Annotated in this window: 48 protein-coding genes (1 of these 48 only partly in view); 21 read left to right on the plus strand and 27 right to left on the minus strand. The window is 72.2% G+C overall.

Annotated elements, in window-relative coordinates; genetic code table 11:
- Positions 1 to 510: 510 nt before the first annotated feature.
- On the minus strand, positions 511 to 1,518 hold the full coding sequence (locus ACFWVC_RS12165) for a stage II sporulation protein M (protein ID WP_384282896.1): 1,008 nt from the start codon (positions 1,516 to 1,518) through the stop codon (positions 511 to 513).
- Between the two features lie 96 nt (positions 1,519 to 1,614).
- Here ACFWVC_RS12165 and ACFWVC_RS12170 point away from each other — a divergent pair, with 96 nt between their 5' ends.
- The gene (locus tag ACFWVC_RS12170) at positions 1,615 to 2,652 is read left to right on the plus strand and encodes an RDD family protein (RefSeq protein ID WP_384282899.1); all 1,038 of its coding nucleotides are present in this window, start codon (positions 1,615 to 1,617) and stop codon (positions 2,650 to 2,652) included.
- 4 nt (positions 2,653 to 2,656) lie between these two features.
- On the opposite strand, the gene ACFWVC_RS12175 is transcribed toward ACFWVC_RS12170, so the two are convergent.
- The 8 genes from ACFWVC_RS12175 to ACFWVC_RS12210 all read right to left on the minus strand — a co-directional run bounded on the left by ACFWVC_RS12175 (position 2,657) and on the right by ACFWVC_RS12210 (position 10,864).
- Positions 2,657 to 3,280: a hypothetical protein gene (locus tag ACFWVC_RS12175; protein WP_384282903.1), complete on the minus strand. Its 624-nt coding sequence runs from the start codon at positions 3,278 to 3,280 to the stop codon at positions 2,657 to 2,659.
- A gap of 120 nt (positions 3,281 to 3,400) precedes the next feature.
- Complete coding sequence (gene ahcY / locus ACFWVC_RS12180; RefSeq protein WP_384282908.1) at positions 3,401 to 4,852, minus strand: adenosylhomocysteinase; 1,452 nt, start codon at positions 4,850 to 4,852, stop codon at positions 3,401 to 3,403.
- A gap of 238 nt (positions 4,853 to 5,090) precedes the next feature.
- Entirely contained in the window at positions 5,091 to 6,044 is a 954-nt protein-coding gene (locus ACFWVC_RS12185) for a cation diffusion facilitator family transporter (protein ID WP_384282911.1), read from the minus strand.
- A 96-nt stretch (positions 6,045 to 6,140) separates the two neighbouring features.
- Positions 6,141 to 7,364 (minus strand): mannose-6-phosphate isomerase, class I, encoded by a 1,224-nt coding sequence (gene manA / locus ACFWVC_RS12190; protein ID WP_384282915.1) that lies wholly within the window; start codon positions 7,362 to 7,364, stop codon positions 6,141 to 6,143.
- Between the two features lie 4 nt (positions 7,365 to 7,368).
- Positions 7,369 to 8,520 carry an SIS domain-containing protein gene (locus ACFWVC_RS12195; protein ID WP_384282918.1) on the minus strand — a complete coding sequence of 384 codons (1,152 nt, stop codon included), beginning with the start codon at positions 8,518 to 8,520 and terminating at the stop codon, positions 7,369 to 7,371.
- A gap of 46 nt (positions 8,521 to 8,566) precedes the next feature.
- Complete coding sequence (locus ACFWVC_RS12200) at positions 8,567 to 8,746, minus strand: Trm112 family protein (protein ID WP_319661606.1); 180 nt, start codon at positions 8,744 to 8,746, stop codon at positions 8,567 to 8,569.
- A gap of 227 nt (positions 8,747 to 8,973) precedes the next feature.
- Entirely contained in the window at positions 8,974 to 10,332 is a 1,359-nt protein-coding gene (locus ACFWVC_RS12205; RefSeq protein ID WP_384282921.1) for a phosphomannomutase/phosphoglucomutase, read from the minus strand.
- A 157-nt stretch (positions 10,333 to 10,489) separates the two neighbouring features.
- Positions 10,490 to 10,864, minus strand: coding sequence for a DUF3499 domain-containing protein (locus ACFWVC_RS12210; protein WP_384282924.1), 375 nt, complete (start codon positions 10,862 to 10,864; stop codon positions 10,490 to 10,492).
- 349 nt (positions 10,865 to 11,213) lie between these two features.
- Between ACFWVC_RS12210 and ACFWVC_RS12215 the strand changes: the two genes are divergently transcribed.
- Positions 11,214 to 11,663: a metallopeptidase family protein gene (locus ACFWVC_RS12215; RefSeq protein ID WP_384282926.1), complete on the plus strand. Its 450-nt coding sequence runs from the start codon at positions 11,214 to 11,216 to the stop codon at positions 11,661 to 11,663.
- 78 nt (positions 11,664 to 11,741) lie between these two features.
- Here ACFWVC_RS12215 and ACFWVC_RS12220 read toward each other — a convergent pair whose 3' ends face one another.
- The 3 genes from ACFWVC_RS12220 to ACFWVC_RS12230 form a co-directional block, all read right to left on the minus strand.
- Positions 11,742 to 13,229: a DUF5719 family protein gene (locus ACFWVC_RS12220; protein WP_384282929.1), complete on the minus strand. Its 1,488-nt coding sequence runs from the start codon at positions 13,227 to 13,229 to the stop codon at positions 11,742 to 11,744.
- Positions 13,226 to 17,092 (minus strand): glycosyltransferase family 2 protein, encoded by a 3,867-nt coding sequence (locus ACFWVC_RS12225; RefSeq protein WP_384282932.1) that lies wholly within the window; start codon positions 17,090 to 17,092, stop codon positions 13,226 to 13,228. The genes ACFWVC_RS12220 and ACFWVC_RS12225 overlap by 4 nt, the downstream gene beginning before the upstream one ends.
- A gap of 140 nt (positions 17,093 to 17,232) precedes the next feature.
- Complete coding sequence (locus ACFWVC_RS12230) at positions 17,233 to 17,496, minus strand: WhiB family transcriptional regulator (protein WP_018559705.1); 264 nt, start codon at positions 17,494 to 17,496, stop codon at positions 17,233 to 17,235.
- 594 nt (positions 17,497 to 18,090) lie between these two features.
- Here ACFWVC_RS12230 and ACFWVC_RS12235 point away from each other — a divergent pair.
- The 4 genes from ACFWVC_RS12235 to ACFWVC_RS12250 all read left to right on the plus strand — a co-directional run bounded on the left by ACFWVC_RS12235 (position 18,091) and on the right by ACFWVC_RS12250 (position 21,646).
- The gene (locus ACFWVC_RS12235) at positions 18,091 to 18,600 is read left to right on the plus strand and encodes a cysteine dioxygenase (RefSeq protein ID WP_384282936.1); all 510 of its coding nucleotides are present in this window, start codon (positions 18,091 to 18,093) and stop codon (positions 18,598 to 18,600) included.
- A gap of 25 nt (positions 18,601 to 18,625) precedes the next feature.
- The gene (gene cofD / locus ACFWVC_RS12240; RefSeq protein WP_384282939.1) at positions 18,626 to 19,591 is read left to right on the plus strand and encodes a 2-phospho-L-lactate transferase; all 966 of its coding nucleotides are present in this window, start codon (positions 18,626 to 18,628) and stop codon (positions 19,589 to 19,591) included.
- Positions 19,588 to 20,898, plus strand: a complete 1,311-nt coding sequence (locus ACFWVC_RS12245) for a coenzyme F420-0:L-glutamate ligase (protein ID WP_384282942.1) — start codon at positions 19,588 to 19,590, stop codon at positions 20,896 to 20,898. Before cofD ends, ACFWVC_RS12245 begins: the two co-directional genes overlap by 4 nt.
- Before the next feature lie 91 nt (positions 20,899 to 20,989).
- On the plus strand, positions 20,990 to 21,646 hold the full coding sequence (locus ACFWVC_RS12250) for a GNAT family N-acetyltransferase (protein ID WP_384282944.1): 657 nt from the start codon (positions 20,990 to 20,992) through the stop codon (positions 21,644 to 21,646).
- Between the two features lie 49 nt (positions 21,647 to 21,695).
- On the opposite strand, the gene ACFWVC_RS12255 is transcribed toward ACFWVC_RS12250, so the two are convergent.
- The 5 genes from ACFWVC_RS12255 to ACFWVC_RS12275 form a co-directional block, all read right to left on the minus strand.
- Complete coding sequence (locus ACFWVC_RS12255; RefSeq protein WP_384282947.1) at positions 21,696 to 23,387, minus strand: methyltransferase; 1,692 nt, start codon at positions 23,385 to 23,387, stop codon at positions 21,696 to 21,698.
- Between the two features lie 76 nt (positions 23,388 to 23,463).
- Entirely contained in the window at positions 23,464 to 24,627 is a 1,164-nt protein-coding gene (locus tag ACFWVC_RS12260; RefSeq protein WP_384283254.1) for a 4-hydroxybenzoate 3-monooxygenase, read from the minus strand.
- Positions 24,628 to 24,911: 284 nt separating this feature from the next.
- Entirely contained in the window at positions 24,912 to 25,844 is a 933-nt protein-coding gene (locus tag ACFWVC_RS12265; RefSeq protein ID WP_384283259.1) for a DNA-3-methyladenine glycosylase family protein, read from the minus strand.
- 74 nt (positions 25,845 to 25,918) lie between these two features.
- Positions 25,919 to 27,001: a sugar phosphate nucleotidyltransferase gene (locus ACFWVC_RS12270; RefSeq protein ID WP_384282950.1), complete on the minus strand. Its 1,083-nt coding sequence runs from the start codon at positions 26,999 to 27,001 to the stop codon at positions 25,919 to 25,921.
- Between the two features lie 75 nt (positions 27,002 to 27,076).
- Positions 27,077 to 28,495: a peptidoglycan recognition protein gene (locus ACFWVC_RS12275; RefSeq protein WP_384282954.1), complete on the minus strand. Its 1,419-nt coding sequence runs from the start codon at positions 28,493 to 28,495 to the stop codon at positions 27,077 to 27,079.
- A 167-nt stretch (positions 28,496 to 28,662) separates the two neighbouring features.
- Between ACFWVC_RS12275 and ACFWVC_RS12280 the strand changes: the two genes are divergently transcribed.
- From ACFWVC_RS12280 to ACFWVC_RS12300, 5 genes are all read left to right on the plus strand, one after another.
- Positions 28,663 to 29,415, plus strand: a complete 753-nt coding sequence (locus ACFWVC_RS12280) for a TIGR03089 family protein (protein ID WP_384282958.1) — start codon at positions 28,663 to 28,665, stop codon at positions 29,413 to 29,415.
- Between the two features lie 161 nt (positions 29,416 to 29,576).
- On the plus strand, positions 29,577 to 30,803 hold the full coding sequence (locus ACFWVC_RS12285; protein WP_384282961.1) for an LCP family protein: 1,227 nt from the start codon (positions 29,577 to 29,579) through the stop codon (positions 30,801 to 30,803).
- Between the two features lie 119 nt (positions 30,804 to 30,922).
- Positions 30,923 to 32,725, plus strand: a complete 1,803-nt coding sequence (locus tag ACFWVC_RS12290; RefSeq protein WP_384282964.1) for an LCP family protein — start codon at positions 30,923 to 30,925, stop codon at positions 32,723 to 32,725.
- 84 nt (positions 32,726 to 32,809) lie between these two features.
- Positions 32,810 to 34,444, plus strand: coding sequence for an LCP family protein (locus tag ACFWVC_RS12295; RefSeq protein ID WP_384282967.1), 1,635 nt, complete (start codon positions 32,810 to 32,812; stop codon positions 34,442 to 34,444).
- A gap of 228 nt (positions 34,445 to 34,672) precedes the next feature.
- Positions 34,673 to 36,502, plus strand: a complete 1,830-nt coding sequence (locus ACFWVC_RS12300; RefSeq protein ID WP_384283264.1) for an LCP family protein — start codon at positions 34,673 to 34,675, stop codon at positions 36,500 to 36,502.
- Positions 36,503 to 36,541: 39 nt separating this feature from the next.
- Here ACFWVC_RS12300 and ACFWVC_RS12305 read toward each other — a convergent pair whose 3' ends face one another.
- Positions 36,542 to 37,582 (minus strand): glycosyltransferase family 2 protein, encoded by a 1,041-nt coding sequence (locus ACFWVC_RS12305; protein WP_384282970.1) that lies wholly within the window; start codon positions 37,580 to 37,582, stop codon positions 36,542 to 36,544.
- A gap of 92 nt (positions 37,583 to 37,674) precedes the next feature.
- Between ACFWVC_RS12305 and ACFWVC_RS12310 the strand changes: the two genes are divergently transcribed.
- Complete coding sequence (locus tag ACFWVC_RS12310) at positions 37,675 to 39,114, plus strand: LCP family protein (RefSeq protein WP_384282973.1); 1,440 nt, start codon at positions 37,675 to 37,677, stop codon at positions 39,112 to 39,114.
- Positions 39,115 to 39,120: 6 nt separating this feature from the next.
- On the opposite strand, the gene ACFWVC_RS12315 is transcribed toward ACFWVC_RS12310, so the two are convergent.
- Entirely contained in the window at positions 39,121 to 39,663 is a 543-nt protein-coding gene (locus ACFWVC_RS12315) for an acyl-CoA thioesterase (RefSeq protein WP_384282976.1), read from the minus strand.
- Between the two features lie 137 nt (positions 39,664 to 39,800).
- On the opposite strand from ACFWVC_RS12315, the gene ACFWVC_RS12320 reads away from it, so the two are divergent.
- Together ACFWVC_RS12320 and ACFWVC_RS12325 are read left to right on the plus strand one after the other, a co-directional pair.
- Positions 39,801 to 40,064 (plus strand): DUF1876 domain-containing protein, encoded by a 264-nt coding sequence (locus tag ACFWVC_RS12320; protein ID WP_319661631.1) that lies wholly within the window; start codon positions 39,801 to 39,803, stop codon positions 40,062 to 40,064.
- Between the two features lie 118 nt (positions 40,065 to 40,182).
- A complete protein-coding gene (locus ACFWVC_RS12325) occupies positions 40,183 to 41,436 on the plus strand; it encodes an LCP family protein (protein ID WP_384282979.1) in 1,254 nt (417 codons plus the stop codon).
- 49 nt (positions 41,437 to 41,485) lie between these two features.
- On the opposite strand, the gene ACFWVC_RS12330 is transcribed toward ACFWVC_RS12325, so the two are convergent.
- Positions 41,486 to 42,538, minus strand: coding sequence for an LCP family protein (locus ACFWVC_RS12330; protein ID WP_384282982.1), 1,053 nt, complete (start codon positions 42,536 to 42,538; stop codon positions 41,486 to 41,488).
- 192 nt (positions 42,539 to 42,730) lie between these two features.
- Here ACFWVC_RS12330 and ACFWVC_RS12335 point away from each other — a divergent pair, with 192 nt between their 5' ends.
- Entirely contained in the window at positions 42,731 to 44,074 is a 1,344-nt protein-coding gene (locus ACFWVC_RS12335) for a UDP-glucose dehydrogenase family protein (RefSeq protein WP_384282985.1), read from the plus strand.
- Positions 44,075 to 44,639: 565 nt separating this feature from the next.
- Here the strand turns inward: ACFWVC_RS12335 and ACFWVC_RS12340 are convergent.
- Positions 44,640 to 46,139, minus strand: a complete 1,500-nt coding sequence (locus tag ACFWVC_RS12340) for a peptide MFS transporter (protein ID WP_384282988.1) — start codon at positions 46,137 to 46,139, stop codon at positions 44,640 to 44,642.
- Positions 46,140 to 46,483: 344 nt separating this feature from the next.
- Here ACFWVC_RS12340 and ACFWVC_RS12345 point away from each other — a divergent pair, with 344 nt between their 5' ends.
- Positions 46,484 to 47,158 carry a response regulator transcription factor gene (locus ACFWVC_RS12345; protein WP_384282990.1) on the plus strand — a complete coding sequence of 225 codons (675 nt, stop codon included), beginning with the start codon at positions 46,484 to 46,486 and terminating at the stop codon, positions 47,156 to 47,158.
- A 46-nt stretch (positions 47,159 to 47,204) separates the two neighbouring features.
- Positions 47,205 to 48,446 carry an ATP-binding protein gene (locus tag ACFWVC_RS12350; protein WP_384282992.1) on the plus strand — a complete coding sequence of 414 codons (1,242 nt, stop codon included), beginning with the start codon at positions 47,205 to 47,207 and terminating at the stop codon, positions 48,444 to 48,446.
- 19 nt (positions 48,447 to 48,465) lie between these two features.
- Here ACFWVC_RS12350 and ACFWVC_RS12355 read toward each other — a convergent pair whose 3' ends face one another.
- A complete protein-coding gene (locus ACFWVC_RS12355) occupies positions 48,466 to 49,011 on the minus strand; it encodes a GtrA family protein (protein ID WP_384282994.1) in 546 nt (181 codons plus the stop codon).
- Positions 49,012 to 49,117: 106 nt separating this feature from the next.
- On the opposite strand from ACFWVC_RS12355, the gene ACFWVC_RS12360 reads away from it, so the two are divergent.
- The 3 genes from ACFWVC_RS12360 to ACFWVC_RS12370 are packed head-to-tail and all read left to right on the plus strand — an operon-like array spanning position 49,118 to position 52,012.
- Positions 49,118 to 50,257, plus strand: coding sequence for a 5-(carboxyamino)imidazole ribonucleotide synthase (locus tag ACFWVC_RS12360; protein ID WP_384282997.1), 1,140 nt, complete (start codon positions 49,118 to 49,120; stop codon positions 50,255 to 50,257).
- On the plus strand, positions 50,254 to 50,781 hold the full coding sequence (gene purE / locus ACFWVC_RS12365) for a 5-(carboxyamino)imidazole ribonucleotide mutase (RefSeq protein ID WP_384283000.1): 528 nt from the start codon (positions 50,254 to 50,256) through the stop codon (positions 50,779 to 50,781). Before ACFWVC_RS12360 ends, purE begins: the two co-directional genes overlap by 4 nt.
- A gap of 4 nt (positions 50,782 to 50,785) precedes the next feature.
- Positions 50,786 to 52,012, plus strand: a complete 1,227-nt coding sequence (locus ACFWVC_RS12370) for a dipeptidase (protein WP_384283002.1) — start codon at positions 50,786 to 50,788, stop codon at positions 52,010 to 52,012.
- A gap of 30 nt (positions 52,013 to 52,042) precedes the next feature.
- On the opposite strand, the gene ACFWVC_RS12375 is transcribed toward ACFWVC_RS12370, so the two are convergent.
- Both ACFWVC_RS12375 and ACFWVC_RS12380 read right to left on the minus strand, forming a co-directional pair.
- Complete coding sequence (locus ACFWVC_RS12375; protein ID WP_384283004.1) at positions 52,043 to 52,531, minus strand: ATP-binding protein; 489 nt, start codon at positions 52,529 to 52,531, stop codon at positions 52,043 to 52,045.
- A gap of 142 nt (positions 52,532 to 52,673) precedes the next feature.
- A complete protein-coding gene (locus tag ACFWVC_RS12380; protein ID WP_384283007.1) occupies positions 52,674 to 53,042 on the minus strand; it encodes an STAS domain-containing protein in 369 nt (122 codons plus the stop codon).
- A gap of 240 nt (positions 53,043 to 53,282) precedes the next feature.
- On the opposite strand from ACFWVC_RS12380, the gene ACFWVC_RS12385 reads away from it, so the two are divergent.
- Complete coding sequence (locus tag ACFWVC_RS12385) at positions 53,283 to 54,167, plus strand: RNA polymerase sigma factor SigF (protein ID WP_384283009.1); 885 nt, start codon at positions 53,283 to 53,285, stop codon at positions 54,165 to 54,167.
- Between the two features lie 424 nt (positions 54,168 to 54,591).
- Here ACFWVC_RS12385 and hutI read toward each other — a convergent pair whose 3' ends face one another.
- The 3 genes in view from hutI to ACFWVC_RS12400 are tightly spaced (each overlapping or abutting the next) and all read right to left on the minus strand, a layout consistent with a single transcriptional unit that may run on beyond the window.
- Positions 54,592 to 55,767 carry an imidazolonepropionase gene (gene hutI, locus ACFWVC_RS12390; RefSeq protein ID WP_384283011.1) on the minus strand — a complete coding sequence of 392 codons (1,176 nt, stop codon included), beginning with the start codon at positions 55,765 to 55,767 and terminating at the stop codon, positions 54,592 to 54,594.
- Positions 55,764 to 57,131, minus strand: a complete 1,368-nt coding sequence (locus ACFWVC_RS12395) for a formimidoylglutamate deiminase (RefSeq protein WP_384283268.1) — start codon at positions 57,129 to 57,131, stop codon at positions 55,764 to 55,766. The genes hutI and ACFWVC_RS12395 overlap by 4 nt, the downstream gene beginning before the upstream one ends.
- A protein-coding gene (locus ACFWVC_RS12400) for an allantoate amidohydrolase (RefSeq protein WP_384283272.1) crosses the window boundary here: on the minus strand, positions 57,128 to 57,135 show its final stretch. It continues 1,180 nt past the right edge of the window; the window shows 8 of its 1,188 coding nt (coding positions 1,181-1,188); its start codon lies off the right edge, out of view; its stop codon occupies positions 57,128 to 57,130. The genes ACFWVC_RS12395 and ACFWVC_RS12400 overlap by 4 nt, the downstream gene beginning before the upstream one ends.

Consider the following 57,135-nt stretch of genomic DNA (forward strand, 5'->3'; position numbering starts at 1 on the left):
ATGTCTTCACGAGAGCGGCACCATCGGGAGGAATAATCCCGACGTGCCCAGCGTCCTCGCTGTGTTTTTCTTCAAAGGAACCTCGCCCCAGACCATTCGGTCCGGAGACGGGGTATCAACATATCTGGCGTTGACTTTTGGCACGCTGTTGAGTTCTCAAGGAACGGAAGCTTCCTTCGAGACCGTTTCACCGGCCCCTCCGGGCTTTCCCTTCGTTGTCACCAGCTTATCAGACACTTTCGGGCCCGATTCCCGCCGGCGGGGGGATTTGCTTTTCGAATGGACGACGCGAAGAAATACTCGGGATTTTCATCCTGGGAGATTTCGCTGCGATCGAAGATTCTTCGAAGCGGACTAGATCCTATCCGCTGGCCTCGAACTTGTCCAGTTCGTTGGCAACTTCTCGAATCTACCTCCCCAATCCACCCGTGTCAACAGGTTTCTTGGGGCGAAGAGGAGACTAGCAGGTCAGCGGCACCAGATGCACATCCACACGCTGCGCCATCCGGGTCATGCTGCCGTGGGGAGGACGTCGCTGCGGTCGGAACGCTCAAGGTCGCCGGTCTCGCCGGCGTCGGCGGCGCGGCGTCCCGGCACGTAGACGTACGTGAGGAAGGCGAGCTCGGCCGCGACGCCGATGGCGATGCGGGCCCAGGTGGGCAGGCCGGAGGGGGTGACGAAGGCTTCGATGACGCCGGAGACGAAAAGAACGGCGGCGAGCCCGATTGCCATGCCGACCGCGGCCCGTCCCTCTTCGGCGAGGGCTGTCCGACGAGGGCGCGGACCGGGGTCGATGACGGTCCAGCCGAGGCGCAGGCCCGTGCCAGCGGCGACGAAGACCGCGGTGAGTTCGAGGAGCCCGTGCGGGAGCAGCAGGCCGAGGAACGTGTCGAGTCGGCCGGCGGAGCCCATGAGGCCGAGGCCGATGCCCAGGTTGAGCATGTTCTCGAAGAGGACGTAGAGCACAGGGAGTCCGAGGAACGCGCCGAGGACGAGGCAGTAGCCGACGGCCATGGCGTTGTTCGTCCAGACCTGTGCCGCGAAGGAGGTGGCGGGGTGGCTGGAGTAGTAGGACTCGTACTCGCCGCCGGGGCGGGTGAGGGTCCGCAGTTCGTCGGGGGCGGCGATGGCGGCCTGGACGTGCGGGTGCGTGGCGACCCACCAGCCGATGACCACGGCGAGCGCCGTGGAGAACAGGGCGGTGGGGACCCACCAGTGGCGTGAGCGGTAGACGGCGGCGGGGAAGGCCGCCGTGAAGAAGTGGGCCACGTCGCGCCAGCCGGGAGTGCGGGCGCCGGTGACGGCACTGCGGGCGCGGGCGACCAGGGTGGTGAGGCGTCCGACGAGGGCGGGGTCGGGTGCGCTGGACTGGACAAGAGAGAGATGAGTGGCGGCGCGCTGGTAGAGGGTGACGAGTTCGTCGGCCTCTTCGCCGGTGAGGCGCCTGCCGCGGTGCAGCAGGGCGTCCAGCCGGTCCCACTCGTGGCGATGCGCGGCTGCGAAGACGTCGAGGTCCATGGGTCGCTGCTCCTGGCTGGCCGGGAGGTCCCAGCTTGGCAGACGGGGCAGACTGGTCGGGCCGGGTTCCGGGGTGGGATCGAGGAGGGTGCCCGTATGAGCGGTGCGATCGGTACGAGTGGTGCGGGGGGCGGAGGCTCGGCCCACGAGGCGGGCGGTGCCGGCCGGTTGGTGACCGGCGAGGCGGTGGAGCTGGGTCTGCAGCCGGCGCGGTTGCCTAGCCGGGCGCTGGCGGCGGCGCTGGACGCCGTCGTCTATTTCGGTGGGTACATGGTCGTCTCGCTGGGGCTGCTCGCGGCGACGGCGTCGCTGGACGATGCCGCGGTGGCCGCGGTGTACGTGGCATCGCTGGTGCTTGTGCTGATCGGCGTGCCGATCGCGGTGGAGACGCTGTCGCGGGGGCGCTCGCTGGGGAAGCTGGCGTGCGGGCTGCGGGTGGTACGGGACGACGGCGGTCCGATCCGTTTCCGGCACGCGCTGGTGCGGGGGGCGGTGGGGGTGATCGAGATCCAGGCGTTTCTCGGGGTGATCGCCTGCATCGCCTCGCTCGTCTCGGCACGGGGGCGGCGGGTCGGGGACGTCTTCGCGGGGACGCTGGTGGTGCGAGAGCGGATACCGGTACCGCAGGCCCCACAGGCCATGCCGCCCGCTCCGCCGTGGCTGGCCGAGCAGGTGTCCGGGGTGGACCTCTCGGCGGTGCCCGAGGGGCTGTGGCTGGCGGTGCGGCAGTACCTGGCGCGCATGCACCAACTGGATCCGCAGCTGGGGTGGTCGATGGCGGAGCGGCTGGCGGCGGACGTGTCGGCGTACACGGGGGCACCGGTGCCGCAGGGGACGCCCGCGGTGGCGTATCTGGCGGCGGTGGTGGCCGAGCGGCAGGCGCGGGACGCGCGGCGGGTCTTCGGTGCGCCGGGGTTCGTGCACGCGCAGGCTTCGGCGCAGGGCTGGGGGGTACCCGGGGGGCCGGCGCCGGTGCCGCCGGCGGCGGGCTCGGCGGGTACCCCGGTCCTTCTCCCTGCTCCCCCGGTCTCCCCCGCCTCTCCCGTTCCGTCCGTCGTCCCGCCCACCCTGCCTGCCCCGCCTGGACCGCCGACGTCGTCCGCGCCGTCGAGCGGGTTCGCTCCCCCGGCCTGAACGGTCAGTCCGTCGCCGGGAATTGCGACGGAGGTGATTCGAGGTCCTCGAGTTCGATGCCGGGGGCCGCGAGGACGACGTCGCCGGCGATGTGCACGGTGTGCTGTTCGCCGGTGTCGAGTGCGCTGACCTGGTATTCGTCCACGGTCAGGGGTCCGTTGTCAGTGGGGTGTGCTTCGCTCTTCACCAGAGCCCACGACTGGTCGAGGGTGCGGGGTGCGAGTACGGGGGGCTGGAATGCGACGAGACGTACGCGGGTGGCCGGGGCGCCGGGGTGCAGGCGCAGCAGGCGCGCGGTCGCGATGTAGAAGGCAGGGGATACGCCGCTGAAGGCGTGTGCCCGGACGTTTCCCTCCTGGGCGTGTTCGCCGGAGGGATCGGTGCGTACCCAGGTGACGCCTTCGAGGGCGGCGCCGCGGACCTGCCAGCTCGCGGCGTTGAGCTCCAGGCGGATGGGGCGGCCGAGTTCGTCGACGGTGAGGTCGATGGAGCCCGCGTGGCTGCCGTCGGCGTGCGTGGTCTGCGCGGTGTAGCGCCAGCCGGAGGGGCCGGTGGCGCAGTGGAAGTGTTCTTCGCCGAGGGGGGTGTGGTCGTGCGTGTCGTGGAAGGAGTAGCGGCCGCGGGGCATGGGTCGACCTTACGGGGGCGGTCCCGGTGGTACGGGGCAGGCCCCCGCCGGGGGCGGGGGCCTGCGGGCCGGCTGAGGTGGTGCCGGGGCGCCGCGGTGTTCGCGGCGTCGGCGGTTGCCTCAGTAGCGGTAGTGGTCGGGCTTGTACGGGCCCTCGACCGGGACGCCGATGTAGGAGGCCTGCTCCGGGCGCAGGGTGGTGAGCTTGACGCCGAGGGCGTCGAGGTGGAGCCGGGCGACCTTCTCGTCGAGCTGCTTGGGCAGGACGTAGACGCCGATCGGGTACTCCTCGGGCTTGGTGAACAGCTCGATCTGGGCCAGGGTCTGGTCCGAGAAGGAGTTGGACATCACGAACGAGGGGTGTCCGGTGGCGTTGCCGAGGTTCAGCAGGCGGCCCTCGGAGAGCACGATGAGGGTCCGGCCGTCGGGGAAGGTCCAGGTGTGGACCTGGGGCTTGACCTCGTCCTTGACGATGCCGGGGGTCTTGGCGAGGCCGGCCATGTCGATCTCGTTGTCGAAGTGACCGATGTTGCCGACGATCGCCTGGTGCTTCATGCGCTGCATGTGCTCGGCGAGGATGATGTCGCGGTTGCCGGTGGTGGTGACGAAGATGTCGGCGGTCTCGACGACGTCCTCGAGCACGGTGACCTGGTAGCCGTCCATCGCGGCCTGGAGGGCGTTGATGGGGTCGATCTCGGTGACGATGACGCGGGCGCCCTGGCCGCGAAGGGACTCGGCGCAGCCCTTGCCGACGTCGCCGTAGCCGCAGACCACGGCGACCTTGCCGCCGATGAGGACGTCGGTGGCGCGGTTGATGCCGTCGATGAGCGAGTGGCGGCAGCCGTACTTGTTGTCGAACTTCGACTTGGTGACCGCGTCGTTGACGTTGATGGCCGGGAAGAGCAGGGTGCCGTCGCGCTGCATCTCGTACAGGCGGTGGACGCCGGTGGTGGTCTCCTCGGTGACGCCGCGGATCTCGGAGGCCAGCTGGGTCCACTTCTGCGGATTCTCGCCGAGGGTGCGGTTGAGCATCGTGAGGATCTCGCGGTACTCGTCGCTGTCGGCGGTGGCGGGGTCCGGGGCCGCGCCGGCCTTCTCGAACTCGACGCCCTTGTGGACCAGGAGCGTGGCGTCGCCGCCGTCGTCGAGGATCATGTTCGGGCCGCCGGTGGGCGAGTCGGCCCAGGTGAGGGCCTGCTCGGTGCACCACCAGTACTCGGAGAGGCTCTCGCCCTTCCAGGCGAAGACCGGGATGCCCTGGGGGTTGTCGACGGTGCCGTTGGGGCCGACGGCGATGGCCGCGGCGGCGTGGTCCTGCGTGGAGAAGATGTTGCAGGACGCCCAGCGGACCTGCGCGCCGAGGGCGGCAAGGGTCTCGATGAGCACGGCGGTCTGCACGGTCATGTGCAGCGAGCCGGTGATGCGGGCGCCGGCGAGCGGCTGGGTGGCGGCGTACTCCGCGCGGATCGCCATCAGGCCGGGCATCTCGTGCTCGGCGAGGGTGATCTCCTTGCGGCCGAACTCGGCCAGCGAGAGGTCGGCGACCTTGAAGTCGTTGCTGACGGGGGACATGCAGTCTCCTCGTGGGGTGGTTCGAGAGCGGACATCGGCTTTTCCGCTGCGGGGCGTGGGAGGCATGCGGACATACGTCTCCCTCGACCGCAGCTCAGCCCGTCGGAGGCCCTCTCTCCCTCGGACGGTCCGGAGAGCGGACCGCCCGACCGCCATCAGCAGCGACGTCTGGCTACCCATGAATCTACACCGAGCGCCAGGCCGGGACCGGACCCCTGGTGGAGGTGGCGTGGAGGGATCAGGCCGTTTCCGGGGCGGCCGGCGCCTCGGGGGCCGCCTTCTGCTCGCGGCAGATGTCGGGTTCCAGGTAGATCACCCGGGCGATGGGGACGGCCTCGCGGATGCGGGCCTCGGCGGCGTCGATGGCGTGGGCGACCTCGGCGGCCGTGTCGTCGTGCTGGACGGCGATCTTGGCGGCGACGAGGAGTTCCTCGGGGCCGAGGTGGAGGGTGCGCATGTGGATCACGCCGGTGACGGTGTCGCCGTCGACGATGGCCTCGCGGATGTGGGCGACGGTCTGCGGGCCGGCGGCCTCGCCGAGCAGAAGGGACTTGGTCTCGGAGGCGAGGACGAGGGCGATGATGACGAGCAGGGTGCCGATGCACAGGGTGCCGACGCCGTCCCAGACGCCGTTGCCCGTGACCAGGGACACGCCGACGCCGATGAGGGCGAGGACGAGGCCGACGAGGGCGCCGAAGTCCTCCAGCAGGACGACGGGCAGTTCGGGGGCCTTGGCGGTGCGGATGAACTGGGCCCAGGTCTGCTGGCCGCGCAGTCCGTTGGACTCCTGGATGGCGGTGCGGAAGGAGAAGCCCTCGGCCACGATCGCGAAGACGAGGACGCCGATGGGCCAGTACCAGTGCTCGATCTCGTGCGGGTGCTGCACCTTCTCGTAGCCCTCGTAGAGCGCGAAGACACCACCGATGGTGAACAGGACGATGGAGACGAGGAATCCGTAGATGTACCGCTCACGCCCGTAGCCGAAGGGGTGCTCCTCCGTGGCGGCCTTCTTGGCCTTCTTGCCGCCCAGCAGGAGCAGCGCCTGGTTGCCCGAGTCGGCGACCGAGTGGACGCCTTCGGCGAGCATGGAGGACGAGCCGCTGAAGGCGAACGCCACGAACTTGGCCACCGCGATGGCAAGGTTGGCGCCCAATGCGGCGACGATCGCCTTGGTTCCGCCTGACGCGCTCATAGGTGCTGGGTATCCCTTCCGTCGGCCACCGGTCTTTGCCCGGTCTTTACGGCACTACGGCGGGACATTCTTGCAGGCCGCGATCGGGCGGGTGCGTCAGGCCACCACGGTGGCACGGAAGACCGTTCCCTCGCCGAGGAGTTGGACCTGTTCGCGCGCGGGCACGTAGGCGGACTGGCCGGGGGCCAGGGCGAGTTCCCGCTGCTGTTCGCCGGCGGTGCCGTCGGCGTGGGCGGCGCGGACGGTGGCCGTGCCCTCGGTGCAGAGCAGGATCTGCGCGGTGCGGTCGTCGAGGGCGCGGGGGGCGCCGCCGGCGGCGAGGGCGTAGCGGGAGAGGCGGAACTCCTCGATGGGGGTGGTGTAGAGCTCCTCGCCGTCCGGGGAGGCCTCGGGGCGCAGGACGCCGGGGTCGGCCGACTCGAAGCGGACGATGCGCAGCAGTTCGGGGACGTCGACGTGCTTGGGGGTGAGGCCGCAGCGCAGGACGTTGTCGGAGTTGGCCATGATCTCGACGCCGAGACCGCTGAGGTAGGCGTGCGGGATGCCGGCGCCGAGGAAGAGGGCCTCGCCGGGCTGGAGGCGAATGTGGTTGAGCAGCATGGCGGCGATGACGCCGGGGTCGCCCGGGTAGGTGTGGGCGATGGACGCGTAGGCGGCGTAGGCGTCGGCGTACGGGCCGCCTTCGCCGGCGAGGCGGCCTGCTGCCTCGGCGGCCTCGCCCACGGTGCCGGCGATGGCGTGGCGTTCGGCGCCGAGCACGGCGGTGAGGACTTCGCGCAGGGCGGCGGCCTCGGGGTGCGCGTGCAGGATGTCCACGAAGGGCTTGAGGGAGTCGACGCCGAGGCCGGAGAGGAGATCGGCGGTCTCCTGGGGGTGCCGGAAGCCGCACAGGCCCTCGAAGGGCGTGAGGGCGACGATCATCTCCGGCTTGTGGTTGGCGTCCCGGTAGTTGCGGTGCGGGGCGTCCACGGGGATGCCGCGGGCCTCCTCGTCGGCGAAGCCGGCGGCGGCCTGCGCGAGGTCGGGGTGGACCTGCAGCGACAGCGGGGAGCCGGCGGCCAGCACCTTGAGGAGGAACGGCAGCCGGGGGCCGAAGCGCTCGACGGCGGCGGAGCCGAGTTCGGCGCGCGGGTCGGCGGCGATGACCTGGTCGAGCGGGACCGGACCGCTGCCGCGGTCGACGCGGGAGGGGGCGCCGGGGTGGGCGCCCATCCACAGTTCGGCCTGCGGTTCGCCCGTGGGGCTGGTGCCCAGAAGCTCGGGGATGGCGGTCGTGGAGCCCCACGCGTACGGGCGAATGGTGTTGGTCAGCCGGTCCATGGGCTCATGATCTCCCAGCGGAGGTGACGGCAAGGTAAACGGAGGCGAAATCCGTCACGGCGAGGAGTTCGACGGCGGCGTCCAGCTCGGTGCTGTCGGCGGCGGCGGCGAGTTCGCTGAGCGGGGTGTCGTGGGTGGTGGTGAACTCCCGGGCGACAGCGGCGGAGCTGGTGGCGGGGGCCTGGTTGCCGTTGCCGGGGCGGTGCAGCAGGACGACCCGCAGGCGCAGGTCCTCGGGTTCCTCGACGCGGTCGCGGAAGAAGTCGTCGGGGTCCAGGGCACCGGCCAGGGCGCCCGCGAGCAGCGCGCCGTGGGTGTCGACGGCTTCGGGGAGTTCGCCGTGCAGGGCGGGGCGTCCCGCGCGGGAGGCGATGGTCGCGGCGAAACGACGTGCGGCGACGGCGGACACGGGGCCCTCGCTCCACAACACGGGGAGGGATTCGGCGAGTTCGGAGGCGAGCGCCTTGGCGGGGTTGCTGTAGGTGGCGATGGCGGGGCCGCAGCGGGCGGCGACCTCGTCCAGGCGGTCCGCGACGCGCTCGATGGCGTCGGCGGGCGCGGGCAGCAGGCCGATCCGGTCGCCGAGGGCGAGCAGCGGGGTGAGCAGGGCCCAGAAGGCGCCCAGGTCCTCATCGGGGTCGGCGGCGTCGGACGCGCCGGGCGCGGGAGCGGCGGCGTACGGCAGGACCAGGCCGCGTACCTGGGCGATGGCCTCGGCGATGGGCGACCCGGCGGGCACGACGGCGGCGGCGGTGCAGCCGCGGCGGTAGGCCTGTTCGATGAGGTCGGCCAGGCCGGCCTCGGTGCCCATGGGACTGGCGATGAGCAGCAGGTCGAGCGGGCCGGCCCAGCCGGGCAGGGTCCAGTGCAGGTCGTACGGAGCGGGGCCGGTGGGGCGCAACGACAGGACGGGGGCGCTGCCGCTGCCGAGGGCCGCCAGCAGATCGGCGACGGTGGCGGCGGTGGCCGCGCCGGGGCCCGCGACGAGGACGCTGCGGGGGCGGCCGTCCGGCTTCAGTTCCCCTATGCCCGCCTCCTGCGCCAGGCGGGCGGCGGTGCGCACGCGGGCCCCCGCGGCGGCGACACCGAGGAGCAGGCCCCGGGTGTCGGCGCGGGCAAGGCCCTCGGGGTCGTCGAGCAGCGTCTCGTCCAGCATCGTGGCGTGACCTCCCGGTCCTGGTCTGTCGGGTCGGATGCGGGCGTTACGCCGGGCGGCGGGCCTCGTCGACCAGCAGGACGGGGATGTCGTCGCGGACGGGGTAGGCCAGGCCGCAGTCGCCGGAGGTGCAGGCGAGCTCGCGGGCGTCGACATCCTCGCGGAGGGGGGCGTGGCAGGCGGGGCAGGCGAGGATTTCCAGGAGGCTGGCTTCGACGAGCGGCATGGTGTCGCGACTTCCTTCGGGTCGGTGCCCGTGGTGTCCGGGCGGGGCGGGCGGGCCGTGCAGGCCGTACGAGCGGCCTTCCGGCCGTCGGGCCGGTTGGCCGTTTCAGCGTATCGCCGGGGCGTTGGCGGCGCGGGGAGCACGTCCCGCTCGGGTGCGCGCATTCCCGGCGCCCTGAGCGGGGCGCCGGGAATGCGTGGATGTGCGGGGTGGGGCGGCCCGGCGGCTCAGGCGCGGACGATCGCCAGCACCTCGTCGCGGACCTCGGCGACAAGGTCGGCGGTGCGGGCCTCGACGTTCAGGCGCAGCAGCGGCTCGGTGTTGGATGGGCGGAGGTTGAACCACCAGTCCCCGGAGGTGACGGTCAGGCCGTCGAGCTCGTCGATCGTGACGTCCGGGCGGTCGGCGAAGGCCGCGCGGACGGCGGCGGTGCGGCCGGCCTGGTCGTCGACGGCGGTGTTGATCTCGCCGGAGGCGGCGTACCGGTCGTACTCGGCGACGAGCCCGGACAGCGGGCCGTCCTGGCCGCCGAGGGCGGCGAGGACGTGGAGGGCGGCGAGCATGCCGGTGTCGGCGTTCCAGAAGTCGCGGAAGTAGTAGTGCGCGGAGTGCTCACCGCCGAACACGGCGCCGGTGCGGGCCATTTCCTGCTTGATGAAGGAGTGGCCGACGCGGGTGCGGACGGGGGTGCCGCCGTGCTCCTTGACGACCTCGGGGACGGACCACGAGGTGATCAGGTTGTGGATGACGGTGGAGCCGGGGTGCTTGGCCAGTTCGCGCGCCGCGACCAGTGCGGTGATGGCGGAGGGGGCGACGGGCTCGCCGCGCTCGTCCACGACGAAGCAGCGGTCGGCGTCGCCGTCGAAGGCGATGCCGATGTCGGCGCCGGTCTCCCGGACCTTCTCCTGCAGGTCGACGATGTTCTTGGGGTCGAGCGGGTTCGCCTCGTGGTTGGGGAAGGTGCCGTCGAGCTCGAAGTACATCGGCACGAGGTCGAGGGGCAGCCCGTCGAACACGGTCGGGACGGTGTGGCCGCCCATGCCGTTGCCGGCGTCGACGACGACCTTCAGGGGCCGGATGGCGGTGAGGTCGACAAGGGTGCGCAGGTGGGCGGCGTAGTCGCTGAGCAGGTCCTGCTGGGTGATCCCGCCGGGGGTGGCGTCGCTCGCCGGCAGGCCGGTCTCGGACCACTGCTCGACGAGTTCGCGGATCTCGGTGAGACCGGTCTCCTGGCCGACCGGCGCGGCACCCGCGCGGCACATCTTGATGCCGTTGTAACGGGCCGGGTTGTGGCTGGCGGTGAACATCGCGCCGGGCAGGCCGAGCTTGCCGCTGGCGAAGTAGAGCTGGTCGGTCGAACAGAGCCCGATCTCGGTGACCGACGCGCCCCGGGAGGCGGCGCCGCGGGCGAAGGCCCGGGACAGACCGGGCGAGGACGGCCGCATGTCGTGGCCGGTCACGATCGCGTCGGCGCCGGTCACGGTGACGAAGGCCGCGCCGAAGAGCTCGGCGAGCGGCTCGCCCCATTGGTCGGGGACGACTCCACGGACGTCGTACGCCTTCACGAGCTGGGAGAGATCGGTCACCGCATGTGCTCCACTCTGTCCGGTTGCCGGTCATGGGCTGTCGCCCAACCTACCGGGCATACCTGAACATCCGGACGAGCGGTACCCAGCACGGCGGATCGCGGTCGCGCACCGGTCCCGGGCAAGGATGGCCGGAAACGGGCGGGAATGACCGGGGTCAGGAGTCGGGCGAGCGCAGGACGCGCAGGTGGCCGCGCCGGGCGATCTCCATCGGGTCGCCGCCCCGGCCGCCGGTCGGCTTGCCACCGTCGCGCTCCGGGGGGCGGGCGGCCTCGCGCACGGCGTTGGCGAGCGCCTCCAGGTCGTCACCGCTGGGGCGGGTGGGGCCGGTGTCGGTGGCGAGGCGCACGACCTCCCAGCCGCGCGGGGCGGTGAGGCGCTCGGAGTGCTCGGAGCACAGGTCGTAGCAGTGGGGTTCGGCATAGGTCGCGAGGGGGCCGAGCACGGCGGTGGAGTCCGCGTAGACGTACGTCAGCGTCGCGACGGCGGGACGGCCACACGCGGTGCGCGAACAGCGACGTACAGGGCTCACGACGTTGGACGGTACCGCACTCTTGAGCGGGCCGCGACGACTCCCCGGGACCTCACTCCGTCGTGTCGTCCCGGTTCGCCGGGATGGCCCGACCTGCGACCCGCGGCCCTGACCTGCGAAGGGCCGGAAATGTACGACCCAACCGACGATGACTGCCGTCACCAAACGCGTCAAATGGCGTCATTTACCGGCAGCCCGGCAGTCAGAGGCGGGGAATTGCGGGGACGACACCTCGCGCGACCGTACATTCCGCGACATCGCGCCGGATGTCCGGTCCTCGTACCCCGTGGTGATGGCACCGGCCACGGGCCCGCATACCCGGGCCTCCCGGCGGCTACTCTCAGAGGTGATGGACACCCCTTCGCCCGCACCCCGCCAGCGCCGCCGCGACCGACACGGACGCGGCATGCGCGGCCCCATCGCGCCACCGCAGGTGCCGCTGGCACTCAGCCGCGCCGACGCCTTCGACGACCTCGTACGGGACGCGGCCGACCGTCTGGAGCGGAGGTGGCCGCAACTGTCGGAGGTGGAGTTCGCCGTGCAGGAGGTGCCATGGCCGTCCGGCGGGTCCGACGACGAGGCCGCCGGGTCCTCCGAGGACGGAGTGCCGCTCGGCCGGCTGCTCGGCGGCCGCAAGGGCAGCCCGCACCGGATCGTGGTGTACCGGCGGCCGGTGGAGATCCGGGCCAAGACCCGCGAGGAGCGCGCGCTGCTGGTGCACGACGTGGTCGTGGAGCAGGTGGCCGAACTGCTGGGGCTCTCCCCGGAGAACGTCGACCCCCGCTACGGCGAGGGATGACGCGAACGGCGGGTCTGCGCCGATGAGTCGGGCCCGGGACGCGATCGCGTCCCCGGCCCGACTCGTCGGCTTCCGGGGTCAGTTGAGGATCGAGAGGTCTTCCCTCGACGTCGGCACCGCCACCAGGCCCCCGTCGTCCGGCATGGGCTGGACGGTGAACATCGGGACACCGTCCTGCGGCAGCGCGAGCATGCGCGAGGCGTAGACCGGGCCGCCGGAGGACGGCTGGACCGTGACCGCGTAGGTGCCCTTGCCCGACGGGGCGGGCGGGGACAGCGAGACCGTCGTCCCGGCCTTGACGGTGAGCGTCTTGCTGACCGGCTCGCCGCCCGAGGTGGCGGCCGAGGTCGTGACCTTCACCGTGGCGTCCGCCTTGGGGGCGGTGAGGGCGAGGGTGGAGCCCTTGCCGCGGTTGTCGGCGGCGGTGGACCGGTCGCCGACGGGCTCGGTGGCGGGCAGGAAGGCGGTCTCCTGGTTGGCGCCCTTGCCGCGGGTGATCCGCAGGGCCGCGACGACCGGGGCCGAGCCCGTGGTGCCGCTCGGGGAGAGGACGAGTGAGCCCGCCTCGCCCTTGGTGACGTCGCCGAGGTCGACGGTGGTGGTCATGCCGCTCTTGACGTGGACGGTCTCGTGCCCGGCCGGGGTGATCTCGCCGCCGGAGGCCGCCAACCGCAGCTTGAGGTCGGCATCGTCGTCCCCGGTCGCGAAGACGACCAGCCGCACCGAGGTGGCGTCGGCCGGGATGCCCGGCATGACGAGGGTGTCGGAGGGGTCGGCGGACGCGGCGAGCCAGTCTCCGCCCGCCTTGGCGTCGATGGCCTCGACGGAGGCGCCGACCCGGCCGCTGCGGGCGCTGACGTGGAGGGTGAGGCCGTCGGTCTTCTCGGTGGTGAGGGTCGACAGCAGCACCGGGACGGAGGCACCGGGCGGCACGGTGATGCCGTCACCGGTGTCGGTCTTGATCTCGCCCTTGGGACCGTAGAGCTCCAGGTCGACGACGGCGGAGTTGTCGTCGGGGTTGGTCAGGTGCACGTAGTCCTGACGGCTCGAAGCCGTGCTGACGGCGGGGAACCAGAACTCGCTGTCCGGCACCGCGCAGGACGTGCCGAGCACCGCGCGCGCGGGGCCGGCGTCGATGACCGTGGTCTGCTGCACGGTCCAGCCGGGGGCCAGCGCACCGTCAGCGGTGCCGATGAGGGCCGGGGCGTCGGTGCTCCGGGTGGTGGCGGTGACGGGCTTGCCCGCCGCCTTGAGGGGGGCGACCGGCTTGGCACCGCCCTTGGGGCTCTTGGGCGCCTTGCCGTCCTGGCCGGCGGCGGGCAGGAGGCGGGCGCTTCCGTCGCTTCCGGCCGAGTCGCCCTTCGGCGTGAAGGACGTGTACTGCGTCGTCGCGAAGTCCGAGTCGGACGGCGCGGGGCAGGTCAGCGTCGACCGTTCGACGGGGAGCCGGGCCGCACTGGCGGCGGGCGCGGCCTCGGGGGTGCCCGCACCGGTCAGGGTGGCGATGCCGGTCACGGCGGCGAGGGCGGCGGTGACGCCGATCAGGGAGAGGGCGCTGCGGTTCACTGCTGGTTGCTCCCGTCGCGGCGGTAGCCGTCCGAGTCGTACGCCGTCGGGTCGTAGGGCGTGTAGGACGGGTCGTAGGGCTGCTGCTCGTAGCCCTGCTGCTGGTCGTAACCCTGTTGCTGCGGGTCGTAACCCGGCTGCTCGTAACCCTGCTGCTGCCCGTAGCCCTGCTGCTCGTCGTAGCCCTGCTGCTGCTCGTAACCCGGCTGCCCGTAACCCTGCTGGGGCTGGGGCTGCTGCTGTTCGCCGTAGCCGTAGGGGTCGTAGACCGGCGGTTCCTGTGGCTGCTGCTCCTGCGGCTGCCGGGCGGGCTGCTCGTAGCCGTAGGTGCTCTGGTAGTCGGCGGCCCACTGCTCCTGGCCGTACGGGTCGTTCTGCTGGGCCACCGCGGCGTAGGGGTCGTACTCCGGGTACTCGGTGTACTCCGTCGCCTGCTCCTCGGGCGCGCCCTCGGGGCGCTCCAAGGCGTCCGGATCGGCGTCGCCGGCCTCCGCCTCGGCGGCGGCGCGCAGCCTGCGGGCGCGGCGGCCGTCGCCGTCGGCCTGGGCCGGGATGTCCGCGGCGACCGCGGCCGCGCCGGCCGGGACCGGCTCGGTCTCCGGCAGGTCGTCGTCGATCTCGCGGCGGCGTCCGGGGAGCGCCATGACGACCAGGACCAGGGCGAGGAAGCCCTGGGCCCACATCCACACGACGTGGGTGAAGGGGTCGTCGTAGGTGAGGTCCAGGCGGCCGCCGGTGGCGGGGAGCCGGAAGCCCTGGGCCCAGCCGTCGACGGTGGTCGGGGTGAGTGCCCGGCCGTCGAGGGTGGCGTTCCAGCCGGGGGCGACGCTGTCCGCGAGGCGCAGGACGCGTCCCTCGGGACCGGTGGGGATCGTGGTGTGCGCCTCGACCTTGCCGGAGGCGACCATCACCGGCTGGGAGCCCGCGGCCCCTGCGGAGCCGGCCGCGTCGCCGGAGGCGGAGGCGGAGGGTCCCGAGACGATGGTGAGCCGGGCGACGTCGTTGTCCACCCGCCACAGCGCGCTGCCGTCGGCTTGGCTGAGCCGGGACAGGCCCGGGGTGCTGTCGAGGGTGCGGCCGACCTCGCGCGGGGCGCCCTGCTGGACGAGGACGTAGCGCACGGCGTAGCCGCCGAGCTGGGTGGCCTGGTCGGCGCCGGAACCGGCGACGAGGTTGGCGACGATCTTGTCCAGTCGGGTGTCGCCGCCCGCGGAGGCCGAGAGCTCGGCGTCGCCGAGGCGCGCTCCGGCCCCCCGCACGAGGGCGTAGGAGACGCGGGCGGACGTGCCCGACAGCACGAGCGTGCGGGCCTGGTCGCGGGTGGAGCCCTCCTCGGCGACGAACGCCGGGACCTGTGTCGGGTCGCGGCGCTCCAGCGGTCCGTCGGCGCCGCCGGCCATCCAGCCGACGGCGGCGGACAGCGGGGCGAGGACGGCGGCCAGGGCGACGAGGGCCGCGGCGGGCTGGCGCCAGCCGAAGCCGGAGGCGGCGAGCCGTTCCTGTGCGTTCTCGGCGCCGACCGCGGCCGCGGCGAGCAGGGCCAGGCCGTACACGAGAGTGGCGGGCCCGGCCCATGCGGTGCTGTTGGCGGCGACCGCGAACAGCAGTCCCGTCAGGGCGGCCGCCCAGGCACTGATGATGGCCAGCCGGCGTCCGCCGCGCAGCAGGGCGGCGAGCGCGGCCAGCACGATGCCGGCGAGCAGGAACCCGCCGGCCGCGCCGGGACCGCCGGGGTTGACCAGGACGAGGTCGGTGGCGGAGGCGGCGCGGGGGCCGTAGGGCAGCCCGGCCTCGTACAGGAAGCGCTTGGGCTCCGTGAGCAGGTCCAGCGACCAGGGCGCGAGCACCACCATGGGGGCGCCGAGGATCGCGACGGCCCGCATCGCCAGCGGCACGACGAGCTGTCCCTGCCCGCGCACGAGGCGCAGCAGGGCGGCGATGCCGAGAAGCACCAGCGCGATGGGCCAGGTGATGGGCGTGAAAGCGGTGGTGAGCGTCAGCAGCAGCGCGAAGGCCCAGGCGGCGCGCCAGCCGGGGCGCACCCCGCGGTCGACGGCGTCGCGGGACAGCCGCAGGCCGACGGCGGAGACGGCGGCACGCGCCATCAGCGGCAGCACGATGGCCAGGACCGCGGTGCCGAGCCGTCCGCCGGCCAGGGCGCCGGTCGCGGCGGGCAGGAAGGCGTACGCGACGGCCGCCCAGGCCCGCAGCAGCCGGGACTCGACCAGGGGACGGGAGGCGAAGTAGGCGCTCAGTCCGGCGAGCGGGACGGAGGCCACGAGGAGCACGGTCAGGGCGAGGCCGGTGCTGCCGAACAGCACGTTCGACATGACCGCCACGATCGCCAGGTACGGCGGCGCGCTGACGGTGCTGCCGGTGCCGAGGGCGTGCCAGGCGCCGAGGTACGAGCCCCACAGGTCGTTCGCCCGGTCCGGGGCGGGCAACAGCGCGCCGCCGGAGAGGGCACCACCGCCGAGGAGCTGGCGGCAGGCGATGAGGGAGAACAGCAGCAGGACCGCGAAGAGCATCGGGGCGGGCTGCCGGGCGATCCGCTTGAGCAGGGCGAACTGCTCGATCTCCAGGTACTCGCCGTCGTCGTCGCCGCCGCTCGGGCCCGCGTCCATGCCGCCGCCGTGGCGGCCGGCGGAGGTGGCGTCGGCCTCGGCGCGGCCGGAGATGTTGCTGACGACCTGTTCCACCGTGGCCCGCACGGTGGCGCCGGGCGGCGGGAAGAGCGGCCGCAGTTCAGCGGCCTCGACGGCGGGCCGGGAGCGCTGTCTGCGGGCGCTGAGGACGCGGCCGGGCCGCAGCAGCACCGACAGCAGGCCGGTGATCTCGTCGACGGCCTGCTTGGGGACCTTGCCGACGAGATAGGCCAGCGTGCGCAGGACGGTGCCGAGCACCAGGCGCGCGAAGACGTAGGGCAGCAGGGCGCCGCGGGTGTTGGCCAGCAGGGTGTAGACGGCGCCGGCCTTGTCGACGCGGTGCGGGTCGACCGCGGAGCGGCCGGCGCAGTCGACGGGGCGGCGTTCGCGGGAGGCGGCCTCGGCGTGCCGCAGGACGGCGTCGGGGGCGATGAGGACGGTGTGGCCGGCGGACTGGGCGCGCCAGCAGAAGTCGACGTCGTCGCGCATGAGGGGCAGCCGGCGGTCGAAGCCGCCCAGCTCCTCCCACACGTCGCGGCGTACGAGCATGCCGGCGCTGGACACCGAGAGCACCTGGCGCACCTGGTCGTGCTGGCCCTGGTCCTGCTCGCGGCGCTCCAGCCCGGTCCAGCGGCGGCCGCTGCGGGCGATGGAGACGCCGACCTCCAGGAGCTGGCGGCGGTCGTACCAGCTGCGCAGCTTGGGGCCGATGACACCGGCGGAGGGCGCGGAGTCGGCGACCTTCAGCAGGTTCCGCAGGGCGTCCGGGGCGGGCTCGCAGTCGTCGTGGAGCAGCCAGAGCCAGTGCACCGGCTCGCCGTGGGGCTGCTCGGGCTCGTCGTAGGCGTCGTCGTTCCAGCTGCGGGAGACCGGGTCCCAGCCACTGCGGCGCTGCAGGTACGGGAGCTGATCGGCGGTCATCGGCGGCGCCGCGCGGACGCACTCCTCGACGGCGGCGCCGAAGCCACTGCGCCGGGCGAGGTGCAGGACGCGCTGGTCGCCGAGGGACTCGGCGAGCAGCCGGGCGGAGTCGTCGGCGCTGCCGGTGTCGGCGGCGACGACGTCCTGGACCGGGCGGTCCTGGGAGACCAGGCCCGCGAGCGCGTTGGGCAGCCACCGGGCACCGTCGTGGGCGACCAGCACGGCGGTGACGACGTGGCGCGGGAACTCCGGAGCCTGGGCGGCGTATTGGGTCCCTGCTGAGCTGTTCACGGACATCGAGGTTCGGGCCCCGGTTCGCTGGACTTCGGACGACGCCTCAGGCGTCTCGGACGGGCCCCCACACTAACGCTTGCGGGAGGCCGCCCTTCCGGGTCCGGAGCACATATACGCACGAACTCGACGTGCCGGGCGTGCGCTCAGACGACGCCCTTCTTCAGCCGCCGTCGCTCGCGCTCGGACAGGCCGCCCCAGATGCCGAAGCGCTCGTCGTTGGCGAGGGCGTAGTCCAGGCAGTCGGAGCGGACCTCACAGGCGAGGCAGACCTTCTTGGCCTCGCGGGTGGAACCGCCCTTCTCGGGGAAGAAGGACTCGGGATCGGTCTGCGCGCACAGCGCGCGCTCCTGCCACCCGAGCTCTTCGTCGGCCTCTTCGGCCAGCAACAGCTGGAACAGCTCGGTCATGCGCGCCCCTCGTCTGTTTTCGCTTCCCCGTGATGTTGCCGTTACCTGTGACGGTCGAACGACACGAGTGAAATTACAAGTGTGCCGATACGGGCCAGTCAAGCCGAGATCTGCTATTGAGCCCGTTATTCACCCTGCGGAACCAAGGTCTGACGGAAAGTGTTCAAATCAGTCCAAACGTCCGCATACGTCAATCGTGATCGACGTCCAGGCCGGACCGGCGATCACGATGAGATCACGAAAACACAACGACGTTTCCTGGGGAGACGTTCCTGCGTACCCGTGTGGTTGCGTCCGCACCTTCCCGGGGCGAGGGTGCACAAACCTTTCACCTGGTCGAATAGCCGGATCAGGTGAAAGATTCACGACAAACCGGATGTCAAGTTGACAGGCACCCGGGAGAGCCGGTGTGCTGGGGCGCATGCCAGTGACCCACGCGCCTTCCCGGATCTGCCGCCTCGGCGAGTTCCGTCGTGCCGTGGAAGCTCACTGTCGCTGTTCCAGCTGTTGCCGCTGACGATCTTCATTCCCGGCCCGCACAGCCTCATGCGCCCTGCCTGACGCTCCTCACTTCCCGTAGGAACTCCCGCACCCATGAACAGCGACGTCTCGATCGCCGGCGACCCGCTCGCCGTCCCCCACCTCCTGCCGCCCGTCCCCGCCCACCCCGTGACGGTGGCGGAGTTCGCCGGGCTGGCCCGCCGCATCGCCGACGACCGCGCCCACTGGGCGCCGCGGGTGCGGTACGACGCCACCACGCGCTGGTACGACCGGCTGCGCACCGGGCCTGGCTACGAGATCTGGCTGCTGAGCTGGGTCCCCGGCCAGGGCAGCGGGCTGCACGACCACGGCCGCTCCTGCGGGGTGCTCACCGTCCTGGAGGGCGCGCTGACCGAGCGGGCCCTCGGCGGCAACGGCGAGGTGCGCCGTTCACTCTCCGCGGGGCACCAGCGGGTGTTCGCCCCCGGCTACGTCCACGAGGTCGTCAACGACTCCCTGGAACCGGCGGTCAGCCTGCACGTCTACTTCCCGGGCCTGACCGAGATGACGCCGTACGCCTGCACGTCGGGGACCCCGGCCGCCGAGGGGACGTTCACCGGCTGACAGCCGCGGCTGCCAGACTGTCGGCATGCGAATCGTGGTACTGGCCGGTGGCATCGGGGGCGCCCGCTTCCTGCGCGGTCTCAAGGAAGCGGCGCCGGACGCGGACATCACCGTGATCGGCAACACCGGCGACGACATCCACCTGTTCGGGCTGAAGGTCTGTCCCGACCTCGACACCGTCATGTACACCCTGGGCGGGGGCATCCACGAGGGCCAGGGCTGGGGCCGCGCGGACGAGACCTTCACCGTGAAGGAAGAACTGGCCGCCTACGGCGTCGGCCCCGAGTGGTTCGGCCTCGGGGACCGCGATTTCGCCACCCACATCGTGCGCACCCAGATGATCGGCGCCGGCTATCCGCTGAGCGCGGTCACCGAGGCGCTGTGCGCGCGGTGGAAGCCGGGCGTACGGCTGATCCCGATGACCGACGACCGCATCGAGACACACGTCGTGATCGACGACCCGGACGGCGGGGGCGGCCGCAAGGCCGTGCACTTCCAGGAGTACTGGGTGCGGCTGCGGGCCTCCGCCGAGGCGTACGCGGTGCTGCCGGTCGGGGCGGAGGGCGCGAAGCCGGCGCCCGGCGTGCTGGAGGCCATCGCCGACGCGGACGTCATCGTCTTCCCGCCGTCGAACCCGGTGGTGTCGGTCGGCACGATCCTGGCCGTGCCTGGCATCCGCGAGGCCATCGCCGAGGCGGGCGTGCCGGTGGTGGGCCTGTCCCCCATCGTCGGGGGCGCTCCGGTGCGGGGCATGGCCGACAAGGTCCTGGCCGCCGTCGGCGTGGAGTCCACGGCCGCGGCGGTCGCCGCGCACTACGGCTCCGGGCTGCTCGACGGCTGGCTCGTCGACACCGTCGACGCCGGTGCGGTGGACGAGGTCGAGGCGGCGGGCATCCGCTGCCGGGCCGTGCCGCTGATGATGACGGACCTCGACGCCACCGCCGCGATGGCGCGCGAGGCGCTGCGGCTGGCAGCGGAGGTGCGGGCGTGAACAGTGCGGCCTCCTACCGCGTGTGGGCGGTCGGCGGACTGCCGGAGATCACGGCCGGCGCCGACCTGGCGAAGCTCGTCGCCGCGGCCGCCGGCTATCTGGAGGACGGCGACGTGCTCGTCGTCACCTCGAAGATCGTCAGCAAGGCGGAGGGGCGCGTGGTCCGCGCCGACGACCGCGAGGCCGCCATCGACGCGGAGACGGTCCGGCTGGTCGCCCGGCGCGGTCCGACGCGGATCGTGGAGACCCGGCACGGTTTCGTCATGGCGGCGGCGGGCGTCGACGCCTCCAACACGGCGCCCGGCACGGCGCTGTTGCTGCCGAAGGACCCGGACGCCTCCGCGCGGACGATCCGCGCGGGGGTGCGCGAGGCACTCGGCGTCAACGTCGGCGTCGTCGTCACCGACACCTTCGGGCGCCCCTGGCGCGAGGGCCAGACCGACGTCGCCATCGGCGCGGCCGGTGTCCGCGTCGTCGACGACCTCCGGGGCGCGACCGACTCCCACGGCAACGAACTCGCCGTCACCGTCACGGCGTTGGGCGACGAGCTGGCCGCGGCCGGCGACCTCGTCAAGGGCAAGGCGGGCGGCACCCCGGTGGCCGTGGTGCGCGGCCTGGAACGCCTGGTGCTCCCGGCCGAGGAGAGCGGCGACGGCGCCCGCGCGCTGCTGCGGCCGGCCGCCGACGACATGTTCCGGCTCGGCACGTCGGAGGCGGTGCGCGAGGCGGTCTCCCTGCGCCGCACGATCCGCGACTTCACCGACAGCCCCGTCGACGGGGACGCGGTGCGGCGGGCCGTGGCGCTGGCCGTCACCGCTCCGGCGCCGCACCACACGACGCCGTGGCGCTTCGTGCTGCTGGAGACCGAGGCCGCCCGGGTGGGCCTGCTGGACGCGATGCGCGACGCGTGGATCGCCGACCTGCGCCGCGACGGCCGGAGCGAGGAGTCCATCGCCAAGCGCGTACGACGCGGCGACGTCCTGCGCCGGGCGCCCTATCTGGCCGTTCCCTGCCTGGTCGCCGACGGGGCGCACGACTACCCCGACCCCCGGCGGTCGGCGGCCGAGCGCGAGATGTTCGTGGTCGCGATGGGCGCGGCCGTGGAGAACTTCCTCGTCGCCCTCGCCGGGGAGCAACTGGGCTCCGCGTGGGTGTCGTCCACGATGTTCTGCCGCGACGTGGTGCGCGAGGTGCTGGACCTGCCCGGCGACTGGGACCCGATGGGCGCCGTCGCGATCGGCCGGCCCGCGTCGCCGCCGAAGGATCGGCCGGCGCGGGGCGCGGAGGCGTTCATCACGGTGCGCTAGGCGTCGTTCGTGCCGCCGTCACCGGGGTGGCCGGTCCGGCGCGCCGGAAATCCGGTCGACGGCCGGGTGGGTGGGAGGGCAGTCTCCGGACATGGAAGAACGTGTCTGGCCTCTGTACGCGCTCCACATCACCACGCCTCGGCTGGAGTTGGGCCTGCCCGGTCTGGCCGCGCTCGCCGAACTGGCGGGCGTCGCCGCCGCCGGCGTCCACGACGAGGCCCGTATGCCGTTCAGCGTGCCGTGGACGGACGCGAGTCCGCGCGAACGCGAACGGGCCACGTTCCAGCACGTGCTGGGAACGGTGGCGGCGTGGCGCCCGGAGGACTGGACGCTGAGCCTGGCGGTGCGGTGCGAGGGAGAGGTCGTCGGGCGGCAGGACCTGAGCGCGAGGGACTTCGCCGTCACCCGCGAGGCCGGGACGGGCTCGTGGCTGGGGCTGGCGCACCAGGGCCGGGGCATCGGCACGGAGATGCGGGCCGCGGTGCTGCACCTGGCCTTCGAGGGGCTCGGCGCGCGCTGCGTCACCTCCGCGGCGATGGCGGACAACCCGGCCTCGCGCCGTGTCTCCGACAAGCTCGGCTACCGGTTCGACGGCGTGGACGTGGCGGCCGTACGGGGCTCCGCCCGGACCCTGCACCGGCTCCGCCTGAGCCGGGCGGACTGGGAGGCGCGCCGTGGCGTTCCCGTCGAGATCCGGGGGCTGGAGCGGTGCCGGGACCTGTTCGGGGCCGGCGACGACGGCCGCTGACACGGCCGCCGCACCACCGCACCGCGGCCCCGGCCCCCCGCGGCCGGTGTCAGACGGTGTTCGCCGGCCCGGTCCTGCGGACGTGCAGCACGCTGCCGTCCAGGGGCAGCGGTGCCCGGCCCACCAGCGTGAGGCCCGCGTCGGCGAACAGCCGGGCGTAGTGGTCGGCGCGCCGTTCACGGCCGCCGACGTTGCACATCATGTGCAGGTCCCAGGCCGTGGCCAGCGAGGCCGAGCCGTCGGCGGGCAGGACGCGTTCGACGACGAGCAGATCGGCGGTGTCGGGCATCGCGCGGGCGCAGTGGCGCAGGATCTCGCGGCAGCGGTCGTCGTCCCAGTCGTGCAGGACGCGCGACAGGACGTAGATGTCCCCGCCCGCGGGTACGTCCGCGAAGTCGCCCGCCCGGAACGTGCACCGCGCCGTGTGGCCGGCCGCGCCCAGGACGCGGCGCGCGGCCTCGACGGTCTGCGGGCGCTCCAGCAGGAGGCCGTGCAGGCGGGGGTGCGCGGAAAGGATTCGGCTGAGCAGTTCCCCGTTGCCACCCGCGATGTCGACCACGGTGGCCCCTTCGGCCGCCGCGGTGAGCACCGGGTGGGCGGGCAGCGGGTCGAACATCCGTGAACCGGCGGCCATCGACCGGTCGAAGAGTTCGGCGAGTTCGGGGTCGCGGGCGAAGTGGTCGAAGTGGTTCTCGCCGAAGCGCTGCTCGAAGGCGATCTGTCCGGTGCGCACGGTGTGCCCGAGCCCGGCGAAGGACTCGTAGAACGGCCCTCCGTACATCAGCGCCAGCGGCCGCATCGACCCTTCGGCGTCCGCGCGCAGCAGCCCGCCGGTGTCCGTGAGCCGGAAACCGTCGCGGTCCTCGCTCACCACGCCGAGCATGGTGAGGTAGCGCAGCAGGGTGGCCAGGTTCGGCGCGAAGGCACCGATTTCCCGCGCCAGTTCCGCCACGCCGACGCCCCGCTCGCCGTCCATCGCGTCGGCCACCTCCAGCCGCGCGAACGCGGCCAGGGCCTGCGTCGTCCACGCCCCGGTCAGCAGGCGCAGCAGGGTCTCTGCGGGCTGCCGCTCGCGGTGCTCGTCGAGGTGGGCGGCGAGGATGTCGCGGTGGTCGCCGGGGACGTACAGCTCCACGCGCCGGTACCCGGCCTTGGCCTCGGCGGGCGCGGTGAAGTAGAACACCGTGCCGTTCTCGTGCGGGTTGTAGCCGCCGCCGTCGGGGGTGGCGCCGTACCGTCCGAAGGCCGCGCACAGGCCGCGCAGGACCAACGGGTCCGGTGCCTCGACCTCGAAGGCGACATGCGCCTCGTGCTGCCGCTCCCGCTCGTGCGCGGCGACCGTGTCGAGGTCCGAGCCCGGCGGCACGGTCAGCGCGAACACCTCGACCGTGCGCCGCGCCCCGTCCGGGCATTCCGCCACGGGGCGCAGGACGCCGATGTCGAGATCCGCCGCACACCGCTTGTGCCGTACGGCCAGACGCTCGCGCACGACGACGCTCGGCGCCGGCGGCGCGTCCGCGACGAGCCCGCAGTCGGCGAGCATGGCCTCCAGCGCCGCCTCGCCGGGCGGGAAGACGAGCAGCGCCGCGTGCGAGAAGTCGCAGCGCTCCACCATGGTCCGCAGCTCCGGGCCGTCGAGCCCGGGAAGCAGGAGCGGGAGCAGCGTGGCGGTGTCCTGCTCCTTGACGAAGTCGACCGTCGCGCGCAGGCGGGACGTATCGCCCGACAATGCCATGATCATTGCGGGGGGATCCTCATTCCGGTGTTCGGATGTGTGCGTACGGATGTACGCGGATGCGGAGCTGGAGGATGACGGGCTACACGCCGACGTAGTGCTCGGCGAACCAGTCCTGCTGGCTGCGCGAGGTGCGCAGCGAGGTGAGGCGGGAACGGCGCAGGGAGTTGTGGAACAGCGACTCGCCGTCCGCGCCGGACGGGCCGTGCAGCAGCCCGATCATCCAGTGCGAGAACTCCTGCGCACGCCAGATGTGCGTCAGGCACCTCGCCGAGTAGGCGTCGAGGCCCTTGGGGTCCCCGGCGGTGAGGTCGTCGATCAGCGCACGGGCCAGGACCGCCGCTTCGAGGACCGCGAGATTGGCGCCCTTCGCGGCGGACGGGCTGATCAGGCCGGCGGCGTCGCCCACGAGGAACAGCGCGCCGTGGCGCAGCGGTTCGAGCACGTCGGACTCCAGGTCGACGACGGAACGCTGCACGACGCGCCCGCGGCGCAGCGGGCCGTACTCCCTCGCCCGCATCCGCAGGTCCAGCTCGTCCCAGATCCGCTCCTCGGACCAGGCACCGGCCGGGGTGCCGCGCTCGCACTGCAGGTAGTAGCGGGTGACCTCGCTGGTGCGGGCCATGTGCCCGGCGAACCCGCGCTCGTGCACGGCGTACCCGACGGCGTCCAGGCTGGGCGGCGCCTCGGCGAGCAGACCGAGCCAGGTCACACCGTGGTCGCGGTGGTGGCGGACCGTTCCGGCCGGCAGGGAACGCCGGGCCGCGCCGTGCCGCCCGTCGCAGCCGGCCACGTACCGCGCCCGCCACAGGCCGGGCCGCCGGTCGGCCTCGCGCACGTCCACCTCGGGCCGGTCGGTGTCGGCGTCGCGCACGGCCACGGCCTCGGTGCCGAAACGGATCTGTCCGCCGCGCTCCAGGTAGCGCGTCAACAGGTCGGTCACCAGGTCTTGTTGGGGGTAGACGGTGTGCCGCTCCCCCTGTCCCAGCCCGCTGTAGTCCAGCCGGAACCGGCCGTCCTCGGTACGGAACTCGCAGGTGCTGTGGATCTGCCCGCGCCGGTCCAGCCCCTCGGCGAGACCGTGCTGTTTCAGGATCCGCACGGTGTTGGCGGCCAGGAACCCCGCACGCGCCCGCGTCTCCACATGCGTGCGCTCGGCCCGCTCCAGGACGACGCAGTCGATCCCGTGGTCCACGAGGATGTTGCCGAGCACGAGCCCGGCCGGCCCGGCCCCGAGGACGACCACACCGGTCGCGTGGCCGGCCGGTCGCCGGCTGTTCCCGTTTGTCACGGAACCAGATACTAGGTAGATCAACATCCCCGGTCGCACCGAAATCACCTGATTGCCAGGCTCGAACGGCAAAGAGATCACCACTGCCGACAGACGCCGGGCGCAGGACCCGTACGACGGACCGGGCGCTCGGACGTGAGGCCCGTCGTCTCGGTGCCGGTGACAGCACTCCTCGCGCCGAAGTGGACGATGGTGGCGAGCAGTTGCCCGGGGTCGTCACGCGCGGAGCCGCGTGCGCGTCAGAGCGGAACGATGTTGCCCGGGGCCATGCGCGGAGCGCGGCGCGGGGGGCGGCGGCCGGTCAGGAGGATGAGGCGGGCGGCGCGGTGGCGCTGGCCCGCGTAGGGCTCCAGGAGCTCCAGCATGGTGGCGTCGTCGGTGCGGTGGGCGCCGGTGAGGGCGTAGCCGACGGTGTGCGGCAGATGGAGGTCGCCGACCGTGACGGCGTCGGGGTCGCCGTTGCTGCGCTGGAGCGTCTCGGCGGCGGTCCAGGGGCCGATGCCGGGGACGGCCTGCAGGCGTGCGAAGGCCTCGGCGGGGCCGAAGCCGGTGGCCTGCTCCATGCGGGCGGCGGCGCGGGCGGCGCGCACGGCGGCCGCGGAGCGCTTGCCGTCCACGTTGGCGCGGTGCCATTCCCAGGACGGGATCATGGCCCAGCCGCGGGCGTCGGGCATGACGCGCATGCGCAGTTCCTCGCCGGGGCCGGGGGCGGGCTCGCCGAAGCGCCACAGCAGGACGCGCCAGGAGCGGTAGGCCTCGTCGGAGGTGACCTTCTGCTCCAGGATCGCGGGCACGAGCGATTCCAGCACCAGGCCGGTGCGGGTCAGGCGGAGTCCGGGGTTGCGGCGGTGGGCCTCGTGGACGACACGGTGGCGGGCGGTGAACGCGCCGGGCTCGTCGGCGTCGCCGAGCAGGTGCGGCAGACGGTCGAGCAGCCAGTCGGCGCCTGGCCCCCATCCCTGGGCCTCGACCTCGCCGCCGGCGGGGCGGGCGATGCGCAGCGTGCCGGGGCCCTCGGGGGTGCGCGAGGCGCGGTAGACCGCGCCGTCGGGGCCCACCCGGAAGGCGGGGTCGCCGGGGCCGCGGCGCAGTGGTCCGAGGGTCAGGCCCAGGTCCAGCGGGCCGCGTGGGGTCCACCGGCGGATCCGGCCCGCCGTGCGCGGGCCGGGCACGCGTGCCGTCGCGCCGCGGAGGAGTCGGGTCTGCTCGGGATGCACGCCCCGAGCCTACGCGCCGGGGCCCCGCGTCACTGGTCGGACGAGAAGCGCACTGCCCCGTCCGGGATGACCGCCCCGCACCACACCCGCGCGCCGTACCGCAGTTCGTTGTCCGCGCCGACGTGGGCGGCGTCGCCGATGACCGCGGTGTGGAGGACGGTGCGCTCGCCGATGACCGCGCCCGCGCCGATGAGGGAGTCGGTGACGATCGCGCCGGGCCGGACCACGGCGCCGGCGAGGACCGTGCTGCCCTCCACGACCGCGCCGGAGCCGATGACCGCGCCGGCGGACACGGCGGTGCCGCCGGTGAGCTTGGCGTCGTCGGCGACGCGGGCGCCCTCCAGGACGAGGCGTTCGCCGCAGCGCCCCGGCACGGCCGGGGACGGGGCGCGACCGAGGACGAGGTCGGCGGAGCCGCGCACGAAGGCCTGCGGGGTACCGAGGTCGAGCCAGTACGTGGAGTCGACCATGCCCTGCAGGTGCGCGCCGTCGGCGAGCAGGCCGGGAAAGGTCTCCCGCTCGACGGAGACCGGGCGGCCGGCCGGGATGGCGTCGATGACGGAGCGGTTGAAGACGTAGGCGCCGGCGTTGATCTGGTCGGTGACGATCTCCTCGGGGGTCTCCGGCTTCTCCAGGAAGGCGGTGACGCGGCCGTCGGCGCCGGTCGGCACCAGCCCGTAGGCGCGCGGGTCGTCGACCCGGGTGAGGTGGAGGGAGACGTCGGCGCCGCTGCGGCGATGGGTGGCGACCAGGCCCGCGATGTCGAGGCCGGTGAGGATGTCGCCGTTGAAGATCAGGACGGGGTCGCCGGGCGCGGAGTCCAGGCGGCCCGCGACGTTGCGGATGGCGCCTCCGGTGCCCAGGGGCTCGTCCTCGGTGACGTACTCCAGGCGCAGTCCGAGCTCTGATCCGTCGCCGAACCAGGGCTCGAAGACCTCGGCGAGGTAGGAGGTGGCGAGAACGATGTGCTCGACGCCCGCGGCGCGGGCCCTGGCCAGCTGGTGGGTGAGGAAGGGGACACCCGCCGCGGGGACCATCGGCTTGGGGGTGTGCACCGTCAGGGGCCGCAGCCGCGTGCCCTTGCCGCCGACCAAGAGGATCGCTTCAGTCACCTGTGTTGTCTCCGCTTCCTGGCGGGGCCGAACGTACGAGCGGCCAATCCTATGCAGGTCTCGTCGCGGCTCCCATCAGCGACCCTGGAGGGCCGCCGCCTTGCGGCGGATGTAGCCGAGATCGTCGTACAGCACCGTTCCTGGGCACTCGGTCGCGAAGCCGTCGCGGTGCCCGGAGATGGAATTGAAGCTGACCCGGACACCCTTCCTGTACTTGTTGCTCCCTCCTGACAAGAGATATGCCGTACCGGCCGGATTGTGTCCGTAGATGCCGAGTTTCCAGGCGGCGAGCCGGGCGACCGCGGCAAGCGCCTTCTCGGAGGGCTCGTCGTCGCTGAACGTGCCGAGTACGGCCACGCCCACGCTGTCGGCGTTGAAGCCGAGGGTGTGCGCGCCGAACACGGCCTTGGCGACCCCGCCGCCCCGGCCCTCGTAGATGGTTCCGCATTTGTCGACAAGGAAGTTGTAGCCGATGTCGCGCCACCCGCTGCTCTTGATGTGGTAGCGGTAGATGCTGCGGATGAGCGACGGTGCGTCAGCGCAGTCGTAGTCGTTGCCCGTGGCGCTGTGGTGGACGAAGACCGTGTCGACCTGGTCGGTGAAGAGGAAGTCCTCGGTGCGCAGGGACTCGTCGGCGCCCCAGCCGGCTCGGGTGACGATGCGAGGGCGGGCGCCGATGTAGTGGCGGCCGGTGATCTTCTCGGTCTCGGCCTGGGTGAGGGCGGGGACGACGGGCAGCTCGTCGTCGGTGCCCGTGGTGTCGGTGGGGTCGGTGACGTCGCCCTCGTCGGCATTCCCGGGTTCGTCGTCCTTGTCGCCCTTGTCGCCCTTGTCGCCCTTGTCGCCCTTGTCGCCCTTGTCACCGGGGCGAGTCGGGTCGTCGACCGGGTCGTCCACCGGATCGGAGGGGGCGGCCTCGGAAGTGGGGCCGGTCCCGGACGGCGGCGCGCCCGCGGTGGACGGCGCCGCCGAGGGCGCCCCCGGCGGATCGTCCCCCGGGTCGACCATGTCCAGCCGCAGCCCCTTGGGCAGGGCGGGCAGCGCGCCCCGCACACCGCCGGTCCGCTTGGGCACGACGCGTACCTCGACCCCGTCGGACCGGCCGACCCACAGCGGGGCGGTGGCGCCGCGCACGCCCGCCTCGGTCGCCTCCGGGGAGCCGGCGTCCGGGGCGTCCTCGGAGTGCGACTCGACGTCCCGCCAGGCCGACCACACACCGGTGCCGACGGCACGCGTGCGCACCTGAACCGTGCCCTCGAGGTCGGTGCGGGAGTCGCCCCAGGTGACGCCGAGCAGGGAGAAGGGCTTGACGGACCGCTCGGGAAGCCCTTCGGCCAGAGGCGAGCCGAGCGCGCGGCCGGAGGTCGCGAGCGGGGCCAGCATCATGGTGTGGGTGCTCCCCGACGGGGCGTCGGGAGCGGCGGCCCGGTACGGGGTGTGGATCGTCGCGGTGGCGCCGGAGGGGAGCGCGAGCGGGAGGGCGAGAGCAGCCATGCACGCGCAACCGACGGAAGTGGCAATAAAGGCACGCATGAGAAAAACACTTACATAAGCCCCAAAAACCCGCAGCCGGGATCTGACGGGCGTTCCGATCCCGGCCGGCGGCCTGCCACTCCCTCAGCAACACCCGCGCACAGGGCTCCTGACGTAGCCTGGGCCGCGTGACATCGACTGCCCGTACGCCCGCCGACCTGCTGCGTTCCGCGCTCGCGACGGACCCCGCCCGCCCCTTGGTCACCTTCTACGACGACGCCACCGGCGAGCGCGTCGAACTGTCGGTGGCCACCTTCGGCAACTGGGTGGCGAAGACCGCCAACCTCATCCAGGACGAACTCGGCGCCCAGCCGGGTGACCGGGCCGCGCTGCTGCTGCCGGCCCACTGGCAGACCGCGGTGTGGCTGCTCGCCTGCTTCTCCACCGGTGTGGTGGCGGTGCCCGGCGGGGACCCGGCCGCGGCCGACTTCACCGTCTCCGGCCCCGACACCCTGGAGGCGGCCCTGGCCTGCCCCGGCGAGCGGGTCGCGCTGGCGCTGCGCCCGCTGGGCGGGCGGTTCCCGCAGCCGCCGGCCGGGTTCACCGACTACGCGGTGGAGGTGCCGGCGCAGGGCGACCGCTTCGCCCCCTACGCGCCCGTGGACCCCGGCGCCCCGGCGCTGGAGCTGCCGGGCGGCGAGGAGCTGACCGGGGCCGAGGTGGTGGAGCGGGCGGCCGCGTCGGCGTCGTCGTTCGGCCTGACGGCGGGCTCCCGGCTGCTGTCGGGCCGGCCCTTCGGCGACTGGGATGGGCTCGCGGCCGGGCTGCTGGCGCCGCTGGCGGCGGGCGGCTCCGTGGTGCTCTGCCGCCATCTGGACCGGCTGGACGCCTCCGGCCTGGACAAACGGCGGGAGAGCGAGCGCGTCACCCACATGGCCTAAGAAGGGCCGGAACCGCCACTTTCCGGCAGGCGAACCGGCGGTAACCGCGCGAAGGTGGAAGGTCGAACGTACAAGTGAACAACTCCGCACAACCGAGTGCGGAATTCAACTGTCTGTACGGGTGAGAAGCAAGACACAACATCCGAAGGACGGGGCCGTACGTGACCACGCCAGCCGATTCGCCGGAGTCGAAGGACACCTCTCCCGGCGCGGTGCCACCGCCGGCCCGTCAGCGACGCCGCCGCTGGGTGCGCGTCCTGGCCGGCGTCACCGCGCTGGCACTGCTGTCCGGCGCGGGCGTCGCCTGGCACCTGTACCGGCAGCTGGACGGGAACATCCAGACGGACACCGACACCACCCGCGAGCTGCTGCGTGTCCAGTCCGAGCGGCCCAGCGCGCTGCCGCAGGCGACCTCCGCCGAGAACATCCTGCTGCTCGGCTCCGACAACCGCGGCGACGGCAACGGCAAGTACGGTCAGGACACCGGCACCCAGCGCTCGGACACCGCGATCCTGCTGCACCTGGCCGCGGACCGGAAGACCGCGACGGCGGTCAGCCTGCCGCGCGACCTGATGGTGGACATCCCCTCCTGCCGGCGGCCCGACGGCAGCATGTCCACGGCCCAGTTCGCGCAGTTCAACTGGGCGTTCGAGTTCGGCGGGGCGGCGTGCACGATCCGTACCGTCGAGAAGCTGACCGGCGTCCGGGTCGACCACCATCTCGTGGTGGACTTCAGCGGGTTCAAGAAGATGGTCGACGCGGTCGGCGGTGTCGAGGTCTGCGTCCCGCACGACGTGCACGACCAGGACGCGCACCTGGACCTGAAGGCCGGGCGCCAGGTGCTGCACGGCGAGGACGCCCTCGGCTACGTACGCGCCCGTCACGGCATCGGCGACGGCAGCGACACCCAGCGCATCGACCGGCAGCAGGAGTTCCTGGCGTCGCTGGTGAAGAAGGTCGACAGCACGGGCGTGCTGCTCAACCCCGCCAAGCTCTATCCGCTGCTGGACGCGGCGACTTCCTCCCTCACCGCCGACCCCGGACTGGACTCGCTGCGCGAGCTGTACGACCTCACCCAGACCCTGCGCCGGACGCCCGCCGGCCAGGTGCGCTTCCTGACCGTGCCGCGCCAACCCTACGTGCAGGACCCGAACCGGGACGAACTCGTACAGCCCGCCGCGGAAAAGCTCTTCAGGACGCTGCGCGAGGACGGCACCGTGGAGGTGCAGGACGACGGCGCGAGCCCCGGCCCGAGCGAGACCCCCACCCGGGGCGGAACCACATCCACCGCTTCCGCATCTCCCTCTGCGACGGCGACCGCGACGGACTCCCCCGCCTATCGCGGCACGACCGCGGACCGCGATGTCTGCGGTGGCAGTGGGGATTGAACAGTTTGTCCAGTTGTAGGGACAGGAATTTGTCAGCGGCGCGCCTAGACGTTGAACTGTGGGGTTAGTGTGGGCGATCCGGCCTGATGCAGCGGCCGAGACGGAGGACTCGATCGACCGTGGACACGCAAGGCCGTAGGCAGCACGTCGACCCGGCGGACCAGTGGGTCTTCGATCCCGAGACCGGCAGCTACCAGCTCCGGCTGGACCCGGAGGCGCCGGCGGACCGCGCCGTTCCCTCCCAGGGCGGCCGCCGGACGCAGCGCGACCCTCAGCAGAGCCGGAGCCGCCAGCAGGGGCAGGCGGGTCAGGGCACTCGGACCGGCCAGGGCCGCGAGGGCCAGACCCGGCAGGGACAGGGCGGCCAGGGACAGCCTCCCGGGCCGCGCCGCCAGGGACAGCGCGCGGGGCAGGGCGGCCGGCGGGGCGCCGGCCCGGAGACCGCCGGCGGCCGCGCGGCGACCCGCGCCGGACGGCGCAAGGCGCAGTCGCGCAAGTCGGGCCGGAAGAAGGCCCTGATCTGGACCGCCGGCACGCTCGGCCTGGTCGTCGTGGCCGCGAGCGTCGGTGTCTACGTGCTGTACCAGCAGCTCAACGGCAACATCAACACGGTGGACACCGGCATCGGTTCCAGCAGCGTCACCACCGACGGCCCGGTCAACATCCTCGTGATCGGCACCGACAGCCGGCAGGGCCTCAAGGGCAAGTACGGCGACACGGCGAACGTCGGCCACGCGGACACCACGATCCTCTTCCATGTCTCCAAGGACCGCACCAACGCGACCGCGTTGAGCATTCCGCGCGACATCATCACCGACATCCCCGACTGCCCGACGAAGCAGGCGGACGGCTCCACGAAGCTCATCCCGGGCGAGGAGGGGGTCCGCTTCAACACCAGCCTGGGGCAGTACGGACGCGACCCGGGCTGCACGATGCGCACGGTCAAGGCGCTGACCGGGATCACGCCGGACCACTTCATGATGGCCAACTTCGACGCCGTCAAGGACCTCTCCACGGCGGTGGGCGGCGTCGAGGTGTGCCTGGCCAAGGACATCGACGACCCTGACTCGCACCTCAAGCTGCCCAAGGGCACGCACAAGGTGCAGGGCGAGCAGGCGCTGGCGTTCGTCCGCACCCGGCACAGCGTCGGCTTCGGCGGCGACCTGAGCCGTATCCAGTTGCAGCAGCAGTTCCTGGGCTCGATGGTGCGGGAGATGAAGTCGGGTGACACGCTGACCAGCCCGACGAAGCTGCTGAAGCTGGCGAACACCGCGACCAAGGCGCTCACCGTGGACACCGGGATCGGCAGCGTGACGAAGCTGACCAATCTGGCCAAGGACCTGAGCCAGGTGAACACCAAGAACATCACCTTCGCCACCGTCCCGGTCATAGACAACCCCGCCGAGAAGGTGCACACCACCGTCGTCCTGGACAAGACCCGGGCGCCGCAACTGTTCTCCATGGTGCGTCAGGACATCTCGCTCACCGAGGTGAAGAAGAAGGAGAAGGACGCGGCCGCGGGCAAGCTCAAGGGCCCCAAGGCCGACGCCATCAACGTCCGGGTCGAGGTCTTCAACGGCAGCGGGATCTTCGGCGCGGCCCAGGACACCGTCAGCTGGCTGCAGAACGCACAGGGCGTCACCCGTTCCACCAACGGCGGCAACGCGCCCGCCGAGGCGAAGAAGACGACGCTGGAGTACGCCCCCAACCAGGCCGACCAGGCACGGCGACTGGCCGACATGATGGGGCTGCCCGCCTCAGCGCTCAAGGAGGGCACGAAGGACGCGGCACCGCGCGCCAACATGACCCTCACCCTCGGCAAGGACTTCACCGCCGCGGGGACGCCGATCACGGCGCCCACCAAGGCGCCCGAGGGGATCCAGAAGGTCGAGGCGGACGACAAGAGCGTCTGCGCCAAGTAGCGGGGCGGCGGGGCCGGCTCGCGGAGAACACGGCGAGAACACATCTACGGGGATTCAACGGGGTTTCAGGGGTGGGGACCAGACATGACCGACCGTGGCGTGCGCGATCTCGGATGGGACGACAGCCTGTACGAGACGCGTCCGCAGCATGAGGCGGACGCACCGCACACGGAGCCCGCGCCGGACGGAGCGGGCGACGGCGGCCGTGCGCGGCGCGCCGCGGGGAGCCCCCGGCGGCGCGGACGGCGGGCGTTGCGCTGGATCGCGATCGTCCTGGCCCTGCTGATACTCGGTACGGCGGGGGCCGGTTACGCGTACTACCAGCACTTGAGCCACAACATCCGCAAGGGCAAGCGCAGCAGCGGCGCCAGCGACGTGCACAAGGCGCCCACGAACGCGCTCAACATCCTTCTGCTGGGCTCCGACAGCCGCAACACGGACGCCAATCTGAAGCTGGGCGGCGCCAAGTACACCCGCGGGGACAAACCGCGCGCCGACGTGATCATGCTCGTGCACGTCTCCGCCGACCGCAGCAACATGTCGGTGGTGAGCATCCCGCGCGACACCCGGGTGCCGATCCCGGAGTGCACCGACCCCAAGACGGGCGAGAAGTTCCCCGCCACCACGCACGCGATCATCAACGAAAGCCTCACGCACGGCGGTCCGGGCTGCACGCTGGCCACCGTCCAGAACCTCACCAAGGTCTACATCGACCACTGGATGATGATCGACTTCGCGGGCGTGGTGAAGATGGCCGACGCGGTGGGCGGCGTCGAGGTGTGCGTGCAGCAGAACGTGTGGGACCACCCCACGCCGCAACAGCCCGGCGGCTCCGGCCTGAAGCTCCGGGCGGGCCGGCAGAAGATATCCGGGAAGACCGCGCTGCAGTGGCTGCGCACCCGGCACGCCTTCGAGAGCGACCTCGGCCGGGCCGAGGCCCAGCACATGTACATGAACTCGATGGTGCGGGAGCTGCGCTCGCAGAACGTCTTCACCGACGGCGGCCGGCTGCGGAACCTGGCGGAGGCGGCGACCAAGGCGCTGCAGGTCTCGGAGGAGATCGGCACCCCGAAGAAGCTGTACAACCTCGGCATGGAGCTCAAGAGCGTCCCGTCGAAGCGGATCACGATGCTCACCATGCCGCCGGCCACGGACCCGGAGAACGACCAGCACTACATCCCGGACGCGGTGGACGCGCCCAAGGTGTGGGCGAAGCTCGTGAACGACGTGCCGTTCGACGACAACGGCAAGAAGAAGGCGAAGAAGAAGCCCGCCGAGTCGGGACCGCCGGCGCGGCCGGCCGCCGACATCCCGGTGACCGTGGTCAACGGCACCGCCGGCGACAGCTCGGGCACCCCCGTGAACGGCCGCGCGGGCGTCGTGGCGGGCCTCCTGGCCGGCCAGGGCTTCACGGGGGCCGTGAAGGCCCCCGAGGCGCAGCCGTCGGCCACCACCACGATCGACTACCCCGCCGGCCAGGGGGCCCAGGCCCGGTCGGACGCGCTCGCCGTGGCGAAGGCGCTCAAACTGCCGGCCGGCATTGTGAAGGAATCCTCACACGTTGCCTCCGTCACACTCGTGGTCGGCGCGGACTGGCGCGAGGGGACGGCCTACGCGGGTGCCGCCGACCCCGACGAGAAGGTCCCCGACAGCGCCGACGCCCTCAACGGCTCGGACAAATCGAAGTGCATGCCCGTGTATGCGCCGTATCGGTGGTAGCCGGGAGCCCGTCCCTTTTGAGGTAAGAGGACGATCGTTTTACATGACTGATAAGAAGCGCATGGCTTGACGGTTGTCGTCGTTATGTATCGTGACCTCCAACCATCCGCGAGCATTGCTGTCGGATCCCACAGGGTTTTGACAGTCGCGTAGCTGAGACTCACCCACGATCCGCGGCGCTGCGGCGCAGCAGTTGACGTAGTGACCAGCGCGTCATGGGAGGCCTACATGCGCCACGGCAGCGCCCCCGGGGGGCTCAACGCCCCCTACGAACCTCACGAACCCGGGTGGGGCAACGCTCCGTACAGGGGCGGTGACGGGGCGCCGCACATTCCGCAGCAGCCCTCGTACGGCGGCGGTTACCAGCCGCAGGAGCAGTACGCCCCCTACGACACGGCGGCGTACCAGCCCTCGGCCCTCGACCACGAGGCGTACGAGCCGGACCCATACGCCCCCGCGGAGGAGGACGACGACGCCTACACCCGCACCGAACCGCGGACCGGCGGGCCGGGCGACGGTGGCGGCGACGACGGCACCGGGGACCCCGGCGGAGCGGGCCGGCGCGGCAACCGTCGCCGCAAAAAGGGCAAACGGCGCGCCCTGCGCTGGGTGGCGATCGTCACATCGCTCGCGATAGTCGGGTCGGCCGGCGCCGCCTGGGCCTATTACGAGCACCTGAACGCCAACATCCAGAAGGACGCTCTCAACCTCGGCGACGGCAAGACCGCCAAGAGCAAGGCCAACGCGGCCGGCCAGACCCCGATGAACATCCTGCTGCTGGGCTCCGACAGCCGGGCCTCCAAGGAGAACCAGAAGCTCGGCGGCGCCAAGGCCGACGCGACCCGCAAGCCGCTGGCCGACGTCCAGATGCTGCTGCACGTCTCGGCCGACCGCAGCAACATGACCGTGGTCAGCGTCCCGCGCGACACCCGGGTCACCATCCCCAAGTGCACCGACCCCGACGACGGCACGGTCTACCCCGAGACCGACTCGGAGACGATCAACGCCAGCCTCCAGCACGGCGGGCCCGGCTGCACCGTGGCCACCTGGGAGAACCTGACCGGCATCCACATCGACCACTTCATGATGATCGACTTCGCCGGCGTGGTCTCGATGGCCGACGCGGTCGGCGGCGTCCCGGTCTGCGTCAAGAGCAACGTCTGGGACAAGAAGTCCGGTCTGAAGCTCACCGCCGGCGACCACACCATCAAGGGCCAGCAGGCGCTGCAGTGGCTGCGCACCCGCCACGGCTTCGAGGACGGCAGCGACATCGGCCGCACCCACGCCCAGCACATGTACATGAACGCGATGGTGCGCCAGCTGAAGTCCGGCACGAAGCTCACCGACCCCGGGGCGCTGACGGGCCTCGCGGAGAGCGCCACGAAGGCGCTGACGGTCGACACCGGCCTCGGCAAGGTCACGAAGCTGTACGGCCTCGCCAACGACCTCAAGAGCGTCCCCACCAACCGGATCACCATGACCACCATGCCGTGGGGCGCCGACCCGCGGGACCCCAACGCGCACGTCGTGCCGACCCCCGCCGCGACCAAGCTCTTCACACTGCTCCGCAACGACCAGGCGGTCGACGGCAAGAAGAGCAAGAAGAAGACGCCGGCGACGGCCGCCTCGACCGCCAAGCCCGCGGCCAAGGGGGACATCCCCGTCACCGTCGAGAACGGCACCGGCACGGCCTCACAGGCCGCCGTCCCCGGACGGGCCTCGGCGATCTCCGACCGGCTCGTCGCGCTCGGCTACACCCAGGCGACCACCGACAGCACGCCCCAGTCGCAGTCCGGCAGCACGGTCACGTACCCGGCCGACGACCAGAAGGCCAACGCCCTGGCGGTCGCGAAGTCGCTGGGCCTGCCGACGAGCGCGGTGAAGAAGTCCGACGCGGCCTCCGGGATCACGCTGGTGATCGGCGCCGACTGGACGACCGGCACGAGCTACCCGAAGCAGAGCTCGTCCGACACCAAGGAAGTCCTGGACAGCGCGAACGCGCTCAACGCCTCCGACAAGTCGGCGTGCATGAAGGTCAACCCGTACTACATCTGGTAGGCCGCACCGGCCGGGCCCCGCGGGGCCCGGCCACCGGCGCTACGCGTCGGCGTCGGCGGTCGCCCGCACCGCCGGGCGGCGGCTGGCGATGACCCGCCGGGCGAGCGAACGCGGGCTGGTCAGGAAGCCGAAGCCCCACGACATGTGCATGGTGGCCAGCGCCACCGGGACCTGCGCCCGGGCCTTGACCGACAGCCCCTTGCCGGCGGGCAGCGAACCCAGCGCGATGGCGGCCAGATAGCCACCGGGGACGACGAAGCCCAGCGGGGTGACGGCCGCGCCGACGACGATGCCCGCCGCGATCGCCAGGACGGCTCCGGGAGCGGCCAGATAGCGCAGATTGACCGAGCCCTGGTGGTAGCGGGTGACGACCCGGCGCCAGCGGCCGTAGTCCTTGTACTGCTTGGCCAGCGCCCGCACGCTCGGCCGGGGCCGGTAGGAGACGCGCAGCTCGGGTGAGAACCAGATCAGGCCGCCCGCCTCGCGGATGCGGTAGTTCAGCTCCCAGTCCTGGGCGCGGATGAACTCCTCGTTGTAACCGCCCTGCTGCTCCAGCACCTCGCGGCGGAAGACGCCCAGGTAGACGGTGTCCGCGGGGGCCGCCTGGCCGCCGGTGTGGAAGGCCGCGTTGCCGACGCCGATCTTCGAGGTCATGGCGGCGGCGACGGCGCGCTCCCAGTCGTTCTCGCCCTCGGCGTGCATGATGCCGCCGACGTTGGCGGCGCCGGTCTCGTCCAGCAGCCGCACCGCGGTCTTGATGTAGTCCGGGGAGAGCATGCCGTGGCCGTCCACGCGGACCACGACGGGGTGCCGGGAGGCCTTGATGGCGGCGTTCAGGGCGGCGGGGGTGCGGCCGGTGGGGTTGGGCACGGTGTGCACCCGGGGGTCCTCGCGCACGAGCTCCGCGGCGATCTCGTCGGTGCGGTCCGCCGAGGGGCCGAGGGCGATGACGACCTCCAGCTCACCCGCGTAGTCCTGCTCCAGGATGTGCCGGACGGAGGCGCGCAGATGGCGCTCCTCGTCGAGCACGGGCATGATCACGGAAACGGCGGGCGGCAGGTGGGGGGTCGCAGCGTTCACAGCCGCACACGTTACCGCGAACGGATGACAGCGGTGCGCATGCCAGGGCGAGGCTCATACCGTAGGACGGTATGACTGCTTAGCGTGCCCCCATGACCGCCGCTCGCCGCCGCCCGCCCGCGCCCGCCGCCCGCCGGCCCCCGGTGCGCCGCGGGATGCGCCTCCTCGGCGCGGTCTCGCTGGGCATCCTGACCGCCAGCGGGATCGGGCACGCCGTCGTCGCGCACATGGACAGCCGCCTCGCCCACGTCGACGCCCTGGGAGGGCCGCGTGACCGCGCCGCCTCCACCCGGGGTACCAACTTCCTGCTCGTCGGCACCGACCTGCGCCGCGGCCTCACCGCCGCCCAGCGCACCCGCTGGCACCTGGGCGGCCGGGCCTGCAACTGCGCGGACACGATGATGCTCGCGCACGTCTCGCGGGACGGCCGCCGGATCAGCGTGGTCGGCCTGCCACGGGACTCCTACGCCGAGCTCCCCCGCCCCGGCAAGCTGAAGTGGGCGTACGGGGACGGCGGCCCCGCGCTGACCGTGAGCGCCGTCGAGAAGCTGACCGGGGTCCCGGTCGACCACTACGCCGAGATCGACTTCGGGCGCTTCATGAAGGCCGTCGACCTCGTCGGCGGCGTCGACGTGTGCACCGCGCAGCCGCTGAGCGACCGCTACACCGGGCTCGCGCTGCCCGTCGGGAGCGTCCGCATGAACGGCGGCGCGGCGCTGCAGTACGTCCGCTCCGGATACGGGCAGGACGCCATGGACCTGACGCGCATGGGCCACCAGCAGCGCTTCCTGGCGGCCCTGGTGCGCCGCGTGACCGAGACCGGCCTGCTGCGCAACCCGGTCAAGCTCGACCAGGTCGCCGGTGCCGTGCTCGGCTCGGTGCGCACCGACCGGCAGACCACCCCGGACGACCTGATCTCGCTGGCCACCGGGTTGCGCGGTGGCTTCGGGGCGGGGTCGCTGGAGTTCGCCACCGTGCCGGTGGAACCGACGCCCTTCCGGGTCCAGGGGGTCGGCACGACCGTGCGCTGGTCCACCAAGGGCGCCGAGCGGCTCTTCGACGCCCTCCGCGAGGACCGGCCGCTGACCGGCGCGGCCGGCACCCCCGCAAGCGGGACGCCGACCCCGTCACTCCGGCCGGAGCGGGTGGACGTGCCACCCGGCTCGATCCGCGTCCAGGTCGACAACGGCACCGCCGTGACGGGTCTCGGCGCCCGTGCCGACAAGGACCTGCGGGGCACCGGCTTCCGGACCACGGGGATGCCGGGCAACACCACGCGGCACGACGCGCAGTACACGATGATCCGCTACGACCCCGGCTGGGACCGCTCCGCGGCCGCCCTCGGCACCGCGCTGCCGTACGCGGACCTGCTGGCCGTGCCCGGGCTCGGGCCGGTGCTGCGGGTGATCGTGGGCGCCGACTACCGCGGCGTCACCCCGGTACGGGCGGGGGAACCCGCACCCGCGCCCCAGCCCCCGCCGCAGCCGGTGGAGATCAAGCCGGTACGGGGCGACCGCATGCTGTGCGGCTGACCGCGATCAGTCGTCCAGGCCCTCGGCGGCCCGCTTCTCGCGCAGTTCCATGATCGCCCGGCGGCGGGCCAGCCGGTGCGTGCGCCGGATCTGGGCCTCCTGGTAGCGGCGGCGGTCCCGGTCGGTCTCCAGGATCAGCTCCGGCACCGAACGCGGCTTGCCCTCGGCGTCGACGGCGACGAAGACCAGATAGGCGCTGGCCACCTGGGTGCCGGGCCCGGACTCGTTCCAGCGTTCGGCGACCACCCGCACGCCGACCTCCATGGAGGACCGGCCGGTCCAGTTGACCTGGGCCTGCACCTTGAGCAGGTCGCCGACCCGCACCGGCTCCAGGAAGGCCATCTCGTCCATGGCGCCGGTCACCGCCGGCCCCTCGGAGTGACGGCCGGCCACGGCCCCCGCCGCGTCGTCCACCAGCTTCATGACCACGCCGCCGTGCACCGTGCCCAGGAGGTTCGTGTCGTGGTGGGTCATGATGTGCGCCAGCGTGATCCGCGAGGCGGACGTCGGCTTGGCCGTGACGGGATGCGGGGCAGGCTCTTCGAACATGGGCTCCACCCTAAGCAGTGGCCCGGGGTGCTCCCCGCCCGGCACACCTTGCCCGGGACCAGGGCCGGGCGGATGCTGGCAAAGGGGGAGAATCCCAGCAAGCCCGGCTATCCGGGCAGGTCCCAGAGGTGAGCGCGATGGAGAAGACCTGGACGATCAAGCTGACCCTGGAGGAGGACGGCAACCGCACCGCCTGCACCGCGTCGCTGGCCGGCGACGGCGCCCCGGGAGTCGTGGGGCACGGGTACTCGCGGCGCAACCCGAGCGACGAACCGGATCTGCGCATCGGCGAGGACGTGGCCGCGTCCCGGGCCTGTTCCAACCTGGCGCACGAACTGCTGGAGCAGGCCGCCGGGATGATCGAGACGCGCACCGATCTGCCCACCCACCTCACGGGATGAGGCGGCAGGGGCGCATTGGGTCACGGGGAAGCGGCAGTCCTGTGACCTTTGCATCAGCTCTGCTGCAGAAGCGGAACCGATCTCCTGCTCGGGCCGCCGAACGGGCACACTGCCGTACATGAACGCATGGCCCGACGGCTGGTCCGACAACAACAGGAACCAGCGGCAGCAGCAGACGCCCGAGCCCCCGCTGCCCCCCGAGCTGTCCCCGCGCCGTGCGGCGGCGGGCTCCGGCAGCGTCCCGCGCCAGCAGGGGTACGGAAGCCCGGCCTCCGCCCCCGCGCCCGGCCACGGTGGCGGGGGTTACGGCGGCGGATACGGGAACGGCGGTGACGGGGGCTCCTACGGCCCGCCCACGACCGCCGGGCGGCCTCCCCGTCCCGGCAGCCGGGCGCGCCGGGTCAAGGTGACCCTGCTGGCGCTGGTGGTCGTCGTGCTCGCCTGGTCCATCGGCACCTACATATGGGCCGACGGCAAGGTGCGCCGCGAGGTCGACCTCGGCACGGTGATCGACCGGCCCGAGACCGGCAAGGGCACCAACTACCTGATCGTGGGCTCCGACAGCCGCGAGGGCCTGTCCGGCGACCAGAAGAAGGAGCTGCACACCGGCTCCGCCGCGGGCAAGCGCACGGACTCCATGATGATCCTGCACGTCGGCGACAACGGGAACTCGCTGATCTCGCTCCCCCGTGACTCCTACGTCACGATCCCCAACTTCAAGGGCTCCGAGTCGGGCAAGTCGTTCGCCGCGCGCGGCCAGAACAAGCTGAACGCCGCCTACTCGATAGACGGCCCGACGCTGCTGGTGCGCACCGTCGAGTACAACACCGGCCTGCACATCGACCACTACGCGGAGATCGGCTTCGCCGGCTTCGCGGGCATCGTGGACGCGGTCGGCGGCGTCGAGATGAACATCCCGCGCAACATCGACGACAAGAACTCCGGCCTGCACATCAAGAAGGGCACCCAGACCCTCAACGGCGACGAGGCGCTCGCCTTCGTCCGCCAGCGCTACCAGGAGGCGGAGGGCGACCTCGGCCGGACCAAGAACCAGCAGAAGTTCCTGGCCGCCCTGGCGTCCCAGACCGCCACCCCGGGCACGGTGCTCAACCCCTTCAAGCTCTACCCGGTCATGGGCGCGGGCCTGGACACCCTGGTCGTCGACAAGGACATGAGCCTGTGGAACCTGGTCTCGATGTTCTGGGCGATGAAGGGCGTCTCCGGCGGTGACGGCCTGTCGATGAACATGCCGACCTCCGGCTCGATCAACACCAACGTCGGCAGCGCGCTCAAGTGGGACATGCCGAAGGTCAAGCAGCTGATCTCCGAGCTGAAGAACGACGAGAAGGTCACCGTCACCCCCGACTCGTGAGCCGGGCGGGACGACGCGTGAGGGCCGGGAAGCGGGCGCTTCCCGGCCCTCACGGCGTACTGGCGCCGAGCCGGTCCAGGGAGTGGCCCGCCACGTAGTCGTCCATCGTGTCGTTGCGCATGGCCTCCCAGAGCTGGGAGCTGCCGCTCTCGTCGAGCAGCACGACCGACTGGCCCTTGATCATGTCGAGCCCGCCCACCGGCGCGTTCATGAAGACCATGTCGGCCGCCCGGACGCCGCGCATCTTCCACATCAGGTCGCGCAGATCGCCGCCGGAGAGCCGGTCGTCGACGCTGACCACCCCGGTGACCTGGTCCAGCAGCTCCTTGGCCTTGAGCGGGTTGCTCATCGTGGACGGGGTGAGCGTCTTGGCGATCACCGCGCGCAGGAAGGCCTGCTGGCGGTGGGTGCGGTCCAGGTCGCCGCGGGGCAGGTGGTAGCGCTCGCGCACATAGGTCAGGGCCTGGTCGCCGTTCATGTGCCGGCCCGCGAGGTCGACGCCGCCGATGGCGTCGGTCAGGGTGCGGAAGCCGCTCCAGTCGATGACGGCGAGGTGGTCGACCTTGACGTCGGTCAGCCGCTGCACGGTGTCGATGAGCAGCGGCGGGCCGCCCCAGGAGAAGGCGGCATTGAGCTTGGCCTTGCCGTTGCCGGGGACGCTGACCCAGCTGTCGCGGGGCAGCGAGACCACGTAGGCGTGCCGGTGGTCGGCGGGCAGGTGGACCAGCATCATCGTGTCGCTGCGCTGGGCGCCGCGCTTCCATTCCGGCGCCTGCGCGTTCTCGCCGGTGGTGGGCAGGTCGGAGCGAGCGTCCACACCGACCAGGAGGAACGTTTCACCGCCCTTGGCGGGGGCCGGCTGCTCGCTCTCGGGCACATTGGTCGGGAAGGCGTTCGGGATCCGGCTCACCTTGCCGGTGTAGTGGTCCACCGCCCACCACAGCGTGCCGGCCACCGCGAGCACCCCGGCCACCAGCAGCGTCAGCGCCCCCAGCAGGACCCTGCGGGTGCGCAGGCGGCGCTTGCGGCGGCGCGCCGCCTCGTCCCCCGGCGTTTCCTCAACAGCCGCGTCCTTGTGGCCGACCGGATCCGTCGTCGTCACGCCCCACCCCCACACTGTGCACCCGCTCCCCACGCGTGCGTAGGGGGCATTGTGGCGCGCGAAGGCGGCCCATGGCCATGCCCATGGCATCCGTCCCGTCACACGGGCACCACGCACCGGACGGGAGGACGTCATCCCCCGCGGTTATGCTCGGCAGCAGAATCCGGCCACCACCTGGGAGGGAGCCTCCACATGGCCCTCAAGCTCACCGTGATCGGCACCGGCTACCTGGGCGCCACGCACGCCGCCGCAATGGCGGAGCTGGGCTTCGAGGTGCTGGGGCTGGACATCGACCCCGCCAAGATCGAGACACTGTCGGCAGGCAAGGTCCCGATGTACGAGCCGGGCCTGGAGGAACTGCTCGGCCGGCACGTCGCGGGCCTGCCCGGGGCGAGCGGCCGGCTGCGCTTCACCACCTCCTGGGAGGAGGTCGCCGCCTTCGGCGACGTCCACTTCGTCTGCGTCAACACCCCGCAGAAGCACGGCGAGTACGCCTGCGACATGAGCTACGTCGAGTCCGCCTTCGACCTGCTCGCCCCGCACCTGAGCCGTCCCGCCCTGGTCGTCGGCAAGTCGACGGTGCCGGTCGGCAGCGCGGCGCGGCTGGCCGAGCGGCTGGCCGAGCTGGCCCCGGCGGGCCACCAGGCGGAGCTGGCGTGGAACCCGGAGTTCCTGCGCGAGGGCTTCGCCGTCCAGGACACCCTGCACCCGGACCGGATCGTGGTCGGCGTCGCCTCCGAGCACGCCGAGAAGCTCCTGCGCGAGATCTACGCGACCCCGGTCTCCGAGGGCACGCCGTTCGTCGTCGCGGACTACCCGACCGCCGAGCTGGTGAAGACGGCGGCGAACGCCTTCCTCGCCACCAAGATCTCCTTCATCAACGCCATGGCCGAGGTCAGCGAGGCCGCGGGCGGCGATGTGATGAAGCTGGCCGAGGCCATCGGCCACGACGACCGGATCGGCAAGAAGTTCCTCCGGGCCGGCATCGGCTTCGGCGGCGGCTGCCTGCCCAAGGACATCCGGGCCTTCATGGCCCGCGCCGGCGAACTCGGCGCCGACCAGGCGCTGACGTTCCTGCGCGAGGTCGACTCCATCAACATGCGGCGCCGGGCCCACATGGTCGAGCTGGCCCGCGAGGCCTGCGGCAGCGGCGGTTTCCTCGGCAAGCGCGTGGCGGTCCTCGGCGCGGCCTTCAAGCCGGACTCCGACGACGTACGGGACTCCCCCGCGCTCAACGTCGCCGGCCAGATCCACCTCCAGGGCGGCCAGGTCACCGTCTACGACCCCAAGGCGATGGACAACGCCCGCCGCCTGTTCCCCACCCTCGGCTACGCGTCCAGCGCCCTGGAGGCCGTGCGCGGCGCCCAGGTCGTGCTGCACCTCACGGAGTGGCGGGAGTTCCGCGAGCTCGACACGGCGGCCCTGGGGGCCGTGGCGGGGCAGCGGCACGTCATCGACGGCCGCAATGCCCTGGACGCGTCCGTGTGGCGGGAGGCGGGCTGGACGTTCCGGGCGATGGGCCGCCCCAACGCGTAGCCCTGCGGGCGGCATGCGGGTGGGTTGTGGTTGCTGTCCGGGTGGGTTTTTTCCCCGCCCGCCCTCCCTCCCCCAACCTTCGGCCGGGGGTGCCCCCAGCCCTGTGAAGTCCGGGCGGCCCGGCGCGCGTGTGTTCCTGGGCCGGGTGCGGGGCCTCCGGGGCTGCACGTCCTGGACTGGGATATTTACGTGCGTGACGGGCACTTGCCCATCCCATCCTGTCCCGGATGCTGCACACAAATATCCCGCAGCGTCCAGAACATCCACCCCTCCGACCCCGCCCCCTCGGTTTCGTCATGCGCCTGATCCCCAGTGGGGGGTGGAGGCGGTCCGGGGTGACCGCGGTTGCCTGGATACGGCCCCATCGCTGTGTGGGCGTGACGGCTGGGCGGCTGATGTGCCGCCGCACCAACGGGGGCCTGTGCCATGGCTGCCCTAACACCCCCCACTGGGGATCAGGCGCGAACACTACGGAGGGGGCGGGGGTGGTGGGGGCACCCCCGGCCGAAGGTTGGGGGAGGGCGGGAGGGCGGGAAAGGAACCTACCCGGACGGCACGCGCGGCGTTAGTGGACGTCGCCCATGAGGGCGATGACGCGCCTGCGGTACAGAACGAACGCCACGCCGGCCGCCAGCGCCACGGCGCCCTGGATCGCGAAGGCCGTCTCCGACAGGAACGCGTCGCCGATGACCAGCTGCAGGATCGCCGCCACACAGTCGCCCGCCGTCACGGCGAGGAACCACAGGCCCATCATCTGGCTGGCGTACTTGACCGGGGCCAGTTTGGTGGTGACCGACAGGCCCACCGGGGACAGGCACAGTTCGGCGGCGGTCTGGACGAGGTAGACCACGGCCAGCCACAGCGGGGTGACCTTGGCGTCGCCCGAGGCGGCGGCCTGGGCCAGCATCATCACGATGAACGAGGCGCCGATGCCGACGAGGCCGAGCGCGAACTTCACCGTCGTGCTGGGGTTCCTCCGGCCCAGCCTCATCCACAGCAGGGCGAAGACCGGGGCCAGGGCCATCACGAACAGCGGGTTCAGCGACTGGAACCAGCTCTCGGGGAAGTGGAAGCCCCACAGCTGCGACGCGGTGTGGTCGTGGGCGAAGACCGTCAGGGTCGAGCCGGACTGGTCGTAGATCATCCAGAACACGGCGGCCACGATGAAGAACCAGATGTAGCCGGTCACCTTGGTCTTCTCGTCCGAGGAGAGCTCGCGGTCGCCGCGGATGCGGGTGAAGTAGTACGTCGGCAGCGCCAGGCCCAGCAGGGACAGCGGCCACAGCACCCAGTTGATCGTGAAGTGGCCGGTGAAGGTGACCACGCCGTAGAAGACCACCGCGGCAGCCAGCCACAGCAGCGCCTTCTTCATCATCCCGGCGCGTTCGGCGGCGTCCAGGGGCGTGGGGACCACGCTGGAGACGGGCGCGAGGTGCTTGGTGCCCAGGAGGAACTGGGCGAGGCCGAGCCCCATGCCGACGCCGGCGAGGGCGAAGCCCAGGTGCCAGTCGACCTTCTGGCCGACGGTGCCGATGGCCAGCGGCGCGAGGAAGGCACCGAGGTTGATCCCGATGTAGAAGATCGTGAAGCCGCCGTCGCGGCGCGGGTCGTTCCGGTCGGGGTAGAGCTGGCCCACCATCGTGGAGATGTTGGACTTCAGCAGACCGGAGCCCACGGCGATGAAGACCAGGCCGACGAAGAACGAGGCGGAGACCGGCACGGCCAGCAGGAAGTGGCCGATCATGATGATCGTGCCGCCGATGGCCACCGTGCGGCGCGGGCCCCACAGGCGGTCGGCGAACCAGCCGCCCGGCATGGCCAGCAGGTACACGGTGGCGGTGTAGACGCTGTAGATGGCGCCGGCGGTGGCGGCCTTCATGCCGAGGCCGCCGTCCGCGACCGAGGCCGTCAGGTAGAGGACGAGCAACGCCCTCATGCCGTAGTAGCTGAAACGCTCCCACGTCTCGGTCATGAAAAGTGTGGCCAGACCTCGAGGGTGGCCGAGGAAACTGCCGCCGGATCCGTGGTTCCGGGCGGCGGGGTCCTTGGTCAGGCTGGTCGCCATGAACTTTCCTTGCTGCTCGGGACGCGCTGCGCGAGCGGAGCGCGCCCGGGTGGGGGGTGACCGGCACCGGCGCACGCGAACGCGCCCCGGGATCCACGGCCGCCGCCTTCACAGGCGGTGGCCCCGGCCGACAGGTCGATGACTGGTGCTGGTGGGGACCAGCCCCGCGACAGAAGGGCCCTTGACGCCAGATGAACGCCAGAGGTCCCGCGGGGGAACTGTTGCGGGCTTTTCGTTACTTTATGGCAGCTTCACATGTGCTATATGGGCTGACTTGAGACGGACCTCACAGCACTGACGGCCCGCCCGGCGTGCGGTTTCTCCTGGCGGACTACCATCAGCCCATGACCCGCGTACTGCTCGCCGAGGACGACGCATCCATCTCGGAACCGCTCGCACGCGCGTTGCGCCGCGAAGGGTACGAGGTCGAGGTGCGCGAGGACGGACCGGCGGCGCTCGAAGCCGCCCTGCTCGGCTCCTTCGATCTGTTGGTGCTCGACCTGGGGCTGCCCGGAATGGACGGGCTGGAGGTGTGCAGGAGGCTGCGCACCGAAGGCCATGGATTCCCGGTGCTGGTGCTGACCGCCCGCGCCGATGAGGTGGACACGGTGGTCGGCCTCGACGCCGGCGCCGACGACTATGTGACCAAGCCCTTCCGGCTGGCCGAGCTGCTGGCCCGCGTGCGGGCCCTGCTGCGGCGCGGCACGACCGAGGCGCAGCAGCCCTCGACCCAGGGGGTGCGGATCGACGTCGAGTCGCACCGCGCCTGGATGGGCGACGAGGAGCTGCAGCTCACGGCGAAGGAATTCGACCTCCTGCGCGTACTGGTGCGGGACGCCGGGCGGGTGGTCACCCGTGAGCAGCTGATGCGTGAGGTGTGGGACACCACCTGGTGGTCCTCCACCAAGACGCTCGACATGCACATCTCGTGGCTGCGCAAGAAGCTCGGCGACGACGCGGCCGCCCCGCGCTACATCTCCACCGTCCGCGGCGTGGGCTTCCGGTTCGAGAAGAACTGAAAGACCCGTCCGCGGACCCGCCCCGGAAAGCTGAGACGCTTCAACCATGCGCCGCCGTCTCATCCAGTCCACGCTCGCCGTGGTGCTCGTCGTCATCGCCGTCTTCGGCGTCTCCTTGGTGATCGTGGAGACCCGGACGATCGAGAACAGCGCCAGGGAGAGCGTGGACTCGGAGGCGGTGCGGCTCATCGGCATCGTCGAGAGCCGGATCATCAGCGACGAGCAGATCAGCCGCGAGGTGCTGTCCCAGCAGATCACCCCCGACCGCTACGCCCTGGTCAGGGTCCCGGGCGAGACGCCGATCGCCATCGGCACACGGCCGACGGGCAAGGTGATCTCCTCGCAGCAGAAGGGCGAGCACGGCGAGACCGTCGTCGTCCAGGAGTCGCGCAGCAAGGTCAGCCAGGAGATCGGCCGCACGCTGCTGATCATCCTCGCGGTGGCGCTGCTGGCGGTGCTGGCCGCGGTGGTGCTGGCGGTACGGCAGGCGCGGCGGCTCGGCAGCCCGCTGACCGATCTGGCCGAGACCGCGGAACGGCTCGGCTCGGGCGACCCGCGGCCCCGGCACCGCCGCTACGGGGTGCCGGAACTGGACCGGGTCGCCGACGTACTGGACAGCAGCGCCGAGCGGATCGCCCGCATGCTGACCGCCGAACGGCGGCTGGCCGCGGACGCCTCGCACCAGCTGCGCACCCCGCTGACCGCGCTGTCGATGCGGCTGGAGGAGATCATCGCCACCGCCGACGAACAGGAGACGGTCAAGGAGGAGGCGACGATCGCGCTCGGCCAGGTCGAGCGGCTGACGGACGTCGTGCAGCGGCTGCTCACCAACGCGCGGGACCCGCGGACCGGCTCCGCGGTGGTCTTCGACATCGACGCCGTGATCAAGCAGCAGGTGGAGGAGTGGCGCCCGGCCTACCGCAGCGCGGGGCGGGCCATCACCACGGGTTCCGAGCGGATGCGCGCGGTGGGCACGCCGGGCGCGGTCGCGCAGGTGCTCGCGACCCTCCTGGAGAACGGGCTGATGCACGGCGCGGGCACGGTCGGCATCTCCACCCGCGTCACCGGCAACCAGGTGGTGGTGGAGGTGACGGACGAGGGCCAGGGCGTACCGCCGGAACTGGGGGCGCGGGTCTTCGAGCGCACGGTCAGCGGGCGCAACTCCACGGGCATCGGCCTCGCGGTCGCCCGGGACCTGGCCGAGGCGGACGGCGGCCGTCTGGAGCTGCTGCAGCAGCGCCCGCCGGTCTTCGCGCTGTTCCTGGCCCGCCAGGAGCAGTCGCCGTGAGTCCGGCGGCTGTGACGCCCTAGCCGGCGCGGCCCACGGGGGCGCCGGGCGCGGCGCTGCCGATCTCGCCCTCGGCCAGGAACGATTCTGCCTGCCCCACGGCCCCGTGGCTCGGCAGTGCCTTGAAGACCCAGCTGCGGTAGGACCAGAAGCGGAAGAGGGTGGCGACCCCGATGCCGAGGAACTTGAAGACATTGCTCTGCAGCGGGCTGTCCCAGCCGAAGCCGTACGTCGCCGTGTAGAGCAGACCGTTCTCGATCACCAGGCCGATCGCGCTGAAGAGCAGGAAGAGCCCCAGCTCGCGGGTGCGGCCGCTCTTGTCCCGGTCGCGGTAGGTGAAGTAGCGGAAGCCCACGTAGTTGAAGGCGATGGCCACGACGGTCGCGACGACGCTGGCGCGCACCACCTGCAGGTCCGTGAGGTGCCGGACGAGGTTGAAGACGCCGATGTTGACCAGCACGCCGACACCGCCGACCGCGCCGAACTTGGCGACCTCCCGCGCTATCCCCCACAGGCGGTCGGTGAGCACCGCCGGCCGGGCGCTGTGCCCCGTCACTTCGCCCATGTGATCGCCCGGTCCCGTCTGTCTTCGGTCAGAGGCCTTCATGCTAGCCGGGGGGCCGGTGGCACAGGGGTCCGGGCGCCATTCGTACACAGATATCCTGGTGACTGTGACATTCCCGGTAGTCGGCATGATCGGCGGCGGCCAGCTCGCCCGTATGACCCATGAGGCGGGTATCCCGCTCGGCATCAGATTCAAGCTCCTCAGCGACACGCCCGTGGACTCGGCGGCCTTGGTCGCGGGCGAGGTCGTGGTCGGCGACTATCGCGACCTGGCGACGCTGCGCGCGTTCGCGGCGGGCTGCGACGTGATCACCTTCGACCACGAGCACGTCCCCACCCAGCACCTGCGGGCCCTGGAGGCCGACGGCATCGCCGTCCGCCCGGGGCCGGACGCCTTGGTGCACGCCCAGGACAAGGGCGTCATGCGGGCGAAGCTGGACTCCCTCGGTGTGCCCTGCCCGCGGCACCGCATCGTGGCCGACCCGGCGGACGTGACGCGCTTCGCCGAGGAGGGCACGGGCTATCCGGTCGTGCTGAAGACCGTGCGCGGCGGCTACGACGGCAAGGGCGTGTGGGTGGTCCGCGACGAGGCGGGCGCCGCCGAGCCGTTCCGGGCGGGCGTGCCGGTGCTCGCGGAGGAGAAGGTCGACTTCGCGCGGGAGCTGGCGGCCAACGTCGTACGCTCCCCGCACGGGCAGGCGGTCGCCTACCCGGTGGTGGAGTCGATCCAGGTCGGCGGGGTGTGCGACACCGTGATCGCCCCGGCGCCCGGCCTGCCTGAAGCGCTGTCGGCGCAGGCCCAGCAACTGGCGCTGACCATCGCCAAGGAGCTGGGCGTGGTCGGCCATCTGGCCGTGGAGCTGTTCGAGACGCGGGACGGCCGGATCCTCGTCAACGAGCTGGCCATGCGCCCGCACAACAGCGGGCACTGGACCCAGGACGGCGCCGTGACCTCGCAGTTCGCCAACCACCTGCGGGCGGTGCTGGACCTGCCGCTGGGCGACCCGCGCCCGCGGCAGCCGTGGACGGTGATGGCGAACGTCCTCGGCGGCGACTACCCCGACATGTACCAGGGCTATCTGCACTGCATGGCCCGGGACCCGCAGCTGAAGATCCACATGTACGGCAAGGACGTGAAGCCCGGCCGCAAGGTCGGCCACGTCAACACCTATGGCGCCGACCTGGCCGACGTGCGCGAGCGCGCCCGGCACGCCGCCGACTACCTGCGAGGGACGATCACCGAATGAGCAGCCCCCTGATCGGCATCGTGATGGGTTCCGACTCCGACTGGCCGGTCATGGAGGCCGCCGCCCAGGCGCTGGACGAGTTCGAGGTGCGGTACGAGGTCGACGTCGTCTCCGCGCACCGCATGCCGCGCGAGATGATCGCGTACGGCGAGCAGGCCGCCGGGCGCGGCCTCAAGGCGATCATCGCGGGCGCCGGCGGCGCCGCGCACCTGCCGGGCATGCTCGCCTCGGTGACGCCGCTGCCGGTGATCGGCGTGCCGGTGCCGCTGAAGTACCTGGACGGCATGGACTCGCTGCTGTCCATCGTGCAGATGCCCGCCGGGGTGCCGGTCGCCACGGTCTCGGTGGCCGGCGCGCGCAACGCGGGCCTGCTGGCGGTGCGGATGCTCGCCGCGCACGACGGCGAACTGCTGGAGCGGATGCGGCACTTCCAGGAGGAGCTGAACCAGCAGGCGACCGACAAGGGCAAGCGTCTGCGTGCCAAGGTGGAGGGGTCGGCAGGCTTCGGTTTCGGAGGTAAGTAGTCATATGAGCCACATGGGCCACGAGGACACCGAACTGCTCGCGCGAGCACGGGAACTGCTCACCGCTCACCCCGTCGTGGACGGGCACAACGACCTCCCCTGGCGCCTGCGCGAGCAGGTCCGTTACGACCTCGACCGGCGGGACATCGCCGCCGACCAGTCGGCGCACCTGCACACCGACCTCCCCCGGCTGCGCGCCGGGCGGGTCGGCGCCCAGTTCTGGTCGGTCTATGTGCGCAGCGACCTCGCCGGCGGGGACGCCGTCGTGGCCGTGCTGGAGCAGATCGACTGCGTGCGGCGGCTGATCGAGCGGTACCCGGAGGACCTGCGGGCCGCGTTCACCGCCGACGACATGGAGGTCGCCCGCGCCGAGGGCAGCATCGCCTCGCTGATGGGCGCCGAGGGTGGGCACTCCATCGCCAACTCCCTCGGTGTGCTGCGCACGTTGTACGCGCTGGGCGTGCGCTACATGACGCTCACCCACAACGACACCATCGACTGGGCGGACTCGGCCACCGACGAGGCCCGGCACGGCGGCCTGACCCCCTTCGGCGAGGAGGTCGTCCGCGAGATGAACCGCCTCGGCATGCTCGTCGACCTCTCGCACGTCTCGCCCGGCACCATGCGCGCGGCACTGCGGGTGTCGCAGGCGCCGGTGCTGTTCTCGCACTCCTCCACGCGGGCGGTCTGCGACCATGTGCGCAACATCCCCGACGACGTCCTGGAGCGCCTGCCGGTCAACGGCGGCGTCGCGATGGCGACCTTCGTGCCGCAGTTCATCCTGCCCGCCGCGGCCGAGTGGATCGTCGGCGCCACCGCCGAGTTGAGGGCCCAGGGCCTGCATCCGCTGGACCAGACGCCCGAGGCGCTGGCGGTCCAGCGGGCGTACGAGGCCGCCCATCCCCGGCCGGTCGCGACCATCGGCACCGTCGCCGACCACCTGGACCACATGCGCGAGGTCGCCGGCGTCGACCACATCGGCCTCGGCGGCGACTACGACGGCGTCTCCTTCCTCCCCGAAGGTCTCGGCGACGTGTCCGGCTACCCGCGGCTCGCCGCCGAACTGCTGCGCCGCGGCTGGTCGGAGGAGGACCTGGCCAAGCTGACGTGGCGCAACGCGGTGCGCGTCCTGCGGGACGCGGAGTCGGTGGCGGCGGACCTGCGGGGCAAGCGGGGGCCTTCCAACGCCTCGATCGAGGAGCTGGACGGCCCGGCGGCACCCGGGGCCTGAGCGGAGGGAAACGACCGGGCCGGGGCCGGGCTACGCGGGAGCCGCGACCTCGGCCCAGACCGTCTTGCCGGGCTGTCCGTCCGCGTTGCGCAGTACGCCCCAGTCCAGGCACAGCCGCTGCACGATGAACATGCCGTGTCCGCCCGGCCGTCCCGCGCGGTGGGGGTTCCGCGGCGCGGGATCTCCCACACCGCCGTCGGAGACCTCCATGCGGAGCGACTTGGGCTGACAGTGCAGTCGCAGTTCCTCGGGGCCGCCCGCGTGCAGGCAGGCGTTCGTCACCAGTTCCGAGACGACCAGCAGCACGTCCTCGGCCGCGGCTCTGCGATCGGCGGAGTCGGCCGGAAGCCAGCCCCAGTCGTGCAAGGCCTGCCGGGTGAAGTCACGTGCCAGCGGCACGACACCCGGTATCCCCGACAAATGGAGTCTGCGCACCTGAGCCTCCCCCGGTCCGGTGGGCAGCGCGTCGGCGCCGCCCGGGTCGCGGTCGTCCGCCGCAGGGGGCCGCGTGGTGCTCATCAGCGCCTCCACTCACCGATGTCCGCCGGTGTCAGAAGTGATCCCGAGGTGTCTCCTGCCCGACCCTCCCCGGGGAACACCTCCGGATTGCCGGGCGAACAGAGTGTGCCGTCACGGCCCCCGCGCGGGACCGGCCGCAGGATCACTCCTTGAGCGCGTCGTCCAGCGTGTCGTGCACGGTGAACACGGCCTCGGCACCGGTGATCGAGAAGACCTTCGCCACGGCCGGCCGCATCCCGGCCAGGTGCACGGAGCCCCCGGCCGCCTCGGCCTTCAGTCGCGCGCCGAGCAGCACGTTCAGCCCCGTGGAGTCACAGAACTCCAGGCCGGTGCAGTCCACGACGAGCGTGCTGTAGCCGTCCTCGACAAGCTGGTCCAGCGGCTCGCGCAGCAGGTCGGCCGTGTGGTGATCGAGCTCACCACTGGGCGCGACGACCGCGCTGGTGCCCGACCGGCTCACAGCGACACGCAGCCGGTCACGGCCGGTCGTACCGACCATCTCGCGGTCCATGCGCACTCCTCCCGGATGAATCGGCCAAGCGCATCTCGCACCCTACGCGCTTTCCTGACCTGGGTGGTAGTCACCGCCGAACAGCTCAGGGAAGCGCTGATTCCGGACCGGCCGGGTTGCACCAACGGCGCCAAACGGGGTAGGCGTGGAGTGTGGGCTGAATTTTCGGTTCCGCATATCTGCATACCCGCATGCCGCACACCCGCATACACCCGTCACCGCACCGAGGGAGGAGAGCGCATGGCATCCCGGCTCGACGCGCGCGCCACGTCGGCAACGACGGAGACCACCGTTAACGAGGAGTACGGGACCCCGGAGGGTCTGGAGGACCTGCCGGAGATCCCGCCTTTCGACGAAGTGGGTCCCGTCGACGCACGGGCCCTGTCCAAGACGCTCTTCCAGCGCCTGGAGACGCTGGAGGAGGGCACGCCCGAGTACAGCTACGTGCGCAACACCCTGGTCGAGCTCAATCTCGCCCTGGTGAAGTTCGCGGCGTCCCGGTTCCGCTCCCGCAGCGAGCCGGTCGAGGACATCGTCCAGGTCGGCACGATCGGGCTGATCAAGGCCATCGACCGCTTCGAGATGAGCCGCGGCGTCGAGTTCCCGACCTTCGCGATGCCGACGATCATCGGCGAGATCAAGCGGTTCTTCCGGGACACCTCCTGGTCCGTGCGCGTCCCGCGCCGGCTGCAGGAGCTGCGCCTGGACCTGGCCAAGGCCGGTGACGAGCTGGCCCAGAAGCTGGACCGGGCGCCGACCGTCGCGGAACTCGCCGAGCGGCTCCAGATCAGCGAGGCCGAGGTCATCGAGGGCATGAGCGCCAGCAACGCGTACACCGCGAGCTCGCTGGACGCCCAGCCCGAGGAGGACGACTCCGAGGGCGCGCTGGCCGACCGCATCGGCTACGAGGATCACGGTCTGGAGGGAATCGAGTACGTGGAGTCCCTCAAGCCGCTGATCGCCGAGCTCCCCGCCCGCGACCGGCAGATCCTCTCGCTGCGCTTCGTGGGCAACATGACGCAGTCCGAGATCGGCCAGGAGCTGGGCATCTCGCAGATGCACGTCTCCCGCCTGCTGACCCGCACCCTCGGGCGCCTCCGCCGCGGCCTGCTCGTGGAGGAGTGACCCGCACTCCGGCTCCCCCTTCGGAACGGCCCCGGCACCTCTCACCAGGTGCGGGGGCCGTTCTCGTTCGGGTCGGCCGAGCGACTGACGGCCGGTGGGGGTTCAGATAGGCAACCGGGGGCACCCCGGACCGCCTTCTCACCCCCCACTGGGGATCAGGCGCATGACGAAACGGAGGGGGCGGGGTCGTAGGGGTGGGCGTTCTGGACTGTGGAGCATATTTGGGTGCACAACCCGGGACGAGATGAGCAGGTGCCCGAGGCACCGAAATGTGCTGTCCAGAATGGCCGGCCCCGGAGGCCCCGCACCCGGCCCACCCCGAAACGCGCGCCGGGGTCACTGACTTCACAGGGCTGGGGGCACCCCCGGCCGAAGGTTGGGGGAGGGAGGGTCGGCGGGGAAAAAACCTACCCGGACAGCCCCGCTACGCAGCCGGGACGCGCACCCCGCGCCGCCATACGGAGGACACCAGCGGCACCCCGGGCCGGTACGCGAGGTGGACGTGCGACGGCGCGTCCAGCAGCACCAGGTCCGCCCGCGCGCCCGGCGCGAGGTGCCCGACGTCCTCCCGCCGCAGTGCCCGCGCCCCGCCCCACGTGGCCGCCCGCACCGCCTCGTCCGGGGTCATCCGCATGTCGCGCACGGCGACGGCCACGCAGAAGGGCATCGAACTGGTGAAGGAGGAGCCGGGGTTGCAGTCCGTGGACAGCGCGACCGTGACGCCCGCGTCGATCAGCCGGCGGGCGTCGGGGTAGACCGCGCGGGTGGAGAACTCGGCGCCGGGCAGCAGGGTCGCCACCGTGCGGCCGCTCGCGAGGGCGTCGACGTCGGCGTCGGTGAGGTGCGTGCAGTGGTCTGCCGAGGCGGCGTCCAGCTCCACGGCGAGCTGCACGCCCGGGCCGTGGCCGAGCTGGTTGGCGTGGACGCGCGGGACCAGGCCGCGGGCGGCGCCCGCGGTCAGGATCGCGCGGGCCTGGTCGCCGTCGAAGGCGCCGCGCTCGCAGAAGACGTCGACCCAACGGGCGTACGGTGCGCAGGCGTCGAGCATCGGGCCGGTGACCAGGTCGACGTACCCGGCCGGGTCGTCGGCGTACTCGGGGGCGACGATGTGCGCGCCCAGGTACGTGACCTCGTCCGCGTGGTCGCCCGCGATGCGCAGCGCGCGGGCCTCGTCGTGCGGGGTGAGGCCGTAGCCGGACTTGGTCTCGATGGTCGTGGTGCCCTGGCGCAGCGCCTCGGCGACGTAGCGGGCGACGTTGGCGTGCAGTTCCTCGTCGCTGGCGGCCCGGGTGGCGGCCACGGTGGTGCGGATCCCGCCCGCGGTGTACGCCCGGCCGGACATGCGGGCGTTGAACTCGCGGGTGCGGTCGCCGGCGAAGACCAGGTGGGAGTGGGAGTCGACGAAGCCGGGGAGGACGGCCCGGCCGGCCGCGTCGTACGCCTCGTCGGCGGCGGGCGCCTGCGCGCTGGGGCCGACCCAGGCGACATGCTCCCCGTCGATGACGACGGCGGCGTCCTCCAGCAGGCCGAGCGGCCCCTCGCCGAGTGCCGGGTCGTTGGTGACCAGGCTGCCGATGCCGGTGATGACGCTGCTGCTCATGAGGGGTTTCCTTCAATGCCGGAGCCGGCGGAGAGGTCGGCGATCGCGGCGGCCAGCGCGCCGCCCACGTCGTGCACGAGCTGGTGCACGCCGTCACGGACGATGTGGCGGCCGCCGACCACGGTGTGCCGGACATCGGCGTTGGTGGCCGCGAAGACCGCCGTCTCCACGCCGAGCGCGGGGGGCGGCCCCGCGGTGCGGGCGGAGTCCAGGGCGACGGTGGTGAAGTCGGCGAGCGCGCCCGGCTCCAGCCGGCCGCCCTCCGCCCAGCCGAGTGAGGCATGACCGTCCGCGGTGGCCGCGTTCAGCAGTCCGGCGGCCGTCCAGTGGCCGCGGGTGCGGGTGCGAAGTCGCTCGTCGAGCTCCATCGCACGGGCCTCCTCGAACAGGTCGATCACCGCGTGGCTGTCGCTGCCGAGGCTGAGCGGGCTGCCCGCCTCCTGGAGCGCCCGGGCGGGGCCGATGCCGTCGGCGAGGTCGCGTTCGGTGGTGGGGCACATGCAGATCGTCGTGCCGGAGCCGCCGAGCAGCGCGATGTCCCCGGCGGTGAGATGCGTGGCGTGCACCGCCGAGGTGCGCGGCCCGAGCACGCCGTGGTCGGCGAGCAGCCGCGTCGGGGTGACGCCGTGTGCGGCCTGGCACGCCTCGTTCTCCGCGGGCTGCTCCGACAGGTGCACGTGCAGCGGGGCCTGGCGGTCCTGCGCCCAGCGCACGACGGTGCCCAGCTCCCCGGCGGGGACGGCGCGCACCGAGTGCACGGCGGCGCCGATCCGGGCGTGGGAGCTGTCGCGCAGGGCGGCGGCGCGCTCGGCCCAGGACTCCGCGTCGCCGTCGCTGAAGCGCAGTTGGTGCGGTTCGGGGGCGGCGCCGAAGCCGGAGGAGAGGTAGATGGTGTCCAGGAGCGTGATGCGGATGCCGGCCTCGTGGGCGGCGGCGATCAGCGCCTCCCCCATCGCGTTGGGGTCGGCGTAGGGCGCGCCCCCGGGCCGGTGGTGCACGTAGTGGAACTCGCCGACGCAGGTGATGCCGGCCAGCGCCATCTCCGCGTACGCGGCCTTGGCGAGGGCGAAGTAGTTCTCCGGCGTGAGCCTTCCGGCGACCGCGTACATCACCTCGCGCCAGGTCCAGAACGTGCCGGCGCCCGCCTGCACGGTGCCGCGCAGCGCCCGGTGGAAGGCGTGGCTGTGGGCGTTGGCCAGGCCCGGCAGGGTCAGCCCGCGCAGTGTGATCGCGCCCACCGGAGGCGCCGGGACCCCGGTGCGCACCGTGTCGATCCGGCCGTCGGCGGTGGTCTCCAGGGCAACGCCCGGCCGGACCCGGCCGCCGGTCCAGGCGTGCTCGGCCCAGTAGCTCTGCGGGGTCAGTGAC

This window comes from Streptomyces sp. NPDC058691 (assembly GCF_042714775.1).
GTDB lineage: Bacteria > Actinomycetota > Actinomycetes > Streptomycetales > Streptomycetaceae > Actinacidiphila.

Coding starts and splice junctions, on each gene's coding strand:
- ACFWVC_RS12350 (WP_384282992.1), top strand. CDS start 47,205: ATGCGCCGCCGTCTCATCCAGTCCACGCTCGCCGTGGTGCTCGTCGTC.
- ACFWVC_RS12225 (WP_384282932.1), bottom strand. CDS start 17,092: ATGTCCGTGAACAGCTCAGCAGGGACCCAATACGCCGCCCAGGCTCCG.
- ACFWVC_RS12185 (WP_384282911.1), bottom strand. CDS start 6,044: ATGAGCGCGTCAGGCGGAACCAAGGCGATCGTCGCCGCATTGGGCGCC.
- cofD (WP_384282939.1), top strand. CDS start 18,626: ATGCGAATCGTGGTACTGGCCGGTGGCATCGGGGGCGCCCGCTTCCTG.
- ACFWVC_RS12325 (WP_384282979.1), top strand. CDS start 40,183: ATGAACGCATGGCCCGACGGCTGGTCCGACAACAACAGGAACCAGCGG.
- ACFWVC_RS12370 (WP_384283002.1), top strand. CDS start 50,786: ATGAGCCACATGGGCCACGAGGACACCGAACTGCTCGCGCGAGCACGG.
- ACFWVC_RS12380 (WP_384283007.1), bottom strand. CDS start 53,042: ATGGACCGCGAGATGGTCGGTACGACCGGCCGTGACCGGCTGCGTGTC.
- ACFWVC_RS12375 (WP_384283004.1), bottom strand. CDS start 52,531: ATGAGCACCACGCGGCCCCCTGCGGCGGACGACCGCGACCCGGGCGGC.
- ACFWVC_RS12195 (WP_384282918.1), bottom strand. CDS start 8,520: ATGCTGGACGAGACGCTGCTCGACGACCCCGAGGGCCTTGCCCGCGCC.
- ACFWVC_RS12340 (WP_384282988.1), bottom strand. CDS start 46,139: ATGGCGACCAGCCTGACCAAGGACCCCGCCGCCCGGAACCACGGATCC.
- ACFWVC_RS12385 (WP_384283009.1), top strand. CDS start 53,283: ATGGCATCCCGGCTCGACGCGCGCGCCACGTCGGCAACGACGGAGACC.
- ACFWVC_RS12170 (WP_384282899.1), top strand. CDS start 1,615: ATGAGCGGTGCGATCGGTACGAGTGGTGCGGGGGGCGGAGGCTCGGCC.
- ACFWVC_RS12165 (WP_384282896.1), bottom strand. CDS start 1,518: ATGGACCTCGACGTCTTCGCAGCCGCGCATCGCCACGAGTGGGACCGG.
- purE (WP_384283000.1), top strand. CDS start 50,254: ATGAGCAGCCCCCTGATCGGCATCGTGATGGGTTCCGACTCCGACTGG.
- ACFWVC_RS12275 (WP_384282954.1), bottom strand. CDS start 28,495: ATGGCTGCTCTCGCCCTCCCGCTCGCGCTCCCCTCCGGCGCCACCGCG.
- ACFWVC_RS12200 (WP_319661606.1), bottom strand. CDS start 8,746: ATGCCGCTCGTCGAAGCCAGCCTCCTGGAAATCCTCGCCTGCCCCGCC.
- ACFWVC_RS12215 (WP_384282926.1), top strand. CDS start 11,214: ATGGACACCCCTTCGCCCGCACCCCGCCAGCGCCGCCGCGACCGACAC.
- ACFWVC_RS12300 (WP_384283264.1), top strand. CDS start 34,673: ATGCGCCACGGCAGCGCCCCCGGGGGGCTCAACGCCCCCTACGAACCT.
- ACFWVC_RS12230 (WP_018559705.1), bottom strand. CDS start 17,496: ATGACCGAGCTGTTCCAGCTGTTGCTGGCCGAAGAGGCCGACGAAGAG.
- ACFWVC_RS12335 (WP_384282985.1), top strand. CDS start 42,731: ATGGCCCTCAAGCTCACCGTGATCGGCACCGGCTACCTGGGCGCCACG.
- ACFWVC_RS12295 (WP_384282967.1), top strand. CDS start 32,810: ATGACCGACCGTGGCGTGCGCGATCTCGGATGGGACGACAGCCTGTAC.
- manA (WP_384282915.1), bottom strand. CDS start 7,364: ATGGACCGGCTGACCAACACCATTCGCCCGTACGCGTGGGGCTCCACG.
- ACFWVC_RS12345 (WP_384282990.1), top strand. CDS start 46,484: ATGACCCGCGTACTGCTCGCCGAGGACGACGCATCCATCTCGGAACCG.
- ACFWVC_RS12175 (WP_384282903.1), bottom strand. CDS start 3,280: ATGCCCCGCGGCCGCTACTCCTTCCACGACACGCACGACCACACCCCC.
- ahcY (WP_384282908.1), bottom strand. CDS start 4,852: ATGTCCCCCGTCAGCAACGACTTCAAGGTCGCCGACCTCTCGCTGGCC.
- hutI (WP_384283011.1), bottom strand. CDS start 55,767: ATGAGCAGCAGCGTCATCACCGGCATCGGCAGCCTGGTCACCAACGAC.
- ACFWVC_RS12310 (WP_384282973.1), top strand. CDS start 37,675: ATGACCGCCGCTCGCCGCCGCCCGCCCGCGCCCGCCGCCCGCCGGCCC.
- ACFWVC_RS12355 (WP_384282994.1), bottom strand. CDS start 49,011: ATGGGCGAAGTGACGGGGCACAGCGCCCGGCCGGCGGTGCTCACCGAC.
- ACFWVC_RS12255 (WP_384282947.1), bottom strand. CDS start 23,387: ATGATCATGGCATTGTCGGGCGATACGTCCCGCCTGCGCGCGACGGTC.
- ACFWVC_RS12235 (WP_384282936.1), top strand. CDS start 18,091: ATGAACAGCGACGTCTCGATCGCCGGCGACCCGCTCGCCGTCCCCCAC.
- ACFWVC_RS12315 (WP_384282976.1), bottom strand. CDS start 39,663: ATGTTCGAAGAGCCTGCCCCGCATCCCGTCACGGCCAAGCCGACGTCC.
- ACFWVC_RS12250 (WP_384282944.1), top strand. CDS start 20,990: ATGGAAGAACGTGTCTGGCCTCTGTACGCGCTCCACATCACCACGCCT.
- ACFWVC_RS12320 (WP_319661631.1), top strand. CDS start 39,801: ATGGAGAAGACCTGGACGATCAAGCTGACCCTGGAGGAGGACGGCAAC.